Consider the following 56,809-nt stretch of genomic DNA (forward strand, 5'->3'; position numbering starts at 1 on the left):
GCCTGGAAACCCGCACCCGACGCGCCAGCCGGGACCCGGTCACGCCCCGCTACCGGAAACCGCAACAAGACCCGCAAACGGGTCACCAAGACCCCTGACGCGCCACTACTCGCGGATTTGGGTCAGATGCTGTCCTGCGAGTCCCAGCCGGCCCCCGAGCTCTCGTGCTCGTGCCAGCGGGCCTCCGACTCGGTGAGCGACCGTGGTGCCTGCGCGGCGTGTCCGCCGGCTCGGACGTCGTGCTCGCCGGGCGGTGCGTCCACGCCGGGTCGGGAGTCCTTCGGCGGCGCGTCCGGGCGACCGCCGGCGTTCACGCCCTCAGGCTCCACGAGGTTCTCGTCGTCCCCCTCGACCGCCGGGTCGACGACAGGCTGCCCCGCGTGCGCCGCGGGTGGCGTCGGGGTGCTCATGGGCCCAGGTCTACCGTGCGCAGCGGCCCTGCGCATCCGCGTCACTCTCCGCGTCCCGCCGCGTCCGCACCGCCCGCCGCCGCTCGACGTCGCCCGCCGCCGCTCGCGGTCGCTCCCGGTCGCTCGCCGCGCGACGGTCGCCGATCCGGGTCAGGATGGCGGCGGGGCGCAGGCACCGCCCGCCCCGACGTCGTACTGCGCCGTCGTGCGCACCGCTCGACTGGAGGACAGCACATGGCTCGCACGGATCTGCCCCGGTTCACCGTCCCGTCCCTCACGCCGGAGGAGGGCGCCCGCACAGCCGTGATCCTGCAGGACCGCCTGAACGCGTTGAACGACCTCGCGCTGACGCTCAAGCACATCCACTGGAACGTGGTCGGACCGCACTTCATCGCGGTGCACGAGATGCTCGACCCGCAGGTCGAGGCCGTCCGCGCGATGGTCGACGCGGTCGCCGAGCGCATCGCGACGCTCGGGGTGCCGCCGCGCGGGACGCCGGGGGCGCTCGTCGCGGAACGCACCTGGGACGACTACTCGATCGGGCGCGCGGGCGCCATCGAGCACCTCGGCGCTCTCGACACCGTCTACCAGGGCGTCATCTCGGCCCACCGCGCGGCGGCCGAGGAGACCGAGGAGATCGACACCGTGACGGGCGACCTGCTCGTCGGGCACCTGCACGAGCTCGAGCTGTTCCACTGGTTCGTCCGCGCGCACCTCGAGTCCTCGGGGGGCGCCCTCAGCACCGAGGGCTCGACCACCGAGAAGGGCTCGGCCGCGCAGGCCGGCGCGAAGGCGCGGAGCACCGGCGCGAAGACGAAGTCGGCCGGCGGGAAGAAGTAGCACCCGACGCGTGACGTGGCCCCCGGTCCTCCGGGGGCCTCGTCACGCGTGGTCGTCTGGTCGGACGCGTTCTCGTCGGGTCAGACGCGCGGGTGGCCCGACTCCTCGCCGATCTTGTGCACCAGGATCGAGTTGGTCGTTCCCGGGACGCCGACCGGCGCGCCCGAGACGATCACGACGTAGTCGCCCAGCTCGGCCAGCCCGTGGGCCCGCAGTGTCTGGTCCACCTGCTGCACCATCGCGTCGGTGTCGTCGACCGCGGCGACCTCGTAGCTCTGCACCCCCCAGCTCAGCGACAGGACGTTGCGGACGGTCGTGACCGGGGTGAACGCGAGCAGCGGGATCCGGGAGCGCAGCCGGGACATACGGCGGGCCGAGTCGCCCGACTGCGTGAACGTCACGAGGTACTTGACCTCGAGCGTCTCGCCGATCTCGGCCGCCGCCCGGGTGATGGCCCCGCCTCGGGTGTGCGGGCTCGACCCGAGCGGTGCGATCCGCTCGGCACCGAACTCCTCGGTGTTCTCGATGATCCGCGCCATGGTGCGCACGGCCTCGATCGGGTACTCCCCCACGCTCGTCTCGCCCGACAGCATCACCGCATCGGCGCCGTCGAGCACCGCGTTGGCGCAGTCCGAGGCCTCCGCGCGCGTCGGGCGGGGCGCCGAGATCATCGACTCCAGCACCTGGGTCGCCACGATGACGGGCTTCGCGTTGCGACGCGCGAGCTCGACGGCGCGCTTCTGGACGAGCGGCACCTGCTCGAGCGGCAGCTCCACGCCGAGGTCGCCACGGGCCACCATGATCCCGTCGAAGGCGTCGACGATCTCGACGAGGTTGTCGACGGCTTGCGGCTTCTCGATCTTGGCGATGACCGGGATGATCCGCCCCTCGTCCTCCATGATGCGGCGCACGTCGTCGTAGTCGGCTGCCGTCCGCACGAACGACAGCGCGATGAGGTCGGCGCCCACGCGGAGCGCCCAGCGCAGGTCGCTCTCGTCCTTGTCGGACATCGCGGGGACCGACACGGCGACGCCGGGGAGGTTGAGCCCCTTGTTGTTCGAGACGGGCCCGCCGACCTCGACCCGCGTGACGACCCGCTGACCCTCGACCGCCGTGACCCGCACGAGCACGCGACCGTCGTCGATGAGGATCGGGTCGCCCACCCGCGCGTCCTCCGGGAGCCCCTTGTGGGTCGTGGAGACGAGCTCCTTGGTACCCGGGACATCCTCGGTCGTGATGGTGAACGTGTCGCCGGTCTGGAGCTCGTGCTTGCCGTCGGCGAACCGGCCGAGCCGGATCTTCGGGCCCTGCAGGTCCACCAGCACGGCCACCGAGCGGCCCGATGCCTTGGCGGCGGCACGGACGTTGTTGTACACCCGCTCGTGGACCTCGGTGTCGCCGTGGCTCCGGTTGAGACGAGCGACGTCCATCCCCGCGTCCACGAGGGCCTGGATCTGCTCGGCGGACTCCGTCGCGGGCCCGATGGTGCTGACGATCTTCGCTCTGCGCATGGTGACGAGCCTAAGCCCTTCACCTCGGCCGGCGAGCCGGGACAGGTGCCCTCGGGTCGCCGCTCAGCGTGCCTCAGGGGCGCAGCGCGACGGTGCTCGCGGTGACGGGGAAGGGCAGCTCCGTGGCTCCCGAGAGGTAGGCGTCGACCGAGGCGGCGGCCGCGCGGCCCTCCGCGATCGCCCACACGATGAGGGACTGGCCGCGGCCGGCGTCGCCGGCCACGAAGACGCCGGGGACGCTCGTCGCGTAGTCGTCCCCGCGTGCGACGAGTCCCCGCCCGGTCAGGTCCGCACCGGTCTGCTCGACCAGCTCGGCCGTCTCGGGGCCGGTGAAGCCCATCGCGACCAGGACCAGGTCCGCCGGGATCTCCCGCTCCGTGCCGGCCATCGGGACGCGTCGGCCGTCCGCGAGGTACTCCGTGGTCGCCAGACGCAGCGCGCGCACGTGCCCGGCGTCGTCCCCCGAGCCGCCCACGAACGCGACGGTCGAGGCGAGGAAGTCCCGCTCGCCGCCCTCCTCGTGCGAGCTCGACACCTCGAACACGAGCGGGTCGGTCGGCCACGGCTGGTGCTGCGGCCGGTCCGTCGGCGGCTGCTTGCCGATGGCCAGCGTGGTGACCGAGGCGGCCTGCTGGCGCAGCGCGGTCCCCAGGCAGTCGGACCCGGTGTCGCCGCCGCCGATGATCACGACGTGCTTCCCGGTCGCCACGATCTGGTCGGCGACCTCACGGCCCGCCACCACGGCGTTCGACTGGTGCAGGTACTCCATCGCGAAGTGGATGCCCTCGAGCTCGCGCCCGGGCAGCGGGAGCTCCCGCGGGACGGTCGCGCCGGTGGCGACCACGACGGCGTCGTACCGGGCCCGGAGCTCGTCCCAGGTGAGGTCGCGACCGATCTCGATGCCCGGCCGGAACCGGGTGCCCTCGGCCTTCATCTGATCCAGACGCCGGTCGATGTGCGACTTCTCGAGCTTGAAGTCGGGCACGCCGTAGCGCAGGAGGCCACCGATCGCGTCGTCGCGCTCGTACACCGCGACCGTGTGGCCGGCACGCGTGAGCTGCTGCGCGGCGGCGAGCCCGGCGGGGCCGGAGCCGACGACGGCGACCGTCGCCCCGCTCAGACGGTGCGGGACCTGCGGCGTGACGAGCCCGCGGTCGAACGCCTCGTCGATGATCGAGACCTCGATCTGCTTGATCGTCACCGGGGGCTGGTTGATCCCCAGGACGCAGGCCGACTCGCACGGGGCCGGGCAGATGCGGCCGGTGAACTCCGGGAAGTTGTTGGTCGCGTGCAGGCGCTCGATCGCGTCGCCCCACTGCTGCTGGCGGGTCAGGTCGTTCCAGTCGGGGATCAGGTTGCCGAGCGGGCAGCCCTGGTGGCAGAACGGGATGCCGCAGTCCATGCACCGGCCGGCCTGCCGCCCGAGCACGAGGATGTCGTCGGGGTTGCCCGCGCGGTGCTCGTGGACCTCACGCCAGTCGAGCAGCCGGACCGGCACCGGACGGTTCGGCGGGAGCTCCCGCTCGCGGACCTTCAGGAAGCCACGGGGGTCAGCCACGGGACACCTCCAGGATGTGCTCCCACACGCCGGGCGCGGCCGGGTCGAGGCCTTCCGCCTCGACCTGCGCCATCGCGAGCGTCATGCGGGCGTACTCGGTCGGCAGCACGCGCGTGAAGCGCGTCCGGATCGCGTCCGGGTCGGCGAGGAGCTCCTCGGCGACCGGCGACCCGGTCTCCTCGTGGTGCCGCCTCAGGAGGTGCTCGACCCGGCCGACGTCGGGCTCCGCGAGCGGCTCGAGCGTCACCTCTCCCGAGGCCACCGCAGGTCCGTTCACCGAGCCCGGCCGCAGGTCGAGCACGTAGGCCGTCCCGCCCGACATGCCGGCCGCGAAGTTGCGTCCGGTCCGGCCGAGCACGACCACCGTGCCACCGGTCATGTACTCGCAGCCGTGGTCGCCCACCCCCTCGACGACGAGGGTCGCCCCCGAGTTGCGGACGGCGAACCGCTCGCCGACGACGCCGCGCAGGAAGATCTCGCCCGACGTCGCGCCGTAGCCGATGACGTTGCCCGCGATCACGTCGAGGTCCCCCGTCAGCACCGCGGACCGGTCCGGCCGGACGACGATCCGGCCTCCTGAGAGCCCCTTGCCGACGTAGTCGTTCGCGTCGCCGTACAGGCGGATCGTGATGCCCGCGGGCAGGAACGCGCCGAGCGACTGGCCGGCCGACCCCGTCAGCGTGAGGTCGATCGTGCCGTCCGGCAGGCCGGCCGCCCCGTACCGCTTGGTGACCTCGTGCCCCAGCATCGTGCCGACCGTGCGGTTGACGTTCCGTACGGGCAGGTCGATCCGCACCGGCTCGCGCCGCTCGAGCGCGTCCACGGCCAAGGTGATCAGGCGGTTGTCGAGAGCCTTCGCGAGTCCGTGGTCCTGCTGACCGGTGTTGCGCAGCGCGCCGCCGTCGCGCGGCCGTGGCGCCGACAGGACCGGCGCGAGGTCCAGGCCGTCGGCCTTCCAGTGGTCGATGGCGGCACGGGTGTCGAGCGCGTCGACGTGGCCGACCGCCTCCTCGATGCTGCGGAAACCCAGCGCCGCGAGGTGTTCGCGGACCTCCTGCGCGATGAACTCGAAGAACGTGACGACGAACTCGGGCTTGCCGGTGAAGCGCGCCCGGAGCTCGGGGTTCTGGGTCGCGACGCCGACCGGGCAGGTGTCGAGGTGACAGACCCGCATCATCACGCAGCCTGAGACGACGAGCGGCGCGGTGGCGAAGCCGAACTCCTCCGCTCCGAGCAGCGCGGCGACCACGACGTCGCGCCCGGTCTTCATCTGCCCGTCCACCTGCACGACGATCCGGTCGCGCAGCCCGTTGAGCACGAGCGTCTGCTGGGTGTCGGCCAGACCGATCTCCCACGGACCGCCCGCGTGCTTGAGCGAGGTGAGCGGGCTCGCGCCCGTGCCGCCGTCGTGCCCCGAGATGAGGACGACGTCGGCGTGCGCCTTGGAGACACCCGTCGCGACCGTGCCGACGCCGACCTGGCTCACGAGCTTGACGTGCACCCGGGCCGCGGGGTTCGCGTTCTTGAGGTCGTGGATGAGCTGGGCGAGGTCCTCGATCGAGTAGATGTCGTGGTGCGGCGGCGGCGAGATGAGGCCGACGCCGGGGGTCGAGTGCCGCGTCGCGGCGATGGCGGGCGAGACCTTGTGACCGGGCAGCTGCCCGCCCTCCCCCGGCTTGGCGCCCTGCGCCATCTTGATCTGCAGGTCGTCGGCGTTCGTCAGGTAGTCCGCGGTGACCCCGAACCGGCCCGACGCGACCTGCTTGATGGCGCTGCGGCGCAACGGGTCGCGCAGCCGCGCGGGGTCCTCGCCGCCCTCGCCGGTGTTGGACCGCCCACCGAGGGCGTTCATCGCGACGGCGAGCGTCTCGTGCGCCTCGGCAGAGATCGAGCCGTAGGACATCGCGCCGGTGTTGAAGCGCTTGACGATCTCGCTCACGGGCTCGACCTCGTCGAGCGGCACCGCGGGCCGCGCACCGTCCTTGAACGTGAGCAGTCCCCGCAGCGTCATGAGCCGGCGCGACTGGTCGTCGACGTGCCGCGTGTACTCGCGGAACACGTCGAACCGGCGCGTGCGCGTCGAGTGCTGGAGCCGGAAGACCGTCTCGGGGTCGAACAGGTGGTCCTCGCCGTCGCGACGCCACTGGTACTCACCGCCCACCGCGAGGCGCCGGTGCGGGAGCCGGTTGCCGCTGCGGGGGTAGGCGTCGGCGTGCCGGGCGGCCACCTCGGCCGCGACGACGTCGAGGCCGACGCCGCCGAGCCGGCTCGTCGTCCCGGCGAAGTACTGGGCCACGAGGTCCTCGGAGAGGCCGATCACCTCGAACACCTGGGCGCCGCGGTAGGAGGCGATGGTCGAGATCCCCATCTTGCTCATGACCTTGAGCACGCCCTTGCCGAGCGCCTTGATGAGGTTCGCCACCGCGCGCTCGGGCGAGACGGGCAGGTAGCCGGCGCGCGCCAGGTCCTCGACGGACTCCATGGCGAGGTACGGGTTCACCGCGGCGGCGCCGTAACCGATGAGCAGCGCGACGTGGTGCACCTCGCGGACGTCGCCGGCCTCCACGACCAGCGAGACGCGGGTACGCATCCGACGACGCAGCAGGTGGTGGTGCACCGCGCTCGACAGGAGCAACGAGGGGATCGCGGCCAGGTCCGCGTCCCCGTCACGGTCGGAGAGCACGACGAAGCTGACGCCGGCCTCCACGGCGGCGTCGACCTCGGCGAAGATCTCCTCGAGGCGCCGCTCGAGCGCCTGCCCGCCGCCGCGCACGCGGTACAGGCCGCGGATCGTCACCGCGCGGAAGATGCCCTCCATCCGCGGGTCGCGGTGGATCCGCGAGATCTTGGCGAGCTCGTCGTTGTCGATGACCGGGAACGGCAGCACGAGCTTGCGTGCGTGCTCGGGCGAGTCCGCGAGCAGGTTCGGCTCGGGACCGATGGCGCCGCCGATGGAGGTGACCAGCTCCTCGCGGATGGCGTCGAGGGGCGGGTTCGTCACCTGCGCGAACATCTGCGCGAAGTAGTCGAACAGAAGGCGCGGGCGGTTCGACAGCACGGCGAGCGGCGTGTCCGAGCCCATTGCGCCCAGCGGCTCGCCACCGGACGCCGCCATGGGGCCGAGCAGGACCTTGAGGTCCTCCTCGGTGTACCCGAACGCGCGCTGACGACGGTGCACCGACGCCCGCGAGTGCGCCACGTGCTCGCGCTCCGGGAGGTCGGGGAGCGCGACCGCGTTCTCCTCGACCCACTGCGCGTACGGGCGCTGAGCGGCGAGCTGGGCCTTGATCTCCTCGTCCTCGACGATGCGGCCCGCACCGGTGTCCACGAGGAACATGCGGCCCGGCTCGAGCCGTCCCTTGCGCACGACGGTGGCCGGGTCGAGGTCGAGCACGCCGGCCTCCGAGGCGAGCACGACGAGCCCGTCCTCGGTGACCCAGTACCGGCCCGGTCGCAGCCCGTTGCGGTCGAGCACCGCGCCGATGAGCGTGCCGTCCGTGAAGTGCAGGCAGGCGGGCCCGTCCCAGGGCTCCATGAGGCTCGCGTGGTACTCGTAGAACGCCCGGCGAGCCGGGTCCATCTCGGCGTGGTTCTCCCACGCCTCGGGAATCATCATCAGCACCGCGTGCGGCAGCGAGCGGCCCGCGAGGTGCAGCAGCTCGAGCACCTCGTCGAAGCTCGCCGAGTCGCTGGCACCCTCGCTGCACACCGGCAGGACCGGCGCGAGGTCGCCGAGGGCGTCGGTCGCGAGCGTGCTCTCGCGCGCAGCCATCCAGTTGCGGTTCCCCTTGACCGTGTTGATCTCGCCGTTGTGCGCGATCAGCCGGAACGGCTGGGCGAGCGGCCAGGACGGGAAGGTGTTGGTGGAGAACCGCGAGTGGACCAGGGCCAGCTCGCTCGCGTAGCGCGGGTCGGAGAGGTCGGGGAAGAACGGCTCGAGCTGCGCGGTCGTGAGCATGCCCTTGTAGGTCAGGGTGCGCGCCGACAGGGACGCGAAGTAGACGCCGGTCTCGCGCTCGGCGCGACGCCGCAGGCGGAACGCACGCCGGTCGAGGTCGAGGCCCGCGAGCTCACCCGCCGGGTCCGCGACCACGAGGTGACGGAAGACCGGCATCGAGGCGCGCGCCGTCGGGCCCACGAGGTCGGCGGTGACCGGCACGTCGCGCCACGCGAGCACCTCGAGCTTCTCCTCGGCGGCGATCGCGTCGATGGCGGCGACCGTGGACGCCCGCGCGCCGTCGTCCTGGGGCAGGAAGGCCATCCCGATCGCGTACCGCCCCGCCGGCGGGAGCTCGACCGCGACAACGTCACGCACGAAGGCGTCGGGGATCTGCGTGAGGATGCCCGCGCCGTCTCCGCTGCCCGGCTCCGCCCCGACCGCGCCGCGGTGGTCGAGGTTGAGCAGCGCCGTCAGCCCCGCGTCGACGATGTCGCGGCCGGGAGTCCCCCGCAGGGTGGCGACGAAGGCGACGCCGCACGCATCGTGCTCGTGCACGGGGTCGTAGAGGCCCTGGCGCGTGGGAGCCTGCGGGGTCGCGACGTTCGACGACGTGAGCATGGGGACCGCCCTCACCGTCCCCGACCGGTGGTCGGGGATGTTGCCTGAACCTGGGGGAACGTGGGGACGTCGTCGGCCCTAACGCCTGGTGGACGATACATGGCCGAAACGTGTCGCGTCAGCCCTTCCACCGCACATCGACGCGCTGCCCCACGCGATCAGCGGGTGCGCTCGGCTGCGTTCTGCTCCTCGTCGGCCGCTGCTGGGTCCAGGAGGAGGGTGGTCTCGCGTCCGGGGTGCCGGCGTCCGACCAGCACGAAGGCTATCAGTCCGCCCAGGGCGACGACGATCGAGGTCCAGACGTTGAGGCGCAGCCCGAGCACCTGCTCGGCCGGGTCGATGCGGAGCAGCTCGATCCACAGCCGGCCGACGCTGTAGAGCAGCACGTAGAGCCAGAACACGCGTCCGTGGCCGAGCCGGAAACGCCGGTCGAGGTAGACGAGGAGCGCCGCCGCCGCGAGGTTCCACAGCATCTCGTACAGGAAGGTCGGGTGGAACAGGGTGTCGGCCGGGAGGCCGTCCGGGAAGGTCGGGGCCGCGGGGTCGATCTCGAGCCCCCACGGGAGCGTCGTCGGTGCGCCGAAGAGCTCCTGGTTGAACCAGTTCCCCAGCCGACCGATCGCCTGCGCGACGAGGAGCGCCGGCGCCAGCGTGTCCGCGAACGGTGCGAACCGGACCCCCTGGCGACGGCACCCGATCCACGCACCGACCGCGCCGAAGGCGATCGCCCCCCAGATACCGAGACCGCCCTGCCAGATGAACAGGGCCTTGATCGGGTCACCGTCGGGGCCCCAGTACGCGTCCGGCGACGAGACGACGTGGTAGATCCGCCCTCCCACGATGCCGAACGGCACCGCCCAGAACGCGATCTCGATGACGGTCTCCGGGTCGCCGCCGCGCTCGGCCCAACGGCGGCGCGCGATCCAGAGCGCCACGGCGATCCCGGCGAGGATCGCGAGGGCGTACGCGCGCAACGGGAACGGACCGAGCTGCCAGACCGACTCGGACGGGCTCGGGATCCCGAGCGGGAGCACCGTCGGCGCGAGCACCGTGGGGACGAGCACCGCGGGGACGAGCGCCGCGGGGACGAGCACCGTGGGCGCGGCGAGGAGGGAGGTCACCGGTCGATCGTACGGTCCGCGGACCGCACGCCGGCCGCAAGGCCTTCCGCGACCTTCGTGAGCGCAGCCAGGCCCGCCGCACGGTCCTGCGCCTCGAGCAACGGGCGCACGAACGCCGTCCCGACGATCACGCCGTCCGCGAACGACGCCACGTCCGCTGCCTGCTCGGGACGGGAGACGCCGAGACCCACGCAGACGAGGTCCGCGCCGGCGGCGCGGGTGTCCGCGACCAGCGCGGCGGCGCGGGTCCCGAGCGTCGTCCGCTCACCCGTGACGCCCATGGTCGACGCCGCGTACACGAAGCCCCGCGTCGCGGCAGCGGTGGAGGCCAGCCGCTCGGGGGTCGAGCTCGGCGCGACGAGGAACACGCGGTCCAGATCGTGCCGGTCCGAGGCCTCGATCCACGCGCCGGCCTCGTCCGGGATCAGGTCCGGCGTGATCAGCCCTGCGCCCCCCGCGGCGGCGAGGTCACGCGCGAACGCGTCGACCCCGTACCGCAGGACGGGGTTGAAGTACGTCATGACGAGGACCGGCGCACCCGTCGCGGCGATCTCCTCGACCGCGCCGAACACCTGGCGGACGCGGGTCCCGCCGGCCAACGCCCGCTCCACCGCGCTCTGGATGACGGGCCCGTCCATCACGGGATCGGAGTACGGCAGGCCGATCTCGACGATGTCGACCCCCGCCGCGACCATGGCCTTCGCCGCGTCGACCGAGCCCGCGAGGTCGGGGAACCCGAGCGGCAGGTATCCCACGAGGGCCGCGCGGCCCTCGGCCCGCAGCTCCCGGAGGCGCTCCGCAGTCCTGCTCGCGGGCCCTGCCGACGACGTCACCCTGCTCGTCTCACGGCTCGTCTCACGGCTCGTCCCAGGGCTCGTCTCAGGGCTCGTGCTCACAGCTGCTCCCCCGGGATCTCGGCGACCTTCTCGGCAGGGTCGTCGTCGAGCAGGTCGAACCAGCGCGCGGCGGTCTCGACGTCCTTGTCGCCGCGCCCGGAGAGGTTCACGAGCACGACGGCGTCGGGGCCGAGCTCGCGACCGACCTCGATCGCGCCCGCCAGCGCGTGCGCGGACTCGATGGCCGGGATGATCCCCTCGGTGCGGCAGAGCACCTGGAACGCGTCCATCGCCTGGGCGTCGGTGATCGGCCGGTACTCGGCGCGGTGGATGCTCGCGAGCCACGAGTGCTCAGGGCCGACGCCGGGGTAGTCGAGGCCCGCGGAGATCGAGTGGCTCTCCATGGTCTGGCCGTCCTCGTCCTGCAGGAGGAACGAGCGTGCGCCGTGGAGCACGCCGGGAGCGCCCGCGGTGATGGTGGCCGCGTGCCGGCCGGTGTCGACGCCGTCGCCCGCGGCCTCGAGGCCGAGCAGGCGGACCCCCGGGTCGTCCAGGAACGCGTGGAAGATCCCGATGGCGTTCGAGCCGCCGCCGACGCACGCCGCGACGACGTCGGGCAGCCGGCCGACCAGGTCGAGCACCTGCTCACGCGCCTCCTCCCCGATGATGCGCTGGAGGTCGCGGACCATCGCGGGGAACGGGTGCGGACCCGCGACCGTCCCGAAGACGTAGTTGGTGGTCTCGACATTCGTGACCCAGTCGCGCAGCGCCTCGTTGATCGCGTCCTTGAGCGTGCGCGAGCCGGTGCGCACGGGCACGACCTCTGCGCCCAGCAGCCGCATGCGTGCGACGTTGAGGGCCTGGCGCCGGGTGTCCTCCTCGCCCATGTAGATCACGCACTCGAGGTCGAACAGGGCCGCCGCGGTCGCGGTCGCGACCCCGTGCTGTCCGGCACCCGTCTCGGCGATCACCCGGGTCTTGCCGATGCGCTTGGTGAGCAGTGCCTGGCCGAGCACGTTGTTAATCTTGTGCGACCCCGTGTGGTTGAGGTCCTCGCGCTTGAGGATCACCCGTGCACCCCCGGCGTGCTGGGCGAACCGGGGCACCTCCGTGACGATGCTCGGCCGGCCGGTGTACGTGCGGTGCAGCCGCATCAGCTCACCGGTGAACGCCGGGTCCACCTTGGCCTTCTGGTACTCGAGGTCGAGCTCGTCGAGTGCCGCGATGAGCGCCTCCGGGACGAACCGACCCCCGAACTCCCCGAAGTACGGTCCCTCGTTCGTCGCGAGGGAGTCGCGCAGGCGTGCCTGGTCCAGCTCCACGGCGTGCTCCTTGGTGGTCTCGTTCGGTCAGTGCCGCACAGCGCGCAGCGACGGGTGCGCGCCTGCGGCGACGAGGTCCGCGACCGACTCGCGCGGGGCGTCGTCGGTCACGAGCGCCTCGCCCACCAGCACGGCGTCCGCACCGGAGCGGGCGAAGTCCATCACGTCGTGCGGGCCGCGCACGCCCGACTCGGCGATGCGGACGATGCCGTCCGGGATCAGCGGGGCGACCCGTGCGAAGGTGCCGCGGTCGACCTCGAGCGTCTTGAGGTTGCGGGCGTTGACCCCGATGACGCGGGCGCCCGCGTCGACCGCGCGCGCGACCTCCTCCGGGCCGTGGACCTCGACGAGGGCCGTCATGCCGAGGGAGTGGACCCGCTCGATGTAGGACGTGAGAACCGTCTGCTCGAGCGCCGCGACGATCAGCAGGACGAGGTCGGCGCCGTGCGCCCGCGCCTCCCAGATCTGGTACGGCGAGACGACGAAGTCCTTGCGGAGCACCGGGATGTCGACCGCGCCACGCACCGCATCGAGGTCCGCGAGCGAGCCACGGAACCGCCGCTGCTCGGTCAGCACGGAGATGACGGCGGCGCCGCCCTTCTCGTACTCGGCGGCCAGCGCGGCGGGGTCGGCGATCGAGGCGAGCGCGCCGGCGCTGGGGCTCGAGCGCTTGACCTCGGCGATCACCGCCACGGCCTGCTCGTCGCGGAGCCGGCTCAGGCACTCCGTCGCCTCCGGCACGCGGGCGGCGCGCTCCTTGAGCGCGCTCAGCGGCGTCGCTGCCTCACGTTCGGCGAGGTCCTCCCGGACCCCGGCGAGGATGTCGTCGAGCACGCTCATCGTCGCCTCACCTCCCCCTCGCTGATCGCCGCGCGGTTGCGCGCGGGCCTGGTTCATCGTAGGCCGACCGGCCGGATCACCTGGTGCGAGGCCACTGGCTGGGACCGGCGTCCGTCCGAGGCTGCAGGTGGCATCGCCCGGCGCGGTCCGACGAGGTCGTGGGTCGCCCGCAGACCGCCGCAGCCTGCGCGGCCCAGACCGGTGGGAGCGGGCACGGGGCACGTCGGTAGTGACCCGGGGTGTGCAGGACGCAGGACGGCCCGGCCCCTGGGCCGGGGCCGGGCCGTTCGAGCGATGGAGCGCCGAGCGCGACCGCGCGGGCTCAGAATCCCGAGTCGTAGTTCATCGTGCTGTCCCAGTTGCCCGAGGCGAGGAGCGCGATCACGCCGATGGCGACGAGGACCCCCAGGACGGTGACGATCCAGCCGATGACGATGCCCGCGGTGGCGAGTCCCGGGTTGTTGGCCTGCCCCTCGGCCGCGGCGCGCTTCGCCTTGTTCCCGACGATGATCGCGGGGATGCCCGTGAAGAAGGAGCAGATGAAGAACCCGACGAGCGCGAGGACGAGCGACCAGACCGCGAGGCTGTTCTTGGGGTACGTCCCGGGCCCGCCGTAGTAGTCGCCCGCTCCGTACTGCGGCTGCGACCCGTAGGCCGGTGGTTGCGACCCGTAGGCCGGTGGCTGGGAACCGTACGCGGGCGGCTGCGACCCGTAGGCCGGTGGCTGCGACCCGTAGGCCGGTGGTGGGGAACCGTACGGGGGCGGCTGCGAGCCGTAGGCCGGCGGTGTGTCACGGGGGGTGGACCCACCCGAGGTGCCGGGCTGCTCCGGCTCGCGGCCTGCTGCGTACGGGTCCTGCGGGGCGTTGGGATCCGACATCGAACCTCCGTGGGAGCGGGCGACCTGCGCGTGGGCCGGTCGCGGACGTGCTGGGGAAGGGACGAGGCCTCAGGCGGTCAGTGACCGCGCCCCTCGGCCCGAGCGCGAGCCTGCTTGGCGAGCGTCTTCTTGCCACCCTGTCCGTAGCCCGCGACCTGGAGGGCCTTGCCGGCCACCAACCCGACCAGGACGACGGCGAGGCCCGCCCAGACCATCGACGGCACGGCGATGATCACCCCGACGGCGGACACCACACCGCCGACGAGCACGAGGGTCACGGTGACCCAGGCGGCGAGCGTGTGCCCGTGGTTGGTCCAGGGCACGGCGGGCGGGAGGTAGGACGTCTCGGAACGGGGCGCGGAGCGCTCCAGGGACGGATCGACCATGACGGAAGAGCCTTTCGTCTGCGGACTCACGGAACCCTATCGCCCCACGGGCGAGGGGGGGTCGTCGGCACGCGAGAGGGGCGTCCCACGTGACGCGGTCGTCGTCGGGACCGCGGTGGCGCCGGTCACAGCGCCGGTGAGCGCAGCGTTCTCGTGCCGGTCGGAGGGTCGTGCCCAGCGACTGCGCCGTCAGCCCCGCACCCGCCGGAGCCGCGCCGCCACCTGCACGGCGCGGACGGCGGCTGCGGCCTTGTTGCGCGACTCCTCGTACTCGAGCGAAGGCACCGAGTCCGCCACGATCCCGCCGCCGGCCTGGACGCTCGCCCGCCCTCGTGCGATCAGAGCGGTGCGGATGGCGATGGCCATGTCCATGTTGCCGGCGAAGTCGAAGTAGCCGGCGGTCCCGCCGTAGATCCCGCGCCGCGCGGGCTCGAGCTCGTCGATCAGCGCCATCGCTCGCGGCTTCGGGGCCCCCGACAGCGTCCCGGCCGGGAAGGTGGCGACCAGCGCGTCGAGCGCCGAGGCGTCCTGACGCAGCGCACCGACGACGGTCGAGCAGATGTGCATGATGTGGCTGTACCGCTTCACGGCCATGAACTCGATCACCTCGACGCTCGCCGGCTCGCAGACCTTGACCAGGTCGTTGCGCGAGAGGTCGACGAGCATGATGTGCTCGGCCCGCTCCTTGGGGTCGAGCGCCAGCTCCCCGCCGAGCTCGACGTCCTCGGCCGGGGTCACCCCGCGCGGGCGTGAGCCGGCGATCGGGAACGTGACGACCCGGCCGTCGGTGACCTTGCACAGCGTCTCGGGGCTGGACCCGACGACGGCGAAGTCGGCGCCCTCCGCGTCCCGCAGCTGGAAGTAGTACATGTACGGGCTCGGGTTGATGGTCCGCAGCACGCGGTACACGTCGATCGGGTCGGCCGGGCAGTCCAGGTCGAGGCGCTGGGACACGACGACCTGGAACACCTCGCCGTCCCGGATCGCCTCCTTGCCCCGGGCCACCGCCGCCTCGAACTCCGCGCGTGTCGAGCGGAACTCGAGCGGCGGCTCGGGAGCGTCGACCAGGACGGAGGTCGCGGGCGGCGCGGGGTGCTCGAGCGCGTCCTGCATCGCGTCGAGCCGGCGCACCGCGTCCGCGTGCGCCTCGTCGACCCGCTCGTCGGTGTCGTCGAAGTTGATCGCGTTCGCGACCAGCCACACGGACCCGTCGAGGTGGTCGACCACGGCGAGGTCCGACGCGAGGCAGAGTGTCAGCTCGGGCACGCCGAGCTCGTCCGGCGCGGCCGCCGGGAGCGTGGGCTCCCAGTGCCGGACGACGTCCCACCCGAGCACTCCCGCAAGGCCCCCGGTCAAGGGTGGCAGACCGGCGACCGCGGGCGTGCGAAGCACCTCGAGCGTGCGGGCGAGGACGTCGATCGGGCTGCCCTCGGTCGGGACCCCTGCGGGCACGTCCCCGACCCAGACGGCCTGGTCGTCGCGGACGGTCAGCGTGGCGCGGGACGCGACGCCCACGAACGAGTACCGCGCCCAGCTCCCGTCGCCCTCGGCCGACTCGAGGATGAACGTGCCCGGACGACCCGCCGCCAGGGTGCGGTAGAGGCCGACCGGCGTGACGTCGTCGGCCAGGAGCCGGCGGACGACCGGGATCACGCGGCGTTCGGAGGCCAGACCGCGGAACCGGTCGAGCGAGGGCCAGGTGCTGCCCCAGGCGAGGTCGGCCGCCACGTCGGCCACGGCGTCGGCCACGTCGCCCGTGCGGGGGCCGGCGGCCGTGAAGGGGTCCGTGCCCGTACGGGGGCCCGTGCCCGTGCGGGGGTCCGTGGCGGCGCTCATCGGGCTGCCTCGTCCGGGCGCCGGCCCACGACCGCGTCGAGCGCGCCCCCCGCATCGAAGCACGTGCGGGCACCCGTGTGGCACGCCGCCCCGACCTGGTCCACCCCTACCAGGAGCGCGTCGCCGTCGCAGTCGAGGGCGACCGAGCGCACGTACTGGGCATGACCCGACGTGTCGCCCTTGCGCCAGTACTCGTTGCGCGACCGGCTCCAGAACGTCACGCGCCCCGTGGTCAGCGTGCGCCGCAGCGCCTCGTCGTCCATCCAGCCGAGCATGAGCACCTCGCCGGTGTCGTGCTGCTGCACGACGGCGGCGACCAGGCCGGCGTCGTCACGCTTCAGCCGGGCGGCGATCTCGGGAGCGAGAGGGGCCTGTGCACCGGCGGGACGTGCGGAGGGGTCAGGAAGAGGCTGCTCAGGAGGACGCTGGTCAGGCACCCGTCGATCCTCCCACGACCCGGCGTGGACGGGCGTCAGCCGTCGCGCACCGCGGCCTGGGCCACGTCGTCGTCCGCCGTCCCCGGGTCGGCCTCCGCGACCCGGCGCGCGGTCTCCTGCTCGTACGCCGTGGCCAGCGCCCGGTAGCCCCGGTCGCGCGCGAGGAGCTCGGCGTGCGTGCCGCGGTCGACCACCCGGCCCCCCTCGAGATGGACCACCTCGTCCGCGAGCAGCACCGACGACATCCGGTAGGCGACCAGCAGCACCGTCGGGCCGCTCCCGGTCGGCCCCTGCGCACGCAGGCCGCGCAGGATCTCCTGCTCGATCCGGGGGTCGACGGCGGAGGTCGCGTCGTCGAGCACGAGAACCCGCGGGCGGCGCACGAGCGCGCGCGCGAGAGCCAGCCGCTGGCGCTGACCGCCGGAGAGGTTGGCGCCGCGCTCCCCGAGCCTCGCGTCGAGCCCGCCCGGAAGTCGCGCCACCACGCCGTCCACGCGCGCGAGCCGCAGCGCGGCCCACACCTCGTCGTCGGTCGGCGCCGAGGGGTCGCCGTCGTCAGCCAGCGTGACGTTCGCGCGGACGGTGTCCTCGAACAGGAACGTCGCCTGCGCCACCAGCACGACCCTGCGCGTCAGGTCCGCGGGCGCCACCTCGCGCACGTCGACGCCGTCGACCCGGATCGCACCGCTCGTCGGGTCCGAGAGCCTGCTGAGGAGGGACACGAGGGTGGTCTTGCCGGCACCGGTCGGTCCGACCAGGGCGACCGTGCGCCCGGCCGGCACGTCGATGCTCACCCCGGTGAGCAGCTCCGCGGTGCCCGGGCCGCTCGAGACGCGCACGGCGACGTCGTGCAGCTCGACGCGCGCACCGTGGCCGTCGCGCCCCGTCGCGGGCAGCGGCGTCGACCCTCGCCCGAGCTCGCCACGAGCGTCGATCACCCGGGAGATCCGCTCATGGCCCACGAGGGAGCGCGGGAGCTCCCCGAGCACCCAGCCGAACGCCCGCACCGGCACCGCGAGGAGAGTCAGGAGGTACGCGGCGGCGACCACGTCCCCGGTCTCGACCGCGCCCGCCCGGACGCGCGCGGTGCCCACACCCAGGACGAGGAGCGTGCCGAGACCGGGCAGCAGGTCGATGACCGGGTCGAAGACCGCACGCACCCGGCCGACCCGCACGTTGGCGTCACGCAGCTCGTGCGTGCGTGCGGTGAACCGCTCCCCCTCGCGTTCGTGCGTCCCGAGGGACTTCACGAGCAACGCGGCCTCGAAGCTCTCGTGCGCGATCTCGGCCACCTCGGCGCGCAGCTGCTGCGCGCGCGTGATGGCCGGCGACATCCGCCGCTGGAAGACGAGATTCGCCACCACGGCCAGCGGGAGGACGCTGAGCGCGGCGAGCGCGAGCCAGCCGTCCGCCCGGACGAGCGACACGGTCGCCACCACGAGCATGACCGCGACGCCGAGGGCGTACGGCAGCGGGTTGAAGACCGACGTGGCCGCCTCGACGTCCGAGCTCGCGTTGGACAGCAGCTGTCCGGTGGGGTGCCGGCGGTGCCACGACATCGGCAGGTGGAGGTACTGCCGCGTGACCTGGCGTCGGTGCCGGGCCTGGAGGTCCGCGTAGGCGATCCCGGCGAAGATGCGCCGCAGCGCGACGCCGACGCCCAGCGTGAGCGCCACGGCGGCGAGCGCCAGGCCCGCGAGCGGCAGCTGGTCGCGGGCGGTCCAGGAGCCGTCCAGCGCGGGGACGACCACGCGGTCCGTGGCGGCGCCGACCACCTGGCTGACCGCGACCGTCGCTGCGCCGAACACGGCCGACGAGCCGATCGCGAGCACGTACGTCCTCGGCTCGGCGGCGATGCCGCGGAGCATCAGCTGGACGGACCTGCGTGCGGCCGACCCGGTCAGGGTGTGGGGCCGCGTGCTCGTCGGACGCGCGGGCACGTCGCTCCTCGCTGATGACGGGTGGCGGATGGCTGAGGGCGGACGGGATCAGGGGGTGCCGCGATCATCTCACGCACCGCGTGCGACGATGCCGGGGTGACCTGGCACCAGATCGAGCGCGCCGCGCTCGCACACGCCCTCCGCGAGGCGGGCCCCGACGCACCGACGCTGTGCGAGGGCTGGCGCAGCCGGCACCTCGCGGCACACGTCGTCGTCCGTGAGACCCAGCCGACCGCCGCGGCGGGGATCGCGGTACCCGCCCTCGCGGCGCGGACCGAGCGCGCGATCCAGCAGGTCGCGGGTCCGGCGACGGATCCCGAGGGCTATGCCGACCTCGTCTCGCGGGTCGCCGCGGGCCCCGGTCGGCTCAACCCCATGAGCTGGTCCAGGATCGGCGAGGGCGCGAACCTCCTCGAGTTCTTCGTCCACACCGAGGACGTGCGCCGGGGCACCGGCCCGGTCGAGCCGCTGCCGCTCGACCAGGCGCACGTGGACGCCCTGTGGCGCCGCCTGGTCCGCAGTGCACCCCTGTTGTACCGGCGCGCGCCGGTCGGCGTCGTGCTCGTGGTCCCGGGCGGCCCGCGGCGCGCGGTCCGGCGGCCGACGGGAGAGCACGGGACCGTCGTCGTACGCGGCGAGGTCGCCGAGCTCGTCCTGCACGCGTTCGGCCGCGGGCGTGCCGCACGGGTCGACGTGCTGGGCGACCCCGACGACGTCGCCGAGCTCGAGCGCACCACCGGCGGCCCGTGACGCGTCGGCGGGCGGGGCGGCGGGCGGGGCGGCGGGCTCAGCGGACGACGACGCCCGCCGCCCGCAGGTGGTCCTTGACCTGACCGACCGTGAGCGTACCGAAGTGGAACACGCTCGCGGCGAGCACGGCGTCGGCACCGGAGCGGGCGGCCTCGACGAAGTGCTCGGGAGTGCCCGCTCCCCCGCTCGCGATGAGCGGCACGCCGACCTGGGCCCGCACCGCGCGCAGCATCTCGAGGTCGAAACCGGCCGTCGTCCCGTCGGCGTCCATCGAGTTGAGCAGGATCTCCCCCGCACCGAGCTCGGCGCCCCGCGCGGCCCACTCGACCGCGTCGATGCCCGTGCCCCGGCGTCCGCCGTACGTCGTGACCTCGTACCCGGACGGCGTGGTGGTCTCCCCCGTGACGCGGCGCGCGTCGACGGAGAGCACGAGGACCTGGCTGCCGAAGCGCTCGGCGATCTCCGCGATGAGCTCGGGCCGGGCGATCGCAGCGGTGTTGACCCCGACCTTGTCGGCGCCCGCCCGCAGCAGCCGGTCCACGTCCCGCGTGGTCCGCACACCGCCACCCACGGTCAGCGGCACGAAGATCTCCTCGGCGGTGCGCCGCACGACGTCGTACGTGGTCTCCCGGTCGCCCGACGAGGCGGACACGTCGAGGAACGTGACCTCGTCTGCGCCCTCGCGGTCGTACCGGCGGGCCAGCTCGACCGGGTCGCCGGCGTCACGAAGGTTCTCGAAGTTCACGCCCTTGACGACGCGGCCCGCGTCGACGTCGAGGCACGGGATCACTCGCAGCGCGACCGCCATCGTCAACCCTCCTGCTCTGCCGCGCGGTCCGAGGGGTTGCTCGCCGCGAGGATGTCGACCACCAGCACGAGCGTGTCCTCCTCGGCACCGACCGCGCCCCCGGCGCTCGGCGGGATGACGAGCATGACCTGGCTGCCGACGGTCTGCTCGACCAGCCCGTCGGCGAGGCCCGGCAGCACCCCCGTGCCGAGGTCGAAGGACTTGGGTCCGCCCTGCTGCCAGCTCGAGTCGTACGGCGAGCCGTCGGACCAGCGCACGCCGGTGTACTGGACCGTCACCGTCGCGCCCTCCTCGACCTGCGCGCCGTCGCCCTTGATCAGCGCCTGCACGACGAGCTGGTTCGGAGGCTCCCCCTGGGGCGCCGCGATGGCGGGTTCGCCGCCGTCGCCGAGGGTCACGGCGGGCAGCCCCTCGCGCGGCTCGACCGGCTCGCCCCAGGCGCGCGTCGGCAGCACGTCGACCACCATGACCGACGCAAAGCTCGACGTGTTCGACGTCGCCGGGACGAGCAGCAGGATCCGAGCGCCCACCGACTGGCCCGAGAGCGCGTCGTAGAGGTCCTCGCTCACGTTCTCCGGCGTCAGCGTGAACGGCGTCGGCACGTGCGAGTACGTCTCCTCGACGAGCGAGCCGTCCCGCGCGTTCTCGAGCCGGTAGTCCAGGAGCACCGGGCCGCCGTCGACGAGGCGCGGTCCCGCCCCCGGCCAGACGACCTCCGACGTGGCGCGCGTGATCGTGAGCGGCGGCGCGTAGCCGAGCACGGGCGCGCGACCCGCCTCACCCGTCACCTGGACCTCGGGCGGCGCCCCGTCGCTCGCCGTGCAGCCGGCGAGCAGCACGACGGCCCCCAGTGCACTGCCCAGGGCAGCGGCCAGCAGGCGTCGCACGTCACACCCTTCGTCGTCCGGAGTCGGCCGGCACGCTCTGTCGGCCGGCACGCTCTGTCGGCCGGCACACTCTGTCGGTCGGCACACTCTGTCGGTCGGCACACTCTGTCGGTCGGCACACTCTGTCGGCCGCACACTCTACGGCGCTCCGGGCGCGCGACGGCTCCACCCGAGCGACCCGCACGACCCGTGCGGGTCAGGTCACATGGACTCGATCAGCCGCTCGACCCGCTCGTCGACGCTCCGGAACGGGTCCTTGCACAGCACCGTGCGCTGCGCCTGGTCGTTGAGCTTGAGGTGGACCCAGTCGACCGTGTAGTCCCGGCGGGCCTCCTGCGCACGCCGGACGAAGTCGCCCCGCAGCTTGGCGCGCGTCGTCTGCGGCGGCGTGGCGGTCGCCTCGAAGACCTCGAGGTCGGTCGTGACCCGCTCGACCATCCCGCGGGCCGCGAGCAGGTTGTAGAGCCCCTCGGTCCGCGAGATGTCGTGGTAGGCCAGGTCGAGGCGGGCGATCCGGGCGTCGCCGAGGTCGAGCCCGTGCTTGGCCCGGTAGCGCTCGAGGACGCGCCACTTGATCACCCAGTCCAGCTCGCGGTCGACGAGCGAGAGGTCACCCGTCCGCAGCGCCCGCAGCCCGCGCTCCCAGAGGTCGACGACCTGCTTGGTGATGGGCGTCGGGTCGAGGTTCGACGCGAGGAAGTCCTTCGCGCGCGTCAGGTACTCCTCCTGGAGGTCGACGGCGGTCGTCGTGCGGCCGTTGGCGAGCTGCACGACGTGCAGGCCGGTCATGTCGTGGCTGATCTCGCGGATGGCGCGGATCGGGTTGTCGAGCGCCATGTCCCGCATCGGCACGCCTGCCTCGACCATGCGCAGGATGAGGTCCGTCGCCCCGACCTTGAGCATGGTCGTGGTCTCCGACATCGACGAGTCGCCGACGATCACGTGCAGCCGGCGGTAGTGCTCGGCGTCGGCGTGGGGCTCGTCACGCGTGTTGATGATGGGCCGCGACCGCGTCGTCGCGCTCGAGACGGCCTCCCAGATGTGGTCCGCACGCTGGGAGAGGCAGTACGTGGCGCCGCGCGGCGTCGAGAGCACCTTGCCCGCGCCGGTGAGCACCTGCCGACTGATCAGGAACGGCACCAGGACGTCGGACAGCCGGGCGAAGTCGCCCTGCCGGCGCACGAGGTAGTTCTCGTGGCAGCCGTAGGAGTTCCCGGCGGAGTCCGTGTTGTTCTTGAACAGGTGGATCCGGCCCTCGATGCCCTCGTGCTCGAGCCGCTGCTGCGCGTCGGCCACGAGGCCCTCGAGCATCCGTTCGCCCGCGCGGTCGTGCGCGACGAGCTGGCGCACGTCGTCGCACTCGGCGGTCGCGTACTCCGGGTGCGACCCGACGTCGAGGTAGAGCCGCGAGCCGTTGCGCAGGAAGACGTTCGAGGAGCGGCCCCAGGCGACGACCTTGCGGAACAGGTACCGGGCGACCTCGTCCGCGGAGAGGCCACGGCCGTCGTCGGCCGCGCACGTCACCCCGTACTCGGTCTCGAGGCCGAAGATCCGTCGGTCCATCCGGTGCCCCTCCCTCCTACGTCGCCGTGCCGCCGAGCAGGTCCTCGAGCAGCGCTCCGGTCAGCCGGCGGAACGCGCGCCGCGGTCGCGTGCGGTCCAGGACGGCCACCTCGAGCTGACCGGCCGGGATTGCGCGCGGCTCCCCCTCAGCCTGCGCCCCGAGGGTCCTGACCGCCAGCCCCAGGACCTGCGGGAGGGACATCCCGGGACGCCACTCGTCGGCGAGCTTCGTGCCGAGGTGCTCCGCCTGACCACCCATGACGACGAACCCGTGCTCGTCCGCGACCGAGCCGTCGTACGACAGCCGGTAGACCTGGTCGCCGGACTCGTCGGCGCCGACCTCCGCGACGACGAGCTCGACCTCGAGCGGCTTCGACTCGGTCGTGAACACGGTCCCGAGCGTCTGGGCATAGGCGTTGGCGAGCCCGCGCGCGTTCACGTCCGCGCGATCGTAGGAGTACCCACGCAGGTCCGCGTACCGCACCCCGGCGACGCGCAGGTTCTCGAACTCGTTGTACTTGCCGACCGCGGCGAACGCGATGCGGTCGTAGATCTCCGAGATCTTGTGCAGCGAACGCGACGGGTTCTCGGTCGCGAACGCGATCCCGTCGTCGTACCCGAGCACGACGACGGAGCGGCCGCGGGCGATGCCCTTGCGTGCGTAGTCGGCCCGGTCCTTCATCAGCTGCTCGGGCGAGACGTAGAAGGGCATGCTCACCGGTCAGCACCCCCCTGCCTGTCGCCCTCTGCCTGCTCTGCCCGCTCGGCCGGCGCGGCCCGCTCGTGCTCGCGCCGTCGCCGGTCGGCCACGGACTCGACGACGTCGCCGAGCGACTCCTCCGGCACGCGCAGGTAGCCGGCGGCGGTCACGGTCGCCACGACCGGCCAGATCCGGCGCACCATGTCGGGTCCGCCGGTCGCCGAGTCGTCGTCGGCGGCGTCGACCAGGGACTCGACGGCGACGCGGACCGCGGCCTCGGCGTCGAGCGCCGGCTGCCAGAGCTTCTTGAGCGACCCCCGCGCGAACACCGAGCCCGAGCCGACGCTGTGGTACTCGTGCTCCTCGTAGCGCCCGCCGGTCACGTCGAACGAGAAGATCCGACCGGCCCCGCGGTCGAGGTCGTAGCCGGCGAACAGCGGCACGACCGCGAGGCCCTGCATCGCGAGCGGGAGGTTGCCCCGGATCATCATGGCGAGCCGGTTCGCCTTGCCGTCGAGCGAGAGGAGCGTGCCCTCGATCTTCTCGTAGTGCTCGAGCTCGAGCTGGAACAGGCGCACCATCTCGACCGCGAGCCCGGCCGCACCGGCGATGCCGACGGCCGAGAACTCGTCGGCGGCGAAGACCTTCTCGATCCGCCGGCTCGCGATCATCGGGCCCGCGGTGGCGCGCCGGTCGCCCGCCATCACGACGCCGCCGTCGAAGGACAGCGCGACGATCGTGGTGGCATGCGGCGCGGCGGCGGACGCGTCGGACCCACCGACCGCCCTCCGGCCGGGCAGGAGGTCCGGGGCGTAGCCGGCGACGAAGTCGACGAACGACGAGGAGCCAGGAGTCGTGAAGGCCCGTGGGAGGCGGCCGTGGTGGTCCGTCGTCATCGGCGCCTCACTGCCCGCCCTTCTGCACGAAGCCGCGGACGAACTGCTCGGAGTTCGACTCGAGCACCTCGTCGATCTCCTCGAGGAGCGCGTCGACCTCCGCGTCGCGCGCCTGGGCCGCCGGGGCCGCCGGGGCGTCCGGCTCGGGAGCGTCGTCGCCCTCGGAGTGATCCCTGCGCACGTGTTCCTGACCAGCCATGGTGCCCTCCTCGGGTCAGCGCTGCCCTACCCCGCCCACCCTAGGCCCTGACCCGGACGGGTCCAGTGCAGGCGGCCCCCGCGGCGTCTCCGCGCGCGAGACCGGGTGGGTCAGGAGCCCGCGAGCGCCGCGAGCAGGCTGCCCACGTCAGGGCTCCGGTCGAGCAGCGCCCCGACGTGGGCGCGGGTGCCACGGAAGGGATCCCGCATGGGGACGCGCTGCAGGGTGGGCGAGCCGGGCACGTCGAACACGATCGAGTCCCAGCTCGCGGCCGAGATGTGGCCCGCGTACCGCGCGAGCGCCTCGCCGCGGAAGTACGCGCGCGTGTCGACGGGCGGGTGGAGGGCCGCGCGCTCGGCCGCCTCGTCCGTCACGAGCCGCTCGACCGCGCCCGCCTCGAGCAGCCGGTGGTACAGACCCCGCTCGGGGCGCACGTCGGACCACTGCAGGTCGACCGCGGCGAGGCGGGGGTGGTCCCACTCGAGACGGTCCCGCCGGCGCAGCCCCTCGAGCAGGCGCAGCTTGGCGAGCCACTCGACCTCCCGCGCGCAGCTCGCGGGGTCCGTCGCCAGCCGCTCGAGGATCGAGGCCCAGCGGTCCAGCACGTCGGTCGTCTCGGCGTCCGGGCCCACTCCCGTCGCGCCCGGGGCCAGGCCCAGGGCGGTACGGGCCGCGTCGAGGTACTCGCGCTGCACCTCGAGCGCGGTCAGCCGCCTGCCGTCGGCGAGCTCGAGCCGCGCCGTCATGGTCAGGTCGTGGCTCACCGTGTGGACAGCCGCGACGGGGTCCTTGAGCGTCAGCCGGTCGACGGCAGCGAGCGCCGCGGCCGGTCGGCCGCGCGCCGCACCGTCGGACCCGCCGAGCGACTGCTCGAGCAGCCACAGGACCAGCGAGGTCGTCCCGAGCTTGAGGTACGTGGCCGTCTGGAGCAGGTTCGCGTCCCCGATGATGACGTGGAGCCGACGCCACCGCGCCGGGTCCGCGTGCGGCTCGTCGCGGGTGTTCACGATCGGGCGCCGCAGCGTCGTCTCGAGCCCGATCTCCGCCTCGATGTAGTCGGCGCGCTGCGAGAGCTGGTAGCCCGCGACCTCACCCCGCTGCCCGATCCCGACGCGTCCCGCACCCGTGAAGACCTGACGCGTCACGAGGAACGGCATGATGCGCCGCGCGAGCTCCGCGAAGGGCACCGCGCGCTCGACCAGGTAGTTCTCGTGCGTGCCGTACGTCGCGCCCTTCCCGTCCACGTTGTTCTTGTAGAGCGCGACGTCCGGCAGCGCCGGGCTCTGCGCGAGCGCACGGACGGACGCCAGCATCACGAGCTCGCCGGCCCGGTCCCACCGGACGGCGTCGAGCGGGCCCGTGACCTCGGGCGAGGAGTACTCGGGGTGCGCGTGGTCCACGTACAGCCGGGCACCGTTCGTGAGGATCACGTTCGCGGCGCTCGGGTCGTCGTACTCCTCCACGACCGGGCGGACGAGCTCCTGGAGCGGCTCGGGCGCCGCGCTCGAGCCGGTCGGCGGGCCGTCCGCCGGGGTCGGGTCCGGCGTCGCGTCCGGGGCCGCGGGCGCCGCGCGGGTGGGGTCGTCGGTCAGCATCGACGGGTGGGCGGCCGCGCGCTGGAGGCGGAACCCACGCGCGTCGTGCAGCGGGTCCTCGTCGTCGTAGTCCCAGCGGGCGCGCGCGCGCGAGCCCTCGCGAGCCGGCACGTGCGCCGCGACGACGTGCGAGGACAGGAGCATCGGGTTGGCCGTCGGACGGCCGGGCTGCAGCACGCCGTACTCGGTCTCGATCCCCATCACGCGGCGCACGGTCACGTCGTCACCCTAGTTCGGGCGCGGGCCACGGTCCGGAGCGGCGGCCGGTGCGCGTGCCCCGCGATCGCCGGGTCGCCCGCGGTGCCCTCAGAGGTACTGGCCCGTGCTCGTGACCGTCTCGATCGTGCGCGAGGAGTCGGAGCCCTTCTTGCTCGTGACGATCGTGCGGATGAACACGATCCGCTCGCCCTTCTTGCCCGAGATGCGCGCCCAGTCGTCCGGGTTCGTCGTGTTCGGCAGGTCCTCGTTCTCCTTGAACTCGTCGACGCAGGCCGCCAGCAGGTGGTCGACGCGCAGCCCACGCTGCCCGGACGCGAGGAAGTCCTTGATCGCGGACTTCTTCGCCCGGTCCACGACGTTCTGGATCATCGCACCCGAGTTGAAGTCCTTGAAGAACAGGACCTCCTTGTCGCCCGAGGCGTACGTGACCTCGAGGAACCGGTTCTCGTCGCTCTCGGAGTACATGCGCTCGACGACGCGGTGGATCATCGCCTCGACCGCGGCGACCGGGTCGCCGTCGTGCTCGGCGAGGTCGTCGGCGTGGATCGGCAGGTCCGGTGTCAGGTACTTGGCGAAGATCTCCTTGGCGCCCTCGGCGTCGGGCCGCTCGATCTTGATCTTCACGTCGAGGCGGCCCGGCCGCAGGATCGCGGGGTCGATCATGTCCTCGCGGTTGGAGGCGCCGATGACGATGACGTTGTCGAGCCGCTCGACGCCGTCGATCTCCGACAGGAGCTGCGGCACGATCGTCGTCTCGACGTCGCTCGACACCCCCGTGCCCCGTGTCCGGAAGAGCGACTCCATCTCGTCGAAGAACACGACCACGGGCGACCCGCCCGTCGCCTTCTCGCGCGCGCGGGCGAAGATCAGCCGGATGTGCCGCTCGGTCTCGCCGACGTACTTGTTGAGCAGCTCCGGGCCCTTGACGTTGAGGAAGTAGCTCTTCGCCGCGCCGCCGTCCTCACCGCGGGCTGCAGCCGCGGTGGCCGCGAGGGAGTGCGCGACCGCCTTCGCGATCAGCGTCTTGCCGCACCCGGGCGGGCCGTAGAGCAGGACGCCCTTCGGCGGCTTCAGGCCGTGCTCGCGGAACAGCTCGGGGTGCAGGAACGGCAGCTCCACGGCGTCCCGGATCGCCTCGATCTGCGGCCCGAGGCCGCCGATGTCGGTGTAGTCGATGTCCGGGACCTCCTCGAGGACGAGCTCCTCGACCTCCGCCCGAGGGATCCGCTCGAACACGAACCCGCTGCGCGCGTCGATCGTGAGCGCGTCACCGACCCGGATGCTGTGCTCGGCCAGCTGGCCGGCGAGCCGGACCACCCGCTCCTCGTCGGCGCGGCCCACGACCAGAGCGCGCTCGTCGTCGAGCAGCTCCTTGACGGTCACGAGCTCCCCGACGGGCTCGTACCCGCCGACCTCGACCACGGTCAGCGCCTCGTTGAGCATGACCTCCTGGCCGGGCCGCAGCCGGGACAGGTCGAGCGCGGGACTGGCACCGACGTGCATCTTGCGGCCCGCCGACATGATGTCGACCGTCCCGTCGTCCCGGGCGCTGAGGAAGATCGCGTAGGTGCCGGGCGGCTTCGCGAGGTCGTCGAGCTGCGCCTTGAGGTCGACGATCTGGTCGCGCGCCGCCACGAGCGCGTCCGACATGCGCTCGTTCTTCGCCGTGAGCGCAGCGATCTGGCGCTCCAGGTCGCGGAACTGGGAGTAGCCGGGCGACTCGGTCATCGTGGGCCCCCTCGTTCGTGGTCGGTGCGGCGCCGGCCTCGACGTCGTCTCCCACCGACCCTAACCAGCGATGTCAATCGGTCGCGGGACCCTGCCCCACGTCGCGCCGCACGCGCCGGACCTTCTTGTCGGAGACCGGACGTTCGCCGAGGTCCTCGGCCGTCCACTCGCCCTGGTCGGGCGCGTCGGGCGAGCCGTCCACGGGGTAGTTGCCCTTCGCGGGACGACGACGCCGGACGGGCGCCTCCACGCCGTCGGCCATGCGCCGCGCGGTGAGCAGGAAGCCGGTGTGGCCGATCATCCGGTGCTGAGGACGCACCGCCAGGCCCTCGAGGTGCCAGCCGCGGACCATCGACTCCCACGCCTCGGGCTCGGTGTAGCGCCCGTCCGTCCGCAGGTCCTCCGCGAGGCGCGACAGCTGCGTCGTCGTGGCCACGTACGCGATGAGGACGCCGCCCGGCGCGAGCGCGTTCGCGACGGCGTCGAGGTTCTCCCAGGGGGCGAGCATGTCGAGCACCACGCGGTCGACGGTGCCGGGCTCCGCGGTCACGGGGAGCACGTCGGACAGGTCGCCGACCGACAGCGTCCACGCCGGGTGCGGCCCGCCGAACTGGAGCTCGACGTTCCCACGCGCGATGGCGGCGAAGTCCTCGCGACGCTCGATCGAGTGCAACGACCCCCCGTCCCCGACGGCGCGCAGCAGCGACATCGTCAGCGCGCCCGAGCCGACGCCCGCCTCGACCACCCGGGCGCCGGGGTAGATGTCCGCCATCGCGACGATCTGGGCGGAGTCCTTGGGGTAGACCACCGCCGCCCCACGCGGCATCGAGAGCACGTAGTCGCTCAGGAGGGGGCGGAGCACGAGGTACTCGGTGCCGGCCGTGTTGCGGACGACCGAGCCCTCCGGCAGACCGATGAGGTCGTCGTGGAGGAAGTAGCCCTTGTGCGTGTGGAACTGCCCGCCCGCGGCCAGCGTGATGGTGTGCAGACGCCCGCGCGGGTCCGTCAGCTGCACACGGTCCCCCGGGCGCAGCGACCCCCGGCGCAGCTCGGCCCCCGTCGGCGCGGCGTGCGCCGCTGCGCCCGGCTGCGGGGCGGCGCCGAGCTGCGGGGTGTCGCCCGGCTGCGGGGTGTCGCCCCGCTGGGCTGCGGCGGGTGCGAGGGTCGGGCGGCGGGGCTGGTCGGTCACGAGGGTCGAGTCTAGGAGCGTCGCACGGTGCTCACGGCCGCGCGCCCAGGGCCGCGACCACGTCGCGCGCGAAGACGATCCCGGACACGCGGCCGTCGACGACCACGGCCATCGCCTCCGAGAACCGGCCCACCCGACCCACGGCCTCGACCAGCGCGGCCCCGCCGAGAGCGCCGTCCACGACCGCACCGACGGGCAGGGGGACCGCCACCGCCTGCACGGGCGTCGAGGGACGCGCGGGCGTCGGCACCGTGGCAGCAGCAGCGCCGTCGACGTAGCCGGCGGGGCGGCCGTCGGGAGCGAGCAGCAGCACCTGGTCGACCCCCGCGGCCACAGCACGGGACTCCGCCTCGCCCAGCGTGACCCCGTACGGGACGCCCACGGCCGGTCGGGCCACCGCGGCGATCGTCAGGCCGTCGAGCGCACGCTGCGCGCGCGCCCCCCGGATGGCCTGCGTGGCACCGCTCCAGAGGAACGCGCCGATCAGCGCGGCCCAGCCCACCGTGAACAGGTCGGGCTGGCGCCCGCTCAGGAGCGGTCGAAGGAGCACCCACGCGACGAAGCCGATCGCGACGACACGCCCGCCCCACCCTGCGACGATCGTCCCGCGCGCCCGGTCGCCCGAGGTCCGCCACACCGCGGCTTCCAGCACGCGCCCGCCGTCGAGCGGCAGACCGGGGATCAGGTTGAAGACGGCGACGAAGCCGTTCGCGATCGCGCCCGCGTACAGGACGATGCTGACGAGGCCCCCCGCCGGCACGGCGAGCACGGCCAACCAGCACACGACCGCGACCGCGAGGTTCGTCAGCGGGCCGACGACGGCGATGAGGGCGCTCGACCCCGGAGTCGCGGCTGCCCCCCCGAACGCGGTGTGCCCGCCCCAGAGGGTGATGGCGAACTCGCGGACCTCCAGCCCACGCGAGCGGGCCACGAAGCCGTGCGCGAGCTCGTGCAGGAAGACCGAGAAGAACAGCAGCACCACGAAGGTGAGCGCCACGAGGTAGGTCGCGACGCCACCGAGCCAGGGTGCCAGGTTCCGGACCGTCGGCACGAAGAGCAGGGTCAGGACGGCGGCCGCTACGAGCCACGACGGCGAGAGGATGACGGGGGCTCCCGCCGCACGCCCGATCACCCAACCCTGGGTGCCCTCGCGACGAGGGGTGCGTGGCGCGACGTTCACGACGCCAGCCTAAGTGGTGCGGGGCGTACGACCGGACGTCGGTGGCTGCGCCTACCCTCGTCGTGTGCCTCTTCCCGTCCCCAGCGTGACCACCGCCGCCGTCGGTCCCGCCGCGACGAACGAGCCGCCGCGTGAGGCTCGTCGTCCCGGGCTGTCGCCGTCGCGTGCCAACGACTACATGCAGTGCCCCCTCCTGTTCCGGTTCCGGGTGATCGACAGGCTGCCCGAGCCACCGAGCGAGGCGGCCGCGCGCGGGACGCTCGTCCACTCCGTGCTCGAGCGGCTCTACGACGCCCCGGCAGCCGAGCGTCGTCTCGACGCGGCACGCGCGATGCTCCCGGAGGCGTGGGAGGAGCTCCAGGCGGCGGACCCGCGCTACGCCGAGCTGTTCACGTCGAGCGAGGAGGTCACCGCCTGGCTCTCGAGCGCCGGGGACCTCGTCGGCACGTACTTCACGCTCGAGGACCCGACGCGGCTCGAGCCGCGCGAACGGGAGCTGTACGTCGAGACCGAGCTCGACGGCGGCCCGCTGCTGCGCGGGATCGTCGACCGCCTCGACGTCGCCCCGGGCGGCGAGATGCGGGTCGTCGACTACAAGACCGGGCGCTCTCCCAAGCCGGGGTTCGAGAGCTCGGCGTACTTCCAGATGCGGTTCTACGGCCTCGTCCTGTGGCGATCACGCGGCGAGATCCCGCGGATGCTCCAGCTGGTATACCTCGGTGACGGTCAGGTGCTGCGCCACACGCCGCGCGAGGCGGAGCTGGTCATGACCGAACGTCGCATCAGGTCAGTCTGGGCAGGAATCGAGGCCACGGCACGGTCGGGCGACTGGCGGGCCCGGCCGTCGGCGCTGTGCCCGTGGTGCGCGCACCGTTCGCTCTGCCCGGCCTTCGGAGGCACGCCGCCCGAGGTTCCCGAGGGGGCGGTCGAGCTGGCCCTCGGGATCGCACCGCATCCGCGCACGACGACCGAGCCGACGAAGGTCGGCCCGGGGGCGTGATCGTGCCACGCCGACCGGGTCGCCCCCCTCAGCCGGCTGGTCGGGCGGGCCCGATGAGGTCCAGCACGCTGCCGTGGGCGATTCGTGCGAGGTCCCCGACCCCCAGGTCGGCGAGCGAGGTCACGCGGCTGAGCCCCGGTTCGGGAGCGACCGGCAGCATCGTCTCCACCCCGATCGTGCGGGCCTGCGAGGCGAGGGCCGACGCGATCCCGGTGGGCGAGTCCTCGACCGCGACGCACGTCCGCACGTCGACGCCGAGCTGCCGCGCCGCGGTCAGGTACGCCTCGGGGTGGGGCTTGCCGTGCGTGACGTCGTCGCCTGCGACGACAGCGCCGAAGACCCCTGCGGGCGCGGCCGCCACGAGGACGTCGGCGAGGCGGCGGTAGGACATGGTCACGAGCGCGCACGGCACGCCGGCGTCCGCGAGATCCGTCAGCAGCTCGAACGCACCGGGCTGCCACGGCACCTCGCGCCGCACCTCGTCGGCGACGCGATCGATGAGGAAGTCCACGATCTGCTCGGCCGGCAGGTCCACGCCCCGAGCGCGCAGCACCTCGGCCGACGACAACAGCTCACTGCCGATCAGGGCGAGCGCGTCCTCGTGCCGCCAGGTGCCGCCGTGCGCCTCGACCAGCTCGGTCTCGGCAGCCATCCAGTACGGCTCGGTGTCGATGAGTGTGCCGTCCATGTCCCACAGGACCGCAGCGGGCAGCACGTCAGGGACGGAGGTGGGGGTGGGCACGAGCCCATCCTAGGTGGCGCCGCGCGGCGCCCGACGCGCCGGTGGAGGTGCGCCCTAGGCTGGTCCGATGAGCGAGACCGAACCCGGCATCGACCTCCCCGAGCGTGAACCGTTGATGCTCGCGGCGTTCGAGGGCTGGAACGACGCCGGCTCCGCGGCCAGCCAGACGCTGCATCACCTCGACGACGTCTGGGGTGCCGAGCAGATCGACGAGCTCGACCCGGAGGAGTACCACGACTTCCAGGTCAACCGTCCGACGGTCGCCATGGGGCCGACCGGGCGGCGCGAGATCACCTGGCCGACCACGCACGTCTCGCTCCTCACCGCCCCCCGCACCGGCCGGACGGTCGTGCTGGTGCACGGCATCGAGCCCTCGGTGCGGTGGCGTCGCTACTGCGCCGAGCTGCTCGACATCGCGGCGAACCTCGGCGTGCGGTCGGTCATCACGATCGGGGCGCTGCTCGCGGACGTCCCCCACACGCGGCCCATCCCTGTGACCACGACCTCGGACGACCCCGAGGTCCGCGACGTGCTCGGCGTGGAGCCCAACACCTACGAGGGGCCGACCGGGATCGTCGGCATCCTGCAGCACGAGGCCGCCGAGCGCGGTCTGCGGGCGCTCTCGCTCTGGGCCGCGGTGCCGCACTACGTCGCGCACCCGCCGTCGCCCAAGGCGACCCTCGCGCTCCTGGCGCGGATCGAGGAGATGCTCGGCGAACCCGTGCCTCTCGGCGACCTGCCGGACGACGCGGTCGCGTGGCAGCACGGCGTCGACGAGCTGGCCGCCGAGGACGCCGAGATCGCCGAGTACGTCCACCAGCTCGAGGAGGCGAAGGACACCGCAGAGCTTCCCGAGGCCACCGGCGAGGCGATCGCCCGGGAGTTCGAGCGCTACCTGCGACGACGCGACAAGGGCACCGGCGCCTGAGCCGGCGTCCCTGCGCCCGGGGCAGCTAGAGCCGCACGCCGAGCAGCGCGTTCACCGCGCGTGCCACGACACCGGGGGCTCCCTCCACCGCCGGATCCGTCACGTCCCAGCCCGCAGGTGCACCCGCGAGAGCCGCGTCCGCCCAGGCGTCCACCGCGCTCAGGGCAGCGGGCGCGTCGAGATCCGCCGCGAGGGCCGCACGGATCCGGTGCAGGGTCTCCCCCGCCTCCGGGCCGCCGTTGCCGGACACGGCGGCGCGCCAGCGCTCGAGCCGCTCCAGAGCGGTCACGAGGTCGGCGTCCGTCCACTCCCAGTCGCCCGCGTAGTGGTGGGCGAGCAGGGCGAGTCGGATCGCCATCGGGTCCACCCCCTCCTCGCGCAGCGCGGAGACGAGCACGAGGTTGCCCCGCGACTTGCTCATCTTCTCCCCGCCCAGCCCCACCATCCCCGCGTGGACGTGGGTGTCGGCGCCGCGACCGCCGTCGAGCATCCGCGCGTGCGACGTGCTCATCTCGTGGTGCGGGAAGCGCAGGTCGACGCCTCCGCCCTGCACGTCGAACGGGAGCCCGAGCCCGTCGCGCGCGATGACCGCGCACTCGATGTGCCACCCGGGCCGACCGCGCCCGAGGGAGCCGCCGTCCCACGCCGGCTCCCCGGGCCGCTTGAGCCGCCAGAGCAGCGGGTCGAGCGGGTCCCGCTTGCCGGGGCGGTCCGGGTCGCCGCCGCGCTCGGCGAACAGCTCTCGCATCCTCGCCCGGCCGAGGCGGGCCACCTCACCGAACACGGGGTCGGCCGCCAGGTCCGCGTACACGTCGCCGGGCAGGCTCGCCGCGCCCGGGACCTCGGGCTCGACCGGCACCCGGTACGCCGCCCCGTGAGCCAGCATGTGCTCGACGGCGGGCACGACGGCGGGGATGGCCTCGACCGCGCCCTGGTAGACGTCGGGCGGCACGACGCCGAGCGCCGTCATGTCCTCGGCGAACAACGCCGTCTGGTCGAGCGCGAGGTCACGCCATCGGACGCCGGTCTCCTCGGCCCGCTCGAGGAGCGGGTCGTCGACGTCGGTCACGTTCGACGCGTAGCGCACCGTCAGCCCGGAGTCACGCCACGCACGCAGCAGCAGGTCGAAGGCGACGTAGGTCGCCGCGTGCCCGAGGTGCGTCGCGTCATAGGGGGTGATGCCGCACACGTACATGCTCGCCGTCGGGCCCCGCGCGGCCAGGACCAGCTCGCCGGTCGAGCTGTCGCGCACCCGGATCGGGAGGCCCGTCCCGGGGAGCCGAGGGATCTGCGGGGCGGGCCAGGTCTGCACCGGGGCAGCCTAACCGCGACGCGCCCGAGCCCCCGGACCCGGCCGCGAGGCGAGACCGCCGTGCGGCCCTGGTCCGCCTCGGCGGCCCGGCCGTCCTCCGACGAGCGGGTCAGGCGGCGCCGCTGCTGCTGAGCGGCTCGAGGACCCCGACGGCGAGCAGGACGACGACCACCACGGCGAGCGCGAGCCGGTACACGACGAAGGGACGGTAGCTGTACGTCGAGACGATCTTGAGGAAGGCGATGATCACCACGTAGCCGACGGCGAACGCCACGACGGTCGCGAGCAGCGTCGCGCCCACGCTCGGGGTGCCCGGGCGGCCGAAGTCGTCGAGGCTCTTGACGAGCTGGAAGATCCCCGAGCCCATGACGGCGGGGATCGCCAGCAGGAAGGAGTACCGGGCTGCTGCCTCGCGGGTGTAACCCATGAGGAGCCCGGCCGTGATGGTGCCGCCCGAGCGCGACACCCCCGGGATGAGCGCCATCGCCTGCGCGAGCCCGAAGTACACGGCATGGCGCCGGTTGAGCTGCTCGAGGTCGCGCCCCTTGGCGCCGCGACGGTCCGCCCACCCGAGGATCAGCGCGAACACCGCGAGCGTGCCCGCGATCAGGTAGAGGTTCCGGAACGGCTGCTCGATCGACTCCTGGAAGATCAGGCCCAGCACCACGATCGGGATGCTGCCGAGGCCGATGTACCAGCCCATCCGCGCGTCCTGGTTCCCGGCCCCCAGCCGCGCGGCGCGGTCGGTCCCGTTCGCGCCGCGCACCGCGCGCCACCAGGCGACGCAGATCCGGGCGATGTCCCGGCGGAAGTAGAGCAGCACCGCGGTCTCCGTGCCGATCTGCACGATCGCGGTGAACGCGGCCCCCGGGTCCGCCGAGCCGATGAGCTCGCCGACGATCCGCAGGTGGGCGCTGGAGGAGATCGGGAGGAACTCCGTCAGACCCTGGACCAGCCCGAGGAAGAGGGCCTGAAAAGTCGTCATCCCTGCTGCGGTCTCCACGGGCCGCAAGGCTACCGGCGGCGCGGCGATGACCCGACCGCACCGGCGGTGCCCGGTACCGTCGCCGCCATGGAACAGCGTCAGCTCGGTCGCACCGGGCTCCGGGTCTCCGAGCTGGGCCTGGGCACCATGACCTGGAGCCGCGACACCGACGAGCACGAGGCCGCCGAGCAGCTGCGCGACTTCGTGGACGCCGGCGGGACGCTGCTCGACACGGCCGCCTCGTACGCCGACGGCGCCTCGGAGGAGCTGATCGGCACGCTGCTGAGCGGCACGGTCCCCCGGGACGAGATCGTGCTGTGCACCAAGGGTGGCGTGCGGCGCACCGCGGCCGGCGGCGTCGTCGACGCCTCGCGCGGCGCGCTCCTCGACTCGCTCGACGGTTCGCTGGCCCGGCTGCGCACCGACCACGTGGACCTGTGGCTCGTCCAGACGCCGGACCCGCGGACCCCCCTCGCGGAGACTCTCTCGGCGCTGCGGTACGCGGTGACCAGCGGGCGCGCGCGGTACGTCGGCCTCTCGAACCACCCGGGCTGGCAGACGGCGCGCGCCGCCACGCTGCTGGGCGACGACGTCGGGCTCGCGGCCGTCGAGGTCGAGTACTCGCTGCTGCAGCGGGGTGTCGAGCGCGAGGTGCTGCCGGCGGCCGCGGAGCTGGGCATCGGCGTGCTCGCGTGGTCACCGCTCGGGCGCGGCGTCCTGACCGGCAAGTACCGGCGCACCATCCCGGCCGACTCGCGGGCCGCGTCACCGCACCTGGCGGGGTTCGTCGAGCCGTACCTCGGCGCGGGGTCGCTCGCGGTCGTCGAGGCCGTCGCGACCGCCGCCCAGGGGCTCGGGCGCTCACCGCTCGACGTCGCGCTCGCCTGGCTGCGCGTCCGCAACCAGGTGACCGCCGCGATCGTGGGGGCGCGGACGGCGGCCCAGCTCCGGGGGTCCCTCGCGGCGGGCGACCTCGAGCTGCCGCCCGAGATCCTGCACGCCCTCGACGAGGTCAGCGCACCCGAGGTCGGGTACCCCGAGCGCCGCTGAGCCGTCTGCTGGTGCGACCCGGCCGCTACTGCGACGCGCGGGCGCCGTCGAACGCGTCGTCCTCGAAGGCCTCGTCGGGGACGTGGTCCTCGTCGTCGAGCTCGAGCACGTCGTCGTCGTCCTCGTCGTCGTCCTCGGCGATGTCGAACGGCGTCGTCTCACCGAAGACCGTGCTGAGCGCCTCGTCGTAGACCTCGAAGGCGTCCGCGAGCACGTCGTAGGCGTCGTCGACCGCGGGGTCGTCGTCGTGACGGCGCGCCGCGATCGCGTGGTAGTGGGCTTCCAGGGCGGCGACGAGGCGGTCCAGTGCGGCGCGCGGATCGACGGTCATGCACTGACCGTAGCGCCGGTGAGTGCACAATGGCACCGGCAATGATCACCGGCGGCACCGGGACGTCAGGGCCGTCGACGGCACAGGACGGAGCGCTCATGAGCGGTGGCGTCGCGGGTCGGACCCGCAGCGGATGGGTCGCTCAGGGGGGCGAGTACGAGTACCGCGTGCTGCGGCTCCCGTCTACCACCAGCGGCGGCGACGCACGCCGCCTGCTCACCGAGCAGGCCGAGTACGGACGGTGGGAGCTGGCCCGGACCAGGCTCTTCGCCGGGGGCGAGCGCAAGGTGTGGCTGCGTCGCAAGATCATCCGGGTCCGGAGCACGCTCGGCTACGCCTCGCCCGACCCCGCCTCGACCGACCTCGTCTGACTGTGAGGGGTTGTGCCCCTGACCGACGGCAGCTGACGTCGACCGCCGTCGACGGGCCGCTCAGCAGGTACCGAGCAGCCGGTCGAGCACGCGGACGCCGAACCGCAGCGACTCCGTCGGCACCCGCTCGTCCACCCCGTGGAACATGCCGGCGAAGTCCAGGTCCGGCGGCAGCCGCAGGGGTGCGAAGCCGTAGCCGGTGATCCCCAGCCGCGCGAGCGACTTGTTGTCGGTCCCGCCGGAGAGCGAGTAGGGCAGCACCGCCGCGCCGGGGTCCTCCCCCTGGAGCGCGGCGACCATCGCGTCGACGAGGTCCCCCTCGAACGGCACCTCGAGCGCGATGTCCCGGTGGATGTCCTCGATCCGCACGTGCTCGCCCGCGAGCGCGGCGAGCGTCGCGCGCGCCTCGTCCTCGTGCCCGGGCAGGAACCGCGCGTCCACCGTGGCCTCCGCGCGGCCCGGGATCACGTTCGCCTTGTACCCGGCGCCGAGCTGGGTGGGGTTCGAGGTGTTGCGCACGGTCGCGCCGACGAACCGCGCCGCCGGCCCGAGTGCCGCGACCAGCCGGGCGACCGAGTCGGGGTCCTCCGGCTCGAACCGCGTCCCGGTGAGGTCCGCGACGCCCGAGAGCAGGGTCCGGACGGTCGGCGTGAGCTGCAGGGGCCACGGGTGCCGACCGATCCGCGCGACGGCGGCGGCCAGCTCGGTCACCGCGTTCTCGTGGTTGACCTGGCTCCCGTGCCCGGCGCGCCCGTCCGCGACGAGCCGCAACCACGCGATCCCCTTCTCCGCCGTCTGGAGCAGGTAGGCCCGGCGCCCGTCGATCTCGACCGAGAAGCCCCCCACCTCGCTGATCGCCTCGGTCGCACCCTCGAAGAGGTCGGGCCGGTTGTCGACGAGCCAGCGCGCGCCGAACGTCCCGCCCGCCTCCTCGTCCGCGAACATGGCGACGACGACGTCGCGCGCCGGCCGGCGCCCTTCGCGCGCCATCTGGCGCACGACCGCGAGGATCATCGCGTCCATGTCCTTCATGTCGACCGCGCCGCGCCCCCAGAGCAGGCCCTCGCGCTCCTCGCCCGCGAACGGGTCGACCTGCCAGTCCGCGGACTCGGCCGGGACGACGTCGAGGTGCCCGTGCAGCACCAGCGCGTCACGTCTCGGGTCGTCGCCCGGCAGGCGCACGACGACGTTGGCGCGGCCGGGAGCCGTCTCGTGCAGCTCGGGGTCGAGCCCGACCTCGGTGAGCGACGCCATCACGTACTCGGCCGCCGCGCGCTCGCCCGGGCCGGAGCCGTCGCCGTAGTTCGAGGAGTCGATCCGCAGCAGGTCCTGGCAGATGCCGACGACCTCGTCCTCGGCGGTCACGGGAGCGGGCTGGCGGGCGGTGGTGGCGGACATGGCGCCACGGTAGCCGCAGGTCAGGCCAGGATCGACGCCACATCCTTCGCTGCGAGCCCGTGCGCGTCCGCGACCCCCGGGTCGTACAGCGTGCCGGCGTGCGCCGTCAGTCCCAGGGCGAGACCCCGGTCCTCGGCGAGCGCGTCGCGCCACCCTCGGTCGGCGAGCGCGGTCACGTACGGCAGCGTCGCGTTCGTGAGGGCTCGCGTCGAGGTGACCGGCACCGCGCCGGGCATGTTCGCCACGCAGTAGAAGACCGATCCCCGGACGCGGAAGGTCGGCTCGGCGTGCGTGGTCGGGCGCGTCGACTCGAAGCAGCCGCCCTGGTCGACCGCTACGTCGACCAGGACCGAGCCGGGCCGCATCCGGCCCACCAGCTCGTCGCTCACGAGACGCGGCGCCCGGGCGCCGGGCACGAGCACGGCACCGATCACGAGGTCGGCCCCCAGCACCTCCTGCTCGAGCGTGTACGCGCTCGAGGCCAACGTGTGGACCCGCCCGCCGAACGCCGTGTCGAGCTCGCGCAGCTTGGGCAGCGAGACGTCGAGGACCGTGACCTCGGCGCGCAGCCCGAGCGCGAGCTCAGCGGCGTGCCGCCCCGCGACCCCGCCGCCGATGATCACCACGCGCCCGGGTGCCACCCCCGGCACGCCACCGAGCAGCAGCCCCTCGCCGCCCTCGTTCTTCATGAGGTGGTAGGCGCCGACCTGCACGGAGAGCCGGCCGGCCACCTCGCTCATCGGCGCGAGCAGCGGCAGCGTGCCGTCCGGTGCGCGCACGGTCTCGTACGCGATCGCGGTGGCACCGGAGTCGAGCACCGCCTCGGTGCCCGGCCGGTCCGCGGCGAGGTGCAGGAACGTGAACAGGGCGAGGTCGGGCCGGAGGTAGCCGTACTCGGCCGCGATCGGCTCCTTGACCTTGCACACCAGCTCGGCCGCGCGCCAGACCTCCGCCGCCGTGTCCACCAGCGTCGCCCCCGCGGCGGCGTACGCGTCGTCGGGGTTGGCCGAGCCCTCCCCCGCGCCGCGCTGCACGAGCACCTCGTGCCCGCGTGAGACCAGCTGGTGCGCACCCGCCGGGGTCAGTGCGACCCGGTACTCGTGGTTCTTGGTCTCGGTCGGAACTCCTACGCGCATGACCCGCTCCGGTCCACGTCGAGGCCCGCCGGCGTCGTCGACGACGGGTGTGGACATTGTGACGCGCTCGACGAACTTCGTGTGCCGTAGACCACACATCCCGCAGATCATTCGATAGCCTCCGCCTCATGACCGGCCCTCGTTCGGCACAGGGTCGCCCCCCGGCCGCGTCACCGTCGCATGTTCGGGCGGTGGCGCTCGACGACGTGGACCGCCGCCTCGTCCGGCTGCTCGAGGAGGACGCGCGCATGCCGAACAACGCCCTGGCTGCCGCGGTCGGCGTCGCACCCTCCACCTGCCTGGCGCGCGTGCGGGCGCTGCGCGAGCGCGGGGTGATCCGGGGGTTCCACGCGGAGATCGACCCCGCCGCGGTCGGCCGCGGGCTCCAGGCCATGATCGCCGTCCGGATGCAGGCCGGTGCACGCGCTCAGCTCCGGGACTTCGCGCGTCGCGTGGCGGACCGTCCCGAGGTGATGGACCTGTACTTCGTGGCGGGCGCGGACGACTTCCTCATCCACGTGGCCGTGAAGGACACCGCGACCCTGCGCGCCTTCGTGGTGGACCAGCTGAGCGCTCGGCCGGAGGTCGCCGTCACGCAGACGAGCCTGATCTTCGAGCACCTGCCGGCGGCGGGGTCGGGCTTCGTCTGAACGCGCGTGCCGCGCGAACCCACCGGCGTCGGGGACGACGACGGCCCCCGACCCGCGTCTCTACGGGCCGGGGGCCGTCGTACGTCCCGGGCCAGCATCGTCTGCGCCACCGTCCACCGCGCCCGCTTGTCCTGGTCTCGCGCGGCTTGAACCGCCCCCGGCCAGTTGGGGGCTGTCAGTGACGTGCCACCCGGTCCGTGGCCGTCCACCCCTCACGAGGGGCGCGTTCCACGACCGGGCCGGTCCTTCGCGGCGGGATGCTGGCACCACCACGCAGACCGGGAACTGCTCCACCCGCGGCGTGAGCCGCGAGCGCCCGACCTATCGGCCGCTGCCTGAGCAGTATGAGGGGTTCAACGTCACCGGGTCGACAGGATATTCCGCCGCCTCGCGTCGACCGCGCGCGCGACGTCGTCGTCCACCAGGTCGGTGTTGAGGGCGGCGCCCACCTGGGCACCCGCCGCGGCCGCGCCGACGACCTGCGCCGCGGGGTCGACGACGTTCCCCGCCGCCCACACGCCCGGCACGGTGGTCCGGCCGCGGGCATCGGCCTCGAGGACCACGCACGAGCCACGGTCCGTGGTCGCGAGCCCGAGAGACGTCAGGGAGCCGACCTGCGCGATCCCGCGGGGGCTGACCGCGACGACGTCCCGGGCCATCAGCTCTCCCGAGGCCAGCCGGACGCCGACCAGCCGGTCGTCCTCGGTGACGAGCCCGTCGACGTGGCCCTCGACGACGACCACGTCACGCGCCTCGAGCTGCTCGCGCTCGGCGTCGGTCGGTGGAGCCGCGCTGTGCCGGAGGAGGACCACGTCCGGCGACCACTGGCGGAAGACGAGGGCCTGGTGCACCGCCTCCGGTCCGGTGGCAAGCACGCCGATGGCGCGGCCCCGCACTTCGTGCCCGTGGCAGTAGGGGCAGTGCAGCACGTCGCGTCCCCACCGCGCGCGGACGCCCGGCACGTCCGGCAGCTCGTCGACCAGTCCGGTGGCGACCAGGAGACGCCGGCTGGGCACGACCGCGCCCCCCTCGAGGACCACGCTGAAGCCGTCCGGGGCCCTCCCGGCCGACACGACCCGGCCGTGCACGACCTCGCCGCCATAGGCGTGCACCTCGTCGCGGCCGCGGCTGATCAGGTCAGCGGGTCGGACGCCGTCCAGGGCGAGGAGGCCGTGCACCGCCTCGGCGGAGGCGTTGCGGTGCTCACCGGCGTCGACCACCAGCACCGCACGACCCGCGCGTGCGAGGACCACCGCGGCGCTGAGGCCGGCGGCTCCCCCACCGACCACGACGACGTCGTACCTGTCCAGGGCGGGCTCCGGCGTCATGCCCGGGGCTCTCCCCGCACGTCAGTGCGACGCATCGAGCTGCAGCACCGCGGGCGACCACTCGCCGCCGCAGACGGTGCACCGCACGATCTCCTGGCCGCCGCCGAGCGGGACGAGCGGGATCCAGAAGACGTGGAACCACGTGCGGACGTCGGCGTGCTCGTAGGAGCGCTGGTCGTAGCAGAACGGGCAGTGGAAGACGCCGCTGCCGAGCGAGCGGCGCCGGAGCCGGGTGCCGAAGAACAGGAACATCTGTTCAATGTCGCACGCGTCACGAGGTCCGGCACGGCGACCGACGGACCGCCGGGCGTGCGTCGACGCTCAGAGCCCGGCGGCCTCCGCCCACGCCACGGCGTCGGACCGGCTCGACACACCGAGCTTGCGGTAGACGCTGCGCACCTGCGACTTGACCGTGTTGCGAGACACCCAGAGGCCCGCAGCGATGTCCTCGAGCGTCGCCGGCCGCGCCAGGTTGCGCAGCACCACGAGCTCACGCCGCGTCAACGGCTCGATCGGCGGAACCGGGCGGACGTGCGTGCCTGGCAGCACACCGTCGAGCTCGAGAGCAGACATGGTGACCTCCGTCGTCACGGGCCCGAGGCCCGCTGGTGGGTGCGACACTCCGGACATTCCTGGTACACGTGCGAGGACCCGGCGCGGTTCGACCGCGTGGGTGCTCTCCCCCGAGGACGGGCCGGGCGCCGTCCTGATACATCGGGCGCCCTCCCGCGGCCGCGGCATGACGATCTCGACGCCCGACGCCGCCCCGACCGCTTCGAGCCAATCGTCCGTTCCGCCGCCCTGACCTGCTGCTCTGCATCCCGGTCGCGGCCCTGAACAACTTGTGCAACGATTTCAGCAACGCGCTGGTTCACATCCGTGGACCAGCGCTTCACTGTCCACACCACCGGGAGCACTCCTTCATGGCCGCATCGACCAACCCCCACGCCACCGAGCGCACGTCGCTCACGCACCGTCGCGCCAAGACCACTGGTCTCGCGGTCACCGCGGCCGGCGTCGTCCTGTTCAACATCTCGCCGCTCCTCAACTGGGTGAACCCGGACGACGGCGCGGATCCTCGTACGGCTACGAGACCGACTCGCTCGTCCCGTTCATCGCCTACCTCGGTCTCGGCCTGCTGGCGGCGCTGTTCTACGCCGGCAAGCGCGCGCGCCGCGGACAGCACCGCGGCCTGACCCTGGTCTCGATGGCCGTCGGCATCGCTGCTGCCATCCAGAGCCTCGCCTTCGCGCTGAACCCGATGGGTGGCCTCGAGCGGGGGGACGACCTCTCGACGGACATCGGTGTCTGGGTCGGGTCCCTCGGTGCAGCGATCTGGGCCGTCGGCTCGTACCTGCTCGCCAAGGAGGTCGAGGGCGATGACGAGGACGCCGTCGACGACGTGCGTGTCACGTCCGCCCACCGCTGACATGAGCGGACCTGGCGGCGCGCTGGGCCCGGCGGCGGGTCCGGCCGGCGGCAGGTAGCAGGACACGAGAGGGGGCGGCCGATGCCGCCCCCTTTTCGTCCTGCCGACAGCGTGGACGGCGTCGACATCGCCGTCTCCGGTGGAGACGAGACGAAGAGAGCTCCCGTGAGACGCCGGACCACGTGATGACCACGAAAGCCCCTGCCCGGCGTTTTCGTACGCCGGGGTGCGCACGACGGCGTTGAGTGAAGCTCGGACGCCGTCCGAGCCGGTGGTGCGCTACGTCGCCGGGCTCCAGTCGCTGAACGGGCCGGGGATAGCCCTGTCCGAGGAGGACCGCAAGGAGGTGGCCGATGCGCTCGACGGGGCCCTCAAGGGCTGCATGATGAACGGTGTGCACGTCGACGCGATGTACCGCTTCAACCTGGACGAGTCGTCGTCGTGCTCGCTGGCCGTCACGGTCGCCGTCGGCAACTCCGGTTTCGGGGTCTACCCATGATCGAGGTCTCGGACCTGTCCCGCTCCTACGCGAACAGCCGCGCGCCGGTGATCTCGGGCCTGAGCTTCTCCGTGCGCCGGGGCGAGATCCTGTGGGTCGCCGGCCCGTCCGGCAGCGGCAAGACCACGCTGCTCAACGTTCTCGGGCTGCTCTCGACAGCGAACTCGGGGGAGTACCGGATCGATGGCCAGGAGATGCTCGGCGCACCGCAGCAGGTGCGCGCACGATCTCGGCGCGACGTCGTGAGCACCGTCTTCCAGCGGGGCAACCTCTTCGCGCACCTCAGCGCGGTCGACAACGTCCTGGTGGGGATGCACCCGAAGGAGCGGTCGGTCGCCGAGGCGAGCCTCGCCGCGGTCGGGATGGCGGGCAGGGAGCGGCAGCCGGCCGGTCTGATGTCCGGCGGGGAGCAGGGGCGCGTGGCGATCGCGCGGGCCACCGCGCGGAGGACGCCGGTGCTCCTCGCCGACGAACCCGTCTCCGGTCTGGACGACGCGAACGCGTCCGCGGTGCTGCAGCTGCTCGAGCAGGCCGGCGCCTCCGGGGTCGCCGTCGTGGTCGTCTCGCACGATCCCCGGGTGGGCCCGATCGCCAGCGCGACCCTGACGCTCCCGGCACGGCAGGCGGCATGAACAGCCACACGCTGCTCGTCGCCAACACGCGGCAGACCCTCCGGCGGTTCCGCGCTCTTCTCGGAGCGCTGGTCGTGGGCATGGCGCTGCTCGTCGCCTCGGCGGCGGTGGTCGGCAGCCAGGTCGTGGCCGGCGCGCGCACCCTGGACAGCGACTCCAGCCTGACGTCGATCGAGCTGCTCGGCGTCGCACCGTCGGGGACGCCCCGGGAGCTGACACCTGAGTCGCTCGAGGAGATCCGGGCACTTCAGGGCGCGGTCGAGGTCGTGGGCGCGGCGAGCGTCGGGGTGTCCCTCTCGGACCCGCAGGGCGGGGAGACCGGAGACACCGCCTTCGACGGCGTGTTCTGGGCCATGCCGCGCTTCTCGTGGTCGCAACCGCCGGTCGTCGAGGCGGCGAGCGGCTGGTCCGCCGACAACGTCCTCGGCCCGGGTCAGGCGCTCCTACCCAGCACCTACCTCGGCGAGGACCTGAGCCCGCTCGTGGGCAAGACGCTCACGCTGGAGTACACCCGGCGGACCGGGTCGCAGGCGGGCGTCCCCGAATTGATGACCATCGAGGTCGTCGGAGTGTTCGACAACACGGACCCGAAGCGGGACGGCGACTCCGCGCTCTACCTCGACGTCGGCGATTTCGAGCGCGTCTACGCGTCCCTCCTCGGCGCCTCCGACGGGCGGGTGCCCGCAAGCGGCTCGTACAACGCCGGCTGGGTCAAGGCCGCGTCCGTGGCCGACGCCGAGCGGCTCGCCCAGGAGCTGACGGATCTCGGCTACTACGTCAACGCAGGTGGTGGCGAGGCGAACCTCCCCCCTGCGCTCGCGGTGCTGCAGCAGGTGAACGCCGTGATCGCCGTTTCGCTCGGGCTCTTCGGCGTCGGGATCGGGATGACCCTTGCCGGCACGTGGTCCCACCTGCGCCGGTGGGACGTCGGAGTGCTGACGTCGCTCGGCTGGTCCTCCAGGGAGATCATGCGCACCTACCTGGCGGAGCTGGCGATCGTGGGGCTGGCCGTCGGAGCCGTCGCGGCGGCCGTCGGGACGGTCCTCACGGTCGTCACCGGCGTCGTGGCGCACGAGACCGCGCTGCTGGGCTCGGGACCAACTCCGCTCCTCGCCTGGCCGCCGGTCACGTGGCTCCTCGGCGTCGTCGTCGCGGTGCCCGCGGCACTGCTGCTGGGCGCCTTCGTCCGGGTGCTGAGGCTCAGCCGGACGGAGCCCGACGACGCCCTGCGCCGCATCGACTGACGCCGAGGGCCACGAGAGACGCACCCAGGCTGATCGCTCCGCACCTGACGACCGATGGGCCGAGGAGCGACGCCGATCGGACCTGAGCACCGCGGCGCGGCGATCGGGGCCGAGGCGTTCCGGCACGGCCTGGTCAACGCGTGCGTGCTGCTCCTGTGCGCGGTGCTCGTCGGCGGCGGCACGCCGGCACTGCCCCGGGGCGTACGAGTCGACATTTCGACGAGGACGCCTCACGGATGGCCATGAAGACTCGGGCCCCGACGGTGTGACGTGCCGTCCTGGGACGCATCCCGCCCCGGACACGACCGTGCCCCCGCTGTGGAACGGGGGGCACGGTCGCCTGCTGTCTCAACAGATCTTGGCGGGCGGATCGCCCGGTACCGCTGGTCGAACTGGCCGTCTGGGCAGGTAAGCCGCTGACGCGGACATAGCGCCCTGGGTGTCCGGAGGGGGACTTGAACCCCCACGCCCGTTAGGGCACTAGCACCTCAAGCTAGCGCGTCTGCCATTCCGCCACCCGGACAGGTGGGCCTTGCGGGGAGCATCTCCCCGTCAGGCGCGGCCGTAAAGATAGCACGGAGAGAGCACCCGGCGAGCATCGCTGCGGAGGTGCAGACTGGCGCCGACACCGCCGGCGGTCGCGATCGTGAAGAGGGTCACATGGTGGATCAGGACGGCTCGCTCGCCGGTCCGGGCGAGCGGGTGAGCCAGGCGACGAAGCACCTCGTGGGGGCCAGCCCGGCCGCTCGCCGGGTGGCCGGCGCGCGCCGCAACCCGTCGGTGATCGGGTTCGAGCAGACGGCCCCGCACTGGCTCCGGACGATGGCCGGGATCTCCTGGCGGCTGCTGGTGGTGGTGGCCGCCGTCGTCCTGGTCTTCTACGCGACGTCGCGCGTCCAGCTCCTGTTCGTCGCGGTCTTCATCGGCCTCGTCTTCACCGCCGTCCTCCGGCCGGCGGTCGAGCTCCTGAGCCGGTTCCTGCCGCGCGGGCTGGCGACGGCGGTGTCGCTGCTCGGCGGATTCCTCGTGCTCGCCGGCCTGCTCACGTACGTCGGGCTCTCGGTGGCGGGCCAGTGGGTCGTGCTCTCCGAGCAGTTCGGCAGCGGCGTCGAGGACATCAAGGGCTGGTTGATCGACGGCCCGTTGCCGTTCGTCATCACCGACGCGCAGATCGACGAGTGGATCACCGAGGGGCAGACCTGGCTGCAGCAGAACAGCGACGAGCTGGCCGGTCAGGCGGCGCAGGGGGCAGGCTCCGTCGTCGAGGTGTTCGCGGCCCTCGCCCTCGCCACCTTCTGCTCGGTCTTCTTCCTGGCCCGGGGCAGCCAGATGTGGACGTGGTTCCTCAACCAGCTGCCCGCACGGGTCCGCGAGACCTGGCAGACCGCAGGAGGCGCAGGCTGGTACACGTTCTCCGGGTACACCCGGGGGACGGTCATCATCGCGGTCGCGGACGGGGTGCTGGCATTCCTGCTGCTGGGCATCGTCGGGGTCCCCCTCGCTGCACCGCTCGCAGTGCTGGTGCTGATCGGGGCGTTCATCCCCTTGATCGGGGCGCCGGCGGCCATGGTCGTGGCGATGATCGTGGCACTGGCGGCGAACGGCCCGGTCCAGGCCGTGATCGTGGGGGTCGGCATCGCGCTCATCGGGCAGTTCGAGGGACACATCCTCCAGCCGCTCGTCATGGGCAAGCAGGTCCACCTGCACCCCGTCGCGGTCGCCCTCGCCGTGACGGGTGGCACGCTGACGGCAGGCATCCTCGGCGCCGTGATCTCCGTCCCGCTCATCGCGGTCGCGTGGGCGATCTTCTCCCGGCTCCGCCGCATGGACCCGCCGATGGACGAGACCGAGGAGGAGGACGCGATCGAGTCCGTCGAGCCGATCGACGAGTAGCGCTCGCACCCGCCGCGCTGCTCGTCGGCGCGGTCACCGGAAGTCGCGCGACGACGTCGGCACCCGGAGCGAGAGCGGCGCGAGGTGCTCCGCGACGAGGTTCGTGGCGTCGTCGGCCCGCTCGAGCCGGCCGCGCACGACGAGCGCGGCCGAGGTGCGCGCGACGCGGCGGAACCGCTGCCAGAGCCCGGCTGTGCACACGACGTTGAGCAGCCCCGTCTCGTCCTCGAGCGACAGGAACGTCACCCCGCCCGCGGTCCCCGGGCGCTGGCGGTGCGTCACGACCCCCGCGACCGCGACCCGACGGTCCGCCTCGTGCTCGAAGGCCTCGGCGACCCGCAGGACGCCCGCCGCGTCGAGCCCCTCGCGCACGTACTGCGTCGGGTAGGAGTCGACCGAGACGCCGGTCGCCCAGACGTCCGCCACCGCGAGCTCGACCTCGCTCATGCCCGGCAGCGTCGGCGCCGCGACGCCGACGGAGACGCCGGGGAGCGTGTCCGGCCCCTCCTGGGCCAGCGCGCCCGCGGCCCACAGCGACTCCCGACGCTCGACCGCGCCGCCGCCGCCGCCCACGGCCTCGAGCGCCCCCGCGGTCGCGAGCGCCTCGAGCTGCGCTGTCGTCAGGCGCACCCGCCTCGCGAGGTCCCGCAGGTCGGCGAACGGGCCGCCCGCCCCGCGCTCGGTCACGAGCGCCGTGGCGACCTCCTCGCTCACGCCCCGCACCGAGGCGAGGCCCAGGCGGACGGCCAGGGCGCCGTCGTCGTCCACGGGTCCGGTGGCGGGACGCCGCGCGCTGCCCGACGGCAGCGGGACCAGCGGGAGCGCCGGCCCGGCCGCCCCCCGGACCCGCTCGAGCCCCGCCTTGACCCCCGACGCCTGGACGTCGGGGCGCAGGACCGTCAGGCCGTGCCGCCGCGCGTCGGCCACGAGGGACTGCGGTGAGTAGAAGCCCATCGGCTGCGCGGCGAGGAGGCCGGCGTAGAACGCCGCCGGGTGGTGCACCTTGAGCCACGCGCTCGCGTAGACCAGGTAGGCGAACGAGTAGGCGTGCGACTCGGGGAACCCGAAGTCGGCGAACGCCTTGAGCTTGTCGAAGATCTGCTCCCCCACCTCGCGGCTGATCCCGTTCTTCGCCATCCCGTCCAGCAGCCGCCCGTGCAGCGCCTCCATCTTCGCCGTCGAGCGCTTGGACCCCATCGCGCGGCGCAGCTGGTCGGCCTCAGCCCCCGTGAAGTCCGCGACGTCGATCGCCATCTGCATGAGCTGCTCCTGGAACAGCGGCACGCCGAGCGTCTTCTCGAGCGACTTCTTCAGCTGGGGGTGCAGGTAGGTGATCTCCTCCCGGCCCTGCGCGCGGTTGATGTACGGGTGCACCGAGCCGCCCTGGATCGGGCCGGGCCGGATCAGCGCGACCTCGATGACGATGTCGTAGAACGTGCGCGGCTTGAGGCGCGGCAGCGTGGACATCTGCGCGCGCGACTCGACCTGGAACACCCCGACGGTGTCCGCCGCGCACAGCAGGTCGTAGACGCGCGGGTCCTCCTGCGGCAGCGCGTGCAGGTCGAGCTCGACCCCCTCGTGCGCGCGGGTCAGCGTGAACGATTCCTGGATCGCCGTCAGCATCCCGAGGCCGAGCAGGTCGAACTTCACCAGGCCCGCGTCGGCGCAGTCGTCCTTGTCCCACTGCAGCACGGTCCGCCCGGGCATCCGCGCCCACTCGACCGGGCACACCTCGATCACCGGGCGGTCGCACAGGACCATGCCGCCCGAGTGGATGCCGAGGTGCCGGGGCAGCCGCAGGAACCGGTCGGCCAGGTCGATCACGGCGGCGGGGATCTCGTCGAGGTCGCTCGCCGCGGGCGGACGGTGCGCGGGCACGACGTCGTGCCCGTCGACCGAGAAGTAGTTGCCGACTCCGCGCGTGTGCTCGACCCGGACGGAGACCCCACCCGTCGCCGCCGGAGCCCCGGGTGGAGGCTGCTGCTCGGGCCGCAGGCTCCCCCACCGCTCGATGCTCTTGCTCCACGCGTCCTGCTGCCCGACGTCGTAGCCCAGCGCCCGGGCGGCGTCGCGGATCGCGGAGCGCGGGCGGTAGGAGATGACGTTGGCGACCTGCGCGGCGTGCGTGCGGCCGTGCTTGGCGTAGACGTGCTGGATGACCTCCTCGCGGCGGCCCGCCTCGATGTCGATGTCGATGTCCGGCGGGCCGTCGCGCTCCGGGGCGAGGAAGCGCTCGAAGAGCAGCCCGTGGCGCACCGCGTCGACCGCGGTGATCCCGAGCGCGTAGCAGACCGCCGAGTTCGCGGCCGAGCCGCGTCCCTGGCACAGGATCCCGTTCTCGCGGCAGAACTCGACCAGGTCGTGGACGATCAGGAAGTACCCCGGGAACGTCAGGGCCTCGATGACGTCGAGCTCGCGCGCGATCTGGGCGTACGCGCCGGCCACCCGCTCGGAGCCTCGCGGGCCGTACCGCCGCTCCGCGCCGCGCCAGGTCAGCTCGCGCAGCCAGCTCGCCTCGGTGTGCCCGGGCGGCACCGGGTACGGCGGCAGCTGCGGCGCGACGAGCTCGAGGTCGAACGCGCACTCGTCCCCGAGCGCGGCCGCCGTCGCGACGGCCTGTGGGTGCCGGACGTGCCGGGCCAGCATCTCGGCCGGCGAGCGCAGGTGCGCGGCCGCCGTCGCGGGCAACCAGCCGTCGAGGTCCTCGAGCGACGACCTCGCCCGGACCGCGGCCAGCGCGGCCGCCAGGTCCGCGTCCCGGGGCGTGGCGTAGTGCACGTTGCCGGTCGCGACGAGCGGCAGGCCCGACGACGCAGCGAGGGCCGCGAGGGCATCGTTCCGCTCGGAGTCCCACGGGTCGCCGGTGTCGGTGATCTCGACCGCGACGTTGTCCCGTCCGAACAGCGCGACGAGGCGGTCGAGCTCGGCTTGGGCACTCCCACTCCCACTCCCACTCCCACCGAGGCTGCTCCCGAGCGCACGCCGCACCGCGCCCTTGCGGCACCCGGTGAGCACGAGCCACTGCCCCGCGGCCTGCGCGGCGAGCTCCTCGAGCCGGTAGGCGGCTGCCCCCTTCTCCCCCGTCGCGAGGTGCGCGGTGGCGATCGCCCGGGAGAGGTTGCGGTAGCCGTCGGGGCCACGTGCGAGCACCAGCAGGTGGGTCGAGCGGGGGTCGGGCACCCCGGTAGGCGGGTCGAGTACCTCGCCGCGGGGTGAGGGCGCGGGCAGGTGGAGCTCGGCCCCGAAGACCGTGGGCAGCCCGACGGCACGCGCCGCCTGGGAGAAGCGCACGACGCCGTAGAGCCCGTCGTGGTCGGTCATCGCGAGCGCGGACAGGCCGAGCCGGGCCGCCTCGGCCGCGAGCTCCTCGGGCTGGTTCGCACCGTCGAGGAAGCTGAAGGCGCTGTGGGCGTGCAGCTCGGCGTAGCGCGGGCGCGCCGCCCCGCGTCGCTCAGTCATAGACGGCCTCGCACGTCCAGCGGCCGCCGGAGAACGCGAGCAGGAGCGCGCGGCCGTCGGCGAGCGCGGCCTGCAGGTGCACGCGCCGCTGCGGCGCCGGAGTCCACCAGCGCTCGACCATGGGCCACGGGCCGGCCCACGCGGCCAGGGCCTGGGTCTCGTCCGGCCAGCGGACCGACGCGGGCGGCGCGCTCATCGTCAGCCGCGCGTCGACGCGCACGGGGTCGCCCGCCGAGTCGAGCACCTCGACGGGCGCCGGCTCCACGAGCACCGTGGCGGGCGCCGGCTCGGGCAGCCGGCCGGGCCACGGCCGGTCGACCGCGCGCACCGGCGCCTGCGCGTCCCCCCAGGGCACCAGGTGCACCTGGTCGCGCACGTCCCGGCCGCCCTGGAGTCTCGCCACGAGCACCCCGTCGCCACCGAGCAGCCCCTGGACCCGCAGGAGGGCGCGGTGCGCACGCAGGTCCCCGCCGCTCGCGCCGCCCCAGAGCCGCCCCTGCTCGGCCCCCGCCGGTGCGACCTCCTCGGCGGCGATCCCGAGGCGCACGAGCGCCGCGGGCGCAGGGGTGCCCGCCCCGGCCCCTGCCCCCGCCCCAGCTCCCGTGACGGCGCTGCCCGACAGCCACCCCTCGAGCTGCCACCGCACCCGGTCGGTGATCCGCGCGGGGCTCAGCCCGCCGAGCCCACCGGCGTCGGTCCGCCAGGTGCGCACGAGCTCCTCCCCGGCGTCGGTCCGGGCGGTGATCCGGAGCCGCCCGCAGCTGACCGACCGCTCGAGCAGCACCGCCTGCAGCTGCTCGGCGAGACGCCGGGCGGCGAACGCCGCCGCATCGACCCGTTCGGCCGGCGGGTCCAGCTCGCACCCCACCTCGACGTCGGGCTCGAGCCGACGCCGGACCGGCGGGCGCACGTCCTCGCCGCGCGCCAGCCGGTGGGCCCACGCGCCGAGCCGCCCGAACCGCGCCTCGACGTCGGCCGCCGGGAGCGCGACGAGGTCGCCGAGGGTGCGCAGGCCGAGCCGGTGCAGCAGGTCGACGAGCCCGGCGACCTCGGTGACCGCGCCGCCCTCCGTCGCCGCGTGGACCAGCTCGTCGACCGGGAGCGGCGCGAGGAAGGCATGCGTCCGCGCGGACGCGACGATGCTCGAGGTGCGGGCTGCGAGGACGGCCGCCAGCACGCCGTCGGCCACCCCGACCAGGCACTCGTGGCCCGTCCGCTCGGCGACGCGGCCCACGAGCGCCTCGGCGAGCGCCTCCTCCGAGCCGTGGAACCGGCTCGCCCCGCCGGCCGGGAGCAGGAGGAGGCCCGGTCGCGCGACCTCGAGCCCCGCGACCACGGTCTCCGCGGCCGCCGCCACGGGCTCGAACGCGCGCGCGTCGCGACCCTCGTCGACCGGGAGGAGCACCAGCTCGGGGCAGCACTCCTGCGCCTGCCGCCGACGCATGCCGCGGCGCACGCCCTGCGCCCGCGCGAGGGCGGAGACCGTGGTGACCCGGCGACCGTCGTGCACCGCCGCGGGGTGGTGGGGCTCGGCCTGCCCGGCCGCGATCGCGGCGACCACCGGCCAGTCGGGGACCCACAGCACGGCGGTGCGGGTCGTGCTCGTCACGCCCGTGCTCGTGCTCACCGTCATCCGACCAGCCGCAGCGGCGCGGCCTCGTGCTCTGCGCTGCGCACGGGCTCCAGCGGCGTGGCGGGCACGTGCCTGCTCGGCGGGGTGGCGCGCACCGGGAGGACCACCTCGGTCCGCACCGGACGACCCGCGCTCCCCCGCCCGCCCCGGGTGACCGTCCACCGGTGGCTGCGCAGGTGCCCGTGCCCGGCCCCGAGCCCGGTCGACCCCGCCGGCTCGGCCGTGAGCACGAGGTGGGCGCCCTGCCAGGAGGTGGTGGGCAGCAGGACCGCGCCGCGTTCGCGGGCGCGGGCCATGAGCCGACGCCGGTCGGAGTCCAGGAGGGCCGCCTCGCTCCCGACGACGACGAGGTCGACGCCGTCGAGCAGTGCGGCGACCACCGTGGGCGCGTCCGGGCCGGGCCGGGGCACGAGGGCCAGCCGCTCGAGCACGACGCCGGCCTGCTGGGCGGCGAGCACGCCGACGCCGGGCTGCCCGACGACGGCGACCCAGGCCCCCTCCTGGGTCGCCGTCGAGACGAGCGCGAGCACGAGGGAGGTGGACCCCTGCACCACGAGCGTCCCACCGCGGTGCAGCGCCCCCTCGGGCAACAGGTGCGCGAGCGGGGTGGGGACCGGCAGGGGCGGCCGGTCGGGGTGGCCGGCACGGCCGTGCCGGTGCGACGACGTCGGCGACGGCGATGCCGATGACAGCGGCGGCGACAGCGATGCCGATGCCGATGACGGCGAGGACGGTTGCGCGGGCAGGGCCGGGACGGGCGCCGCGCCGACCGGTCCGGCGGGGACGGATGCCGGCATGCTGCGCGCCCCGGTCCGGAGCTCGGCGTGCCGCAGCGCCTCGCGCGCCCGGGAGGCGCGGTCCGCCATGGTCCTCACGGTGTCCTCCCGTCCTGGTGCGCGGCGTCGCCCGAACCCGCCGACAGAGCGTGGTTCGAACACCTGTTCGACTGATCACCCCTTAGTAGACGACCCCGGATCAGCGGTGTCAACCGGCCTCGGCGCGTCGCCACCCGCCTGCCGGGCGCGGCGCCCAACAAGGGGTACGATTGATGAATCCATCAAATCATCATGCGAAACGACCCACCGGAAGGACACCCGTGCCGCTCCGCGCGCTGGGGATCGACACCCCGCTCCACGAGCTCAAGGCCGACCTGTTCAAGGCCCTCGCTCATCCCGTCCGCGTCCGCGCCCTCGAGCTCCTGCTCGACGGCGAGCGCCCGGTCAGCAGCCTCCTCGCCGAGACGCAGATGGAGGCGTCGCACCTCTCCCAGCACCTCGCCGTCCTGCGCCGCGCCGGCATGGTCACCGCCCGCCGCGAGGGCAACGCCGTCCACTACCGGCTCGCCCACCCGGCGGTCCCCGAGCTGCTCACCGCCGCCCGCACCGTGCTCGTGAGCGCGCTCAGCACCACGCGCGCGGCGCTCGCGGGCCTCGAGGACGACGCCCGCCCGACCACGACCCCCGCCTCGTGACCGCCCCCGCGCTCACCCCCGAGCGGATCGACTGGCGTCGCGTCGCGACCACCGTCGCGCACCGCGCGCTGCCCCGTCGCAGCGACTACGCCGGCCTGCGCACCGGGTGGCGCACGGACGCGCTGGCCGGGCTCACGGTCGCGGTCGTCGCGCTCCCGCTCGCGCTCGGCTTCGGCGTCAGCTCGGGGGTCGGGGCAGCCGCCGGCCTGGTCACCGCGGTGGTCGCGGGCTTCGTCGCCGCGATGTTCGGCGGGTCCCACCTCCAGGTGTCCGGGCCCACCGGCGCCATGACGGTCGTCCTGGTGCCGATCGTCGCCCGGTTCGGCGCCGAGTCGGTCGCCGTCGTGGCGATCATGGCCGGCGGCCTCGTCGTGCTCGCCGGCCTGCTCGGGCTCGGCCGGCTCGTCGCCTACATCCCGTGGCCGGTCGTCGAGGGCTTCACGCTCGGGATCGGGGTCGTCATCGGGCTCCAGCAGGTGCCGCTCGCGCTCGACACCCCCAAGGCCGAGGGCGAGAACGCCGCGCTGGTCGCGCTCCGCACCCTGGGCGACGTCGACTGGTCGGCCGCGCTGCCCGCCGTCGGGCTCGTGGTCCTCGTCGTCGGCCTGATGGTCCTGCTGCCGCGCGTCAACCGGACGCTTCCCGCGTCGCTCCTCGCGGTGGCCGGCGCCACGGTCGTCGCCGAGCTCGCCCGCCTCGACGTGGCGCGGATCGGCGCGATCCCCGCGACGCTCCCCGCTCCGGGCATCCCCGACCTGACCCCCGAGGCCACCAGCGCCCTGTTCTCGGCCGCCCTCGCCGTCGCCGCCCTCGCGGCGCTCGAGAGCCTGCTCTCGGCGCAGGTCGCGGACGGGATGGCCGACGACGTCCCGCGCACCCACCCCGATCGCGAGCTCGTCGGCCAGGGGCTCGCCAACCTGGCCGCGGGGGTCTTCGGCGGCGTGCCCGCGACCGGCGCGATCGCGCGCACCGCGGTCAACGTGCGCGCGGGCGGCCGGACCCGGGTCGCCGCGATGTCGCACGCCGTGGTGCTCGCCGGGGTCGTCTACCTGGGCACGTCGTTCGTCGCGCGGATCCCGCTCTCGGCCCTCGCGGGGGTCCTGCTCGTCACGGCGGCGCGCATGGTGAACATCCGCACCGCCCGCACGATCTCCCGCTCGGGGCGCTCCGGCGCGCTCGTCTTCCTGCTCACGTTCGGCGCGACGGTCGTGTTCGACCTCGTCGTCGCGGTCGAGCTGGGTGTCGCCGTGGCCGCGGTGCTCGCGCTGCGTGCGATGGCACGGGCGAGCGGCCTGCACCGCGAGCCGCTGCCCGACGTCGAGGTGGACACCGTCTCCGAGCGCGCGCTGCTCGCCGAGCACATCGCGGTGTACCGGATCGACGGCGCGCTGTTCTTCGCCGACGTGCGGCGGTTCCTCGACGAGCTGGCCCAGGTGGCCGACGTGCGGGTCGTCGTCCTGCGCCTGGGCAGCATCCGGGTCCTCGACACCTCGGGGGCGAACGCGCTCGCCGAGATCGTCGCCGACCTCCAGCGCCGCGGCATCGTCGTGCTGCTCAAGGGGCTGCGTCCGGAGCACCGGCAGGTCGTCGAGGTGGTCGGGGTCCTCGCCGAGTTGCAGCACCACAAGCACCTGTTCGACGACCTCGACGCGGCCGTCGAGCACGCACGCTCCCACGTGCGCCGGGCCCAGACCTCGGCATGATGGGGCGATGGACCTGAGCCGACCCCTCGCCCCGGACCCGTACTCCCTGCTCCCCCCGGTGCCGACGTTCACGCTGATGAGCGACGACGTCGCCGACGGCGCCCCGCTCGCCGAGCGCCACACCGCGGCGCAGGACGTGTCGCCGCACCTGCGCTGGGAGGGCTTCCCGGCCGGGACGCGGTCGTTCGCGGTCAGCTGCTTCGACCCCGACGCCCCGACGCCCGCGGGCTGGTGGCACTGGACCGTCGTCGACCTGCCCGCGAGCACGACGTCCCTGCCCACGGGCGCGGGCGCCCCGGACGGCGCAGCGCTGCCGAGCCCGGCGTCCCAGGTCCGCAACGACAGCGGCAGCACGGGGTACGCCGGTGCCGCGCCGCCACCCGGCGACCGGGTGCACCGCTACGTCTTCGCGGTTCACGCGCTCGACGTCGAGCGGCTCGGTGCGGGTCCCGACGACAACCCCACCGCGGTCGCGCTCGACGTGCTGTTCCACACGCTGGGCCGTGCCACCCTGACGCCGACGTTCCAGCGCTAGCGTGCGCCGCATGACCCTGCCCTCGCTCGGGAGCCTGACGTGGCTCCGCGCCGTCGACCACCCAGAGCTCCTCGCGCCCGCGACCCACGCCGCCCTGTCCGGCTGGGCCGTCGTCGACCCCACGGTGGCGGACCGCGTCGCCGTCGCCGAGATCGACCCCGGGCTGGCCGACACGGCAGCCATGACCCAGGCCTACGACCTGCCCCCGGCGGCCTCGGCCAACTGCGTGGTCGTCGCCGGACGGCGTGCGGGCGACGAGCGCATCGCGGCCGCCGTCGTGCTCGCCACGACCCGGGCGGACGTGAACACCGCGGTCCGCAGGCTCCTCGACGTGCGCAAGGCGTCGTTCCTGCCGACCGACCGGGCGACCGAGCTCTCGCAGATGGAGTACGGCGGCATCACCCCGGTCGGGCTGCCCGAGGCGTGGCAGGTGCTCGTCGACTCGCGCGTGGTGGCCGACGGCGCGGGCGTGGGCGGCGTCGTCATCGTGGGCAGCGGGGTCCGCCGGTCCAAGCTCGCGCTCGAGGGCGCGCTGCTCGCGGAGCTCCCCGGCGCCGAGGTGGTCGAGGGCCTCGGCGTCGCGCTCGACGGCCCCGAGGGGTCGCGCCTGCTGCCGCACCAGGTCGCCGGTGGGCCCGTCAGGCCCGCGTCGCCCAGAACGCGACCGCCGACGCCGCGGCCACGTTGAGCGAGTCGACGCCGCCGGCCATGGGGATGCGGACGACGACGTCGGCCGCCTCGACCGCACCGCGCGACAGGCCGTCGCCCTCCGTTCCCAGCACGAGCGCGAGCCGTGACTCCGGACCCGTCACCGACGGCGAGGCGGCCAGCTCGTCGAGCGTGACGGCGTCGACGGTGAGCGCGAGGGCCGCGACGGTGAAGCCGTCCGCC

General features: G+C 73.8%; 51 protein-coding genes, 1 tRNA gene and 1 pseudogene (1 of these 53 cut by a window edge). 16 read left to right on the forward strand and 37 right to left on the reverse strand.

Going from position 1 to position 56,809, the window contains the following annotated elements; all coding sequences use genetic code 11:
* Positions 1-122: 122 nt before the first annotated feature.
* Entirely contained in the window at positions 123-410 is a 288-nt protein-coding gene (locus tag HIR71_RS10825; RefSeq protein WP_169325082.1) for a hypothetical protein, read from the reverse strand.
* A gap of 234 nt (positions 411-644) precedes the next feature.
* Here HIR71_RS10825 and HIR71_RS10830 point away from each other — a divergent pair, with 234 nt between their 5' ends.
* Complete coding sequence (locus tag HIR71_RS10830; protein ID WP_169325083.1) at positions 645-1,250, forward strand: Dps family protein; 606 nt, start codon at positions 645-647, stop codon at positions 1,248-1,250.
* An 80-nt stretch (positions 1,251-1,330) separates the two neighbouring features.
* On the opposite strand, the gene pyk is transcribed toward HIR71_RS10830, so the two are convergent.
* The 12 genes from pyk to HIR71_RS10890 all read right to left on the reverse strand — a co-directional run bounded on the left by pyk (position 1,331) and on the right by HIR71_RS10890 (position 18,475).
* Positions 1,331-2,761, reverse strand: coding sequence for a pyruvate kinase (gene pyk / locus HIR71_RS10835; protein WP_169325084.1), 1,431 nt, complete (start codon positions 2,759-2,761; stop codon positions 1,331-1,333).
* Positions 2,762-2,834: 73 nt separating this feature from the next.
* Positions 2,835-4,319 carry a glutamate synthase subunit beta gene (locus tag HIR71_RS10840; protein ID WP_169325085.1) on the reverse strand — a complete coding sequence of 495 codons (1,485 nt, stop codon included), beginning with the start codon at positions 4,317-4,319 and terminating at the stop codon, positions 2,835-2,837.
* Complete coding sequence (gene gltB, locus HIR71_RS10845; RefSeq protein ID WP_169325086.1) at positions 4,312-8,877, reverse strand: glutamate synthase large subunit; 4,566 nt, start codon at positions 8,875-8,877, stop codon at positions 4,312-4,314. Before gltB ends, HIR71_RS10840 begins: the two co-directional genes overlap by 8 nt.
* A 158-nt stretch (positions 8,878-9,035) precedes the next feature.
* Positions 9,036-9,926: a prolipoprotein diacylglyceryl transferase gene (gene lgt, locus HIR71_RS10850; RefSeq protein ID WP_311836236.1), complete on the reverse strand. Its 891-nt coding sequence runs from the start codon at positions 9,924-9,926 to the stop codon at positions 9,036-9,038.
* A 68-nt stretch (positions 9,927-9,994) separates the two neighbouring features.
* The gene (gene trpA / locus HIR71_RS10855) at positions 9,995-10,831 is read right to left on the reverse strand and encodes a tryptophan synthase subunit alpha (protein WP_311836223.1); all 837 of its coding nucleotides are present in this window, start codon (positions 10,829-10,831) and stop codon (positions 9,995-9,997) included.
* Between the two features lie 59 nt (positions 10,832-10,890).
* A complete protein-coding gene (trpB, locus tag HIR71_RS10860) occupies positions 10,891-12,156 on the reverse strand; it encodes a tryptophan synthase subunit beta (RefSeq protein ID WP_311836224.1) in 1,266 nt (421 codons plus the stop codon).
* 27 nt (positions 12,157-12,183) lie between these two features.
* Complete coding sequence (gene trpC, locus HIR71_RS10865; protein WP_169325088.1) at positions 12,184-12,996, reverse strand: indole-3-glycerol phosphate synthase TrpC; 813 nt, start codon at positions 12,994-12,996, stop codon at positions 12,184-12,186.
* 322 nt (positions 12,997-13,318) lie between these two features.
* The gene (locus tag HIR71_RS10870; RefSeq protein ID WP_169325089.1) at positions 13,319-13,876 is read right to left on the reverse strand and encodes a DUF4190 domain-containing protein; all 558 of its coding nucleotides are present in this window, start codon (positions 13,874-13,876) and stop codon (positions 13,319-13,321) included.
* A 77-nt stretch (positions 13,877-13,953) separates the two neighbouring features.
* Entirely contained in the window at positions 13,954-14,262 is a 309-nt protein-coding gene (locus HIR71_RS10875) for an HGxxPAAW family protein (protein ID WP_169325090.1), read from the reverse strand.
* Positions 14,263-14,451: 189 nt separating this feature from the next.
* The gene (locus tag HIR71_RS10880) at positions 14,452-16,098 is read right to left on the reverse strand and encodes an anthranilate synthase component I (RefSeq protein ID WP_169325091.1); all 1,647 of its coding nucleotides are present in this window, start codon (positions 16,096-16,098) and stop codon (positions 14,452-14,454) included.
* Entirely contained in the window at positions 16,095-16,535 is a 441-nt protein-coding gene (hisI, locus tag HIR71_RS10885; RefSeq protein ID WP_169325092.1) for a phosphoribosyl-AMP cyclohydrolase, read from the reverse strand. Before hisI ends, HIR71_RS10880 begins: the two co-directional genes overlap by 4 nt.
* A 35-nt stretch (positions 16,536-16,570) precedes the next feature.
* The gene (locus HIR71_RS10890; RefSeq protein WP_396031441.1) at positions 16,571-18,475 is read right to left on the reverse strand and encodes an ABC transporter ATP-binding protein; all 1,905 of its coding nucleotides are present in this window, start codon (positions 18,473-18,475) and stop codon (positions 16,571-16,573) included.
* A gap of 96 nt (positions 18,476-18,571) precedes the next feature.
* On the opposite strand from HIR71_RS10890, the gene HIR71_RS10895 reads away from it, so the two are divergent.
* Positions 18,572-19,225: a TIGR03085 family metal-binding protein gene (locus HIR71_RS10895; RefSeq protein ID WP_169325093.1), complete on the forward strand. Its 654-nt coding sequence runs from the start codon at positions 18,572-18,574 to the stop codon at positions 19,223-19,225.
* A gap of 37 nt (positions 19,226-19,262) precedes the next feature.
* Here HIR71_RS10895 and hisF read toward each other — a convergent pair whose 3' ends face one another.
* From hisF to HIR71_RS10945, 10 genes are all read right to left on the reverse strand, one after another.
* Positions 19,263-20,033 carry an imidazole glycerol phosphate synthase subunit HisF gene (gene hisF / locus HIR71_RS10900; protein WP_169325094.1) on the reverse strand — a complete coding sequence of 257 codons (771 nt, stop codon included), beginning with the start codon at positions 20,031-20,033 and terminating at the stop codon, positions 19,263-19,265.
* A gap of 2 nt (positions 20,034-20,035) precedes the next feature.
* The gene (locus HIR71_RS10905; RefSeq protein ID WP_169325095.1) at positions 20,036-20,920 is read right to left on the reverse strand and encodes an FKBP-type peptidyl-prolyl cis-trans isomerase; all 885 of its coding nucleotides are present in this window, start codon (positions 20,918-20,920) and stop codon (positions 20,036-20,038) included.
* Between the two features lie 201 nt (positions 20,921-21,121).
* Positions 21,122-22,483 (reverse strand): Pup--protein ligase, encoded by a 1,362-nt coding sequence (pafA, locus tag HIR71_RS10910; protein WP_169325096.1) that lies wholly within the window; start codon positions 22,481-22,483, stop codon positions 21,122-21,124.
* 16 nt (positions 22,484-22,499) lie between these two features.
* Positions 22,500-23,201, reverse strand: a complete 702-nt coding sequence (prcA, locus tag HIR71_RS10915; protein ID WP_169325097.1) for a proteasome subunit alpha — start codon at positions 23,199-23,201, stop codon at positions 22,500-22,502.
* Positions 23,198-24,079 (reverse strand): proteasome subunit beta, encoded by an 882-nt coding sequence (prcB, locus tag HIR71_RS10920; RefSeq protein ID WP_169325098.1) that lies wholly within the window; start codon positions 24,077-24,079, stop codon positions 23,198-23,200. The genes prcA and prcB overlap by 4 nt, the downstream gene beginning before the upstream one ends.
* 7 nt (positions 24,080-24,086) lie before the next feature.
* Positions 24,087-24,278 carry a ubiquitin-like protein Pup gene (locus HIR71_RS10925; RefSeq protein ID WP_169325099.1) on the reverse strand — a complete coding sequence of 64 codons (192 nt, stop codon included), beginning with the start codon at positions 24,276-24,278 and terminating at the stop codon, positions 24,087-24,089.
* Positions 24,279-24,388: 110 nt separating this feature from the next.
* A complete protein-coding gene (gene dop, locus HIR71_RS10930) occupies positions 24,389-26,092 on the reverse strand; it encodes a depupylase/deamidase Dop (RefSeq protein ID WP_169325100.1) in 1,704 nt (567 codons plus the stop codon).
* Positions 26,093-26,179: 87 nt separating this feature from the next.
* A complete protein-coding gene (arc, locus tag HIR71_RS10935; protein ID WP_169325101.1) occupies positions 26,180-27,820 on the reverse strand; it encodes a proteasome ATPase in 1,641 nt (546 codons plus the stop codon).
* A gap of 73 nt (positions 27,821-27,893) precedes the next feature.
* Positions 27,894-28,868 (reverse strand): tRNA (adenine-N1)-methyltransferase, encoded by a 975-nt coding sequence (locus HIR71_RS10940; RefSeq protein ID WP_211374069.1) that lies wholly within the window; start codon positions 28,866-28,868, stop codon positions 27,894-27,896.
* Positions 28,869-29,040: 172 nt separating this feature from the next.
* Positions 29,041-30,189 carry a site-2 protease family protein gene (locus HIR71_RS10945; protein WP_169325103.1) on the reverse strand — a complete coding sequence of 383 codons (1,149 nt, stop codon included), beginning with the start codon at positions 30,187-30,189 and terminating at the stop codon, positions 29,041-29,043.
* Between the two features lie 64 nt (positions 30,190-30,253).
* On the opposite strand from HIR71_RS10945, the gene HIR71_RS10950 reads away from it, so the two are divergent.
* Positions 30,254-31,189, forward strand: coding sequence for a RecB family exonuclease (locus HIR71_RS10950; RefSeq protein ID WP_396031449.1), 936 nt, complete (start codon positions 30,254-30,256; stop codon positions 31,187-31,189).
* 28 nt (positions 31,190-31,217) lie between these two features.
* Here the strand turns inward: HIR71_RS10950 and HIR71_RS10955 are convergent, their stop codons facing one another.
* On the reverse strand, positions 31,218-31,931 hold the full coding sequence (locus tag HIR71_RS10955; protein WP_311836225.1) for an HAD family hydrolase: 714 nt from the start codon (positions 31,929-31,931) through the stop codon (positions 31,218-31,220).
* Positions 31,932-31,998: 67 nt separating this feature from the next.
* On the opposite strand from HIR71_RS10955, the gene HIR71_RS10960 reads away from it, so the two are divergent.
* Complete coding sequence (locus tag HIR71_RS10960; protein WP_169325104.1) at positions 31,999-32,859, forward strand: PAC2 family protein; 861 nt, start codon at positions 31,999-32,001, stop codon at positions 32,857-32,859.
* A gap of 25 nt (positions 32,860-32,884) precedes the next feature.
* Here the strand turns inward: HIR71_RS10960 and mshC are convergent, their stop codons facing one another.
* Positions 32,885-34,171: a cysteine--1-D-myo-inosityl 2-amino-2-deoxy-alpha-D-glucopyranoside ligase gene (gene mshC / locus HIR71_RS10965; protein ID WP_169325105.1), complete on the reverse strand. Its 1,287-nt coding sequence runs from the start codon at positions 34,169-34,171 to the stop codon at positions 32,885-32,887.
* A 109-nt stretch (positions 34,172-34,280) separates the two neighbouring features.
* Positions 34,281-35,156 carry an undecaprenyl-diphosphate phosphatase gene (locus tag HIR71_RS10970; protein WP_169325147.1) on the reverse strand — a complete coding sequence of 292 codons (876 nt, stop codon included), beginning with the start codon at positions 35,154-35,156 and terminating at the stop codon, positions 34,281-34,283.
* Positions 35,157-35,243: 87 nt separating this feature from the next.
* Between HIR71_RS10970 and HIR71_RS10975 the strand changes: the two genes are divergently transcribed.
* A complete protein-coding gene (locus HIR71_RS10975; RefSeq protein ID WP_169325106.1) occupies positions 35,244-36,206 on the forward strand; it encodes an aldo/keto reductase in 963 nt (320 codons plus the stop codon).
* Between the two features lie 25 nt (positions 36,207-36,231).
* Here the strand turns inward: HIR71_RS10975 and HIR71_RS10980 are convergent, their stop codons facing one another.
* Positions 36,232-36,537, reverse strand: a complete 306-nt coding sequence (locus HIR71_RS10980) for a primosomal protein (protein WP_169325107.1) — start codon at positions 36,535-36,537, stop codon at positions 36,232-36,234.
* 98 nt (positions 36,538-36,635) lie between these two features.
* Between HIR71_RS10980 and HIR71_RS10985 the strand changes: the two genes are divergently transcribed.
* Positions 36,636-36,908, forward strand: a complete 273-nt coding sequence (locus HIR71_RS10985) for a DUF5703 family protein (RefSeq protein WP_169325108.1) — start codon at positions 36,636-36,638, stop codon at positions 36,906-36,908.
* Positions 36,909-36,968: 60 nt separating this feature from the next.
* Here the strand turns inward: HIR71_RS10985 and HIR71_RS10990 are convergent, their stop codons facing one another.
* On the reverse strand, positions 36,969-38,306 hold the full coding sequence (locus HIR71_RS10990; protein ID WP_169325109.1) for a M20/M25/M40 family metallo-hydrolase: 1,338 nt from the start codon (positions 38,304-38,306) through the stop codon (positions 36,969-36,971).
* Between the two features lie 20 nt (positions 38,307-38,326).
* Positions 38,327-39,442 (reverse strand): alanine dehydrogenase, encoded by a 1,116-nt coding sequence (ald, locus tag HIR71_RS10995; RefSeq protein WP_169325148.1) that lies wholly within the window; start codon positions 39,440-39,442, stop codon positions 38,327-38,329.
* A gap of 191 nt (positions 39,443-39,633) precedes the next feature.
* Between ald and HIR71_RS11000 the strand changes: the two genes are divergently transcribed.
* The gene (locus tag HIR71_RS11000; RefSeq protein ID WP_311836226.1) at positions 39,634-40,092 is read left to right on the forward strand and encodes an Lrp/AsnC family transcriptional regulator; all 459 of its coding nucleotides are present in this window, start codon (positions 39,634-39,636) and stop codon (positions 40,090-40,092) included.
* A 359-nt stretch (positions 40,093-40,451) separates the two neighbouring features.
* Here the strand turns inward: HIR71_RS11000 and HIR71_RS11005 are convergent, their stop codons facing one another.
* From HIR71_RS11005 to HIR71_RS11015, 3 genes are all read right to left on the reverse strand, one after another.
* The gene (locus tag HIR71_RS11005) at positions 40,452-41,420 is read right to left on the reverse strand and encodes an NAD(P)/FAD-dependent oxidoreductase (protein WP_169325111.1); all 969 of its coding nucleotides are present in this window, start codon (positions 41,418-41,420) and stop codon (positions 40,452-40,454) included.
* 21 nt (positions 41,421-41,441) lie between these two features.
* Complete coding sequence (locus HIR71_RS11010) at positions 41,442-41,672, reverse strand: zinc-ribbon domain-containing protein (protein ID WP_169325112.1); 231 nt, start codon at positions 41,670-41,672, stop codon at positions 41,442-41,444.
* Between the two features lie 69 nt (positions 41,673-41,741).
* Positions 41,742-41,993: a helix-turn-helix domain-containing protein gene (locus tag HIR71_RS11015; protein WP_169325113.1), complete on the reverse strand. Its 252-nt coding sequence runs from the start codon at positions 41,991-41,993 to the stop codon at positions 41,742-41,744.
* A 634-nt stretch (positions 41,994-42,627) separates the two neighbouring features.
* Between HIR71_RS11015 and HIR71_RS11020 the strand changes: the two genes are divergently transcribed.
* The 4 genes from HIR71_RS11020 (at position 42,628) to HIR71_RS11035 (ending at position 45,224) form a co-directional block, all read left to right on the forward strand.
* Entirely contained in the window at positions 42,628-42,849 is a 222-nt protein-coding gene (locus HIR71_RS11020; RefSeq protein WP_169325114.1) for a hypothetical protein, read from the forward strand.
* Positions 42,850-43,090: 241 nt separating this feature from the next.
* Positions 43,091-43,348, forward strand: a complete 258-nt coding sequence (locus HIR71_RS11025) for a hypothetical protein (RefSeq protein ID WP_169325115.1) — start codon at positions 43,091-43,093, stop codon at positions 43,346-43,348.
* The gene (locus HIR71_RS11030) at positions 43,345-43,980 is read left to right on the forward strand and encodes an ABC transporter ATP-binding protein (RefSeq protein WP_169325116.1); all 636 of its coding nucleotides are present in this window, start codon (positions 43,345-43,347) and stop codon (positions 43,978-43,980) included. Before HIR71_RS11025 ends, HIR71_RS11030 begins: the two co-directional genes overlap by 4 nt.
* The gene (locus tag HIR71_RS11035) at positions 43,977-45,224 is read left to right on the forward strand and encodes an ABC transporter permease (protein ID WP_169325117.1); all 1,248 of its coding nucleotides are present in this window, start codon (positions 43,977-43,979) and stop codon (positions 45,222-45,224) included. The genes HIR71_RS11030 and HIR71_RS11035 overlap by 4 nt, the downstream gene beginning before the upstream one ends.
* Before the next feature lie 440 nt (positions 45,225-45,664).
* On the opposite strand, the gene HIR71_RS11040 is transcribed toward HIR71_RS11035, so the two are convergent.
* A tRNA-Leu gene (locus tag HIR71_RS11040) sits at positions 45,665-45,747 on the reverse strand.
* A 137-nt stretch (positions 45,748-45,884) separates the two neighbouring features.
* On the opposite strand from HIR71_RS11040, the gene HIR71_RS11045 reads away from it, so the two are divergent.
* Positions 45,885-47,117, forward strand: coding sequence for an AI-2E family transporter (locus tag HIR71_RS11045; protein WP_169325118.1), 1,233 nt, complete (start codon positions 45,885-45,887; stop codon positions 47,115-47,117).
* Between the two features lie 33 nt (positions 47,118-47,150).
* On the opposite strand, the gene HIR71_RS11050 is transcribed toward HIR71_RS11045, so the two are convergent.
* From HIR71_RS11050 to HIR71_RS11060, 3 genes are read right to left on the reverse strand one after another with little or no spacing between them, the layout of a single operon-like run.
* Positions 47,151-50,576 (reverse strand): error-prone DNA polymerase, encoded by a 3,426-nt coding sequence (locus HIR71_RS11050; RefSeq protein ID WP_169325119.1) that lies wholly within the window; start codon positions 50,574-50,576, stop codon positions 47,151-47,153.
* Positions 50,569-52,209, reverse strand: a complete 1,641-nt coding sequence (locus HIR71_RS11055) for a DNA polymerase Y family protein (RefSeq protein ID WP_169325120.1) — start codon at positions 52,207-52,209, stop codon at positions 50,569-50,571. The genes HIR71_RS11050 and HIR71_RS11055 overlap by 8 nt, the downstream gene beginning before the upstream one ends.
* Positions 52,206-53,075 carry a hypothetical protein gene (locus HIR71_RS11060; protein ID WP_169325121.1) on the reverse strand — a complete coding sequence of 290 codons (870 nt, stop codon included), beginning with the start codon at positions 53,073-53,075 and terminating at the stop codon, positions 52,206-52,208. Before HIR71_RS11060 ends, HIR71_RS11055 begins: the two co-directional genes overlap by 4 nt.
* Positions 53,076-53,305: 230 nt before the next feature.
* On the opposite strand from HIR71_RS11060, the gene HIR71_RS11065 reads away from it, so the two are divergent.
* From HIR71_RS11065 to HIR71_RS11080, 4 genes and pseudogenes are all read left to right on the forward strand, one after another.
* Positions 53,306-53,680: an ArsR/SmtB family transcription factor gene (locus HIR71_RS11065; protein WP_311836228.1), complete on the forward strand. Its 375-nt coding sequence runs from the start codon at positions 53,306-53,308 to the stop codon at positions 53,678-53,680.
* A complete protein-coding gene (locus HIR71_RS11070; RefSeq protein ID WP_311836229.1) occupies positions 53,677-55,383 on the forward strand; it encodes a SulP family inorganic anion transporter in 1,707 nt (568 codons plus the stop codon). Before HIR71_RS11065 ends, HIR71_RS11070 begins: the two co-directional genes overlap by 4 nt.
* A 7-nt stretch (positions 55,384-55,390) precedes the next feature.
* Positions 55,391-55,918 (forward strand): YbhB/YbcL family Raf kinase inhibitor-like protein, encoded by a 528-nt coding sequence (locus HIR71_RS11075; protein ID WP_169325123.1) that lies wholly within the window; start codon positions 55,391-55,393, stop codon positions 55,916-55,918.
* Positions 55,919-55,928: 10 nt separating this feature from the next.
* Positions 55,929-56,498 (forward strand): annotated as a pseudogene (locus tag HIR71_RS11080) (YbaK/EbsC family protein); the annotation flags it as partial.
* A 58-nt stretch (positions 56,499-56,556) separates the two neighbouring features.
* Here the strand turns inward: HIR71_RS11080 and HIR71_RS11085 are convergent.
* Positions 56,557-56,809, reverse strand: the 3' portion of a protein-coding gene (locus HIR71_RS11085) for a TrmH family RNA methyltransferase (RefSeq protein ID WP_311836230.1). 599 nt of this gene lie beyond the right edge of the window; the window shows 253 of its 852 coding nt (coding positions 600-852); its start codon lies beyond the right edge, outside the window; it ends in the stop codon at positions 56,557-56,559.

This window comes from Cellulomonas fimi (genome assembly GCF_012952065.1).
Lineage (GTDB): Bacteria > Actinomycetota > Actinomycetes > Actinomycetales > Cellulomonadaceae > Pengzhenrongella > Pengzhenrongella fimi_A.

Excerpts from the sequence above, each read along its gene's own strand:
- arc (WP_169325101.1), bottom strand. The coding sequence starts at position 27,820 with ATGACCGAGTCGCCCGGCTACTCCCAGTTCCGCGACCTGGAGCGCCAG.
- HIR71_RS10960 (WP_169325104.1), top strand. The coding sequence starts at position 31,999 with ATGAGCGAGACCGAACCCGGCATCGACCTCCCCGAGCGTGAACCGTTG.
- HIR71_RS11005 (WP_169325111.1), bottom strand. The coding sequence starts at position 41,420 with ATGACGCCGGAGCCCGCCCTGGACAGGTACGACGTCGTCGTGGTCGGT.
- HIR71_RS11035 (WP_169325117.1), top strand. The coding sequence starts at position 43,977 with ATGAACAGCCACACGCTGCTCGTCGCCAACACGCGGCAGACCCTCCGG.
- HIR71_RS10975 (WP_169325106.1), top strand. The coding sequence starts at position 35,244 with ATGGAACAGCGTCAGCTCGGTCGCACCGGGCTCCGGGTCTCCGAGCTG.
- HIR71_RS10880 (WP_169325091.1), bottom strand. The coding sequence starts at position 16,098 with ATGAGCGCCGCCACGGACCCCCGCACGGGCACGGGCCCCCGTACGGGC.
- HIR71_RS10925 (WP_169325099.1), bottom strand. The coding sequence starts at position 24,278 with ATGGCTGGTCAGGAACACGTGCGCAGGGATCACTCCGAGGGCGACGAC.
- ald (WP_169325148.1), bottom strand. The coding sequence starts at position 39,442 with ATGCGCGTAGGAGTTCCGACCGAGACCAAGAACCACGAGTACCGGGTC.
- HIR71_RS10875 (WP_169325090.1), bottom strand. The coding sequence starts at position 14,262 with ATGGTCGATCCGTCCCTGGAGCGCTCCGCGCCCCGTTCCGAGACGTCC.
- HIR71_RS11075 (WP_169325123.1), top strand. The coding sequence starts at position 55,391 with ATGGACCTGAGCCGACCCCTCGCCCCGGACCCGTACTCCCTGCTCCCC.
- HIR71_RS11020 (WP_169325114.1), top strand. The coding sequence starts at position 42,628 with ATGGCCGTCGGCATCGCTGCTGCCATCCAGAGCCTCGCCTTCGCGCTG.
- HIR71_RS10870 (WP_169325089.1), bottom strand. The coding sequence starts at position 13,876 with ATGTCGGATCCCAACGCCCCGCAGGACCCGTACGCAGCAGGCCGCGAG.
- HIR71_RS10980 (WP_169325107.1), bottom strand. The coding sequence starts at position 36,537 with ATGACCGTCGATCCGCGCGCCGCACTGGACCGCCTCGTCGCCGCCCTG.
- HIR71_RS10970 (WP_169325147.1), bottom strand. The coding sequence starts at position 35,156 with ATGACGACTTTTCAGGCCCTCTTCCTCGGGCTGGTCCAGGGTCTGACG.
- HIR71_RS10985 (WP_169325108.1), top strand. The coding sequence starts at position 36,636 with ATGAGCGGTGGCGTCGCGGGTCGGACCCGCAGCGGATGGGTCGCTCAG.
- trpC (WP_169325088.1), bottom strand. The coding sequence starts at position 12,996 with ATGAGCGTGCTCGACGACATCCTCGCCGGGGTCCGGGAGGACCTCGCC.
- pyk (WP_169325084.1), bottom strand. The coding sequence starts at position 2,761 with ATGCGCAGAGCGAAGATCGTCAGCACCATCGGGCCCGCGACGGAGTCC.
- prcB (WP_169325098.1), bottom strand. The coding sequence starts at position 24,079 with ATGACGACGGACCACCACGGCCGCCTCCCACGGGCCTTCACGACTCCT.
- HIR71_RS11060 (WP_169325121.1), bottom strand. The coding sequence starts at position 53,075 with ATGGCGGACCGCGCCTCCCGGGCGCGCGAGGCGCTGCGGCACGCCGAG.
- gltB (WP_169325086.1), bottom strand. The coding sequence starts at position 8,877 with ATGCTCACGTCGTCGAACGTCGCGACCCCGCAGGCTCCCACGCGCCAG.
- HIR71_RS11030 (WP_169325116.1), top strand. The coding sequence starts at position 43,345 with ATGATCGAGGTCTCGGACCTGTCCCGCTCCTACGCGAACAGCCGCGCG.
- HIR71_RS10825 (WP_169325082.1), bottom strand. The coding sequence starts at position 410 with ATGAGCACCCCGACGCCACCCGCGGCGCACGCGGGGCAGCCTGTCGTC.
- pafA (WP_169325096.1), bottom strand. The coding sequence starts at position 22,483 with ATGGACCGACGGATCTTCGGCCTCGAGACCGAGTACGGGGTGACGTGC.
- HIR71_RS11050 (WP_169325119.1), bottom strand. The coding sequence starts at position 50,576 with ATGACTGAGCGACGCGGGGCGGCGCGCCCGCGCTACGCCGAGCTGCAC.
- HIR71_RS11045 (WP_169325118.1), top strand. The coding sequence starts at position 45,885 with ATGGTGGATCAGGACGGCTCGCTCGCCGGTCCGGGCGAGCGGGTGAGC.
- HIR71_RS10830 (WP_169325083.1), top strand. The coding sequence starts at position 645 with ATGGCTCGCACGGATCTGCCCCGGTTCACCGTCCCGTCCCTCACGCCG.
- HIR71_RS11015 (WP_169325113.1), bottom strand. The coding sequence starts at position 41,993 with ATGTCTGCTCTCGAGCTCGACGGTGTGCTGCCAGGCACGCACGTCCGC.
- HIR71_RS11010 (WP_169325112.1), bottom strand. The coding sequence starts at position 41,672 with ATGTTCCTGTTCTTCGGCACCCGGCTCCGGCGCCGCTCGCTCGGCAGC.
- HIR71_RS10990 (WP_169325109.1), bottom strand. The coding sequence starts at position 38,306 with ATGTCCGCCACCACCGCCCGCCAGCCCGCTCCCGTGACCGCCGAGGAC.
- hisF (WP_169325094.1), bottom strand. The coding sequence starts at position 20,033 with ATGGCGGTCGCGCTGCGAGTGATCCCGTGCCTCGACGTCGACGCGGGC.
- HIR71_RS11055 (WP_169325120.1), bottom strand. The coding sequence starts at position 52,209 with ATGACGGTGAGCACGAGCACGGGCGTGACGAGCACGACCCGCACCGCC.